41 protein-coding genes are annotated in these 46,581 nt (G+C 67.0%); 28 read left to right on the top strand and 13 right to left on the bottom strand.

The window, feature by feature from the left end; translation table 11 throughout:
- Together EA346_RS05010 and EA346_RS05005 are read right to left on the bottom strand one after the other, a co-directional pair.
- Positions 1-946: glutamate--cysteine ligase (locus EA346_RS05010; RefSeq protein ID WP_296756291.1), on the bottom strand; the 946-nt coding region annotated here is incomplete at its 3' end.
- A gap of 4 nt (positions 947-950) precedes the next feature.
- The gene (locus tag EA346_RS05005; RefSeq protein ID WP_296756289.1) at positions 951-1,394 is read right to left on the bottom strand and encodes a hypothetical protein; all 444 of its coding nucleotides are present in this window, start codon (positions 1,392-1,394) and stop codon (positions 951-953) included.
- A gap of 114 nt (positions 1,395-1,508) precedes the next feature.
- On the opposite strand from EA346_RS05005, the gene EA346_RS05000 reads away from it, so the two are divergent.
- From EA346_RS05000 to EA346_RS04990, 3 genes are all read left to right on the top strand, one after another.
- Positions 1,509-2,054 carry a sigma-70 family RNA polymerase sigma factor gene (locus tag EA346_RS05000; RefSeq protein WP_296756288.1) on the top strand — a complete coding sequence of 182 codons (546 nt, stop codon included), beginning with the start codon at positions 1,509-1,511 and terminating at the stop codon, positions 2,052-2,054.
- Positions 2,047-2,799, top strand: coding sequence for an anti-sigma factor (locus tag EA346_RS04995; protein ID WP_296756287.1), 753 nt, complete (start codon positions 2,047-2,049; stop codon positions 2,797-2,799). The genes EA346_RS05000 and EA346_RS04995 overlap by 8 nt, the downstream gene beginning before the upstream one ends.
- 93 nt (positions 2,800-2,892) lie before the next feature.
- The gene (locus tag EA346_RS04990; RefSeq protein ID WP_296756285.1) at positions 2,893-3,333 is read left to right on the top strand and encodes a DsrE family protein; all 441 of its coding nucleotides are present in this window, start codon (positions 2,893-2,895) and stop codon (positions 3,331-3,333) included.
- 21 nt (positions 3,334-3,354) lie between these two features.
- Here EA346_RS04990 and murU read toward each other — a convergent pair whose 3' ends face one another.
- The 3 genes from murU to EA346_RS04975 are packed head-to-tail and all read right to left on the bottom strand — an operon-like array spanning position 3,355 to position 5,869.
- On the bottom strand, positions 3,355-4,053 hold the full coding sequence (gene murU / locus EA346_RS04985; RefSeq protein ID WP_296756283.1) for an N-acetylmuramate alpha-1-phosphate uridylyltransferase MurU: 699 nt from the start codon (positions 4,051-4,053) through the stop codon (positions 3,355-3,357).
- Positions 4,041-5,078: a phosphotransferase gene (locus EA346_RS04980; RefSeq protein WP_296756282.1), complete on the bottom strand. Its 1,038-nt coding sequence runs from the start codon at positions 5,076-5,078 to the stop codon at positions 4,041-4,043. The genes murU and EA346_RS04980 overlap by 13 nt, the downstream gene beginning before the upstream one ends.
- A complete protein-coding gene (locus tag EA346_RS04975; protein WP_296756280.1) occupies positions 5,075-5,869 on the bottom strand; it encodes a metallophosphoesterase in 795 nt (264 codons plus the stop codon). The genes EA346_RS04980 and EA346_RS04975 overlap by 4 nt, the downstream gene beginning before the upstream one ends.
- 154 nt (positions 5,870-6,023) lie before the next feature.
- Between EA346_RS04975 and dksA the strand changes: the two genes are divergently transcribed.
- Entirely contained in the window at positions 6,024-6,434 is a 411-nt protein-coding gene (gene dksA / locus EA346_RS04970) for an RNA polymerase-binding protein DksA (RefSeq protein ID WP_296747349.1), read from the top strand.
- 6 nt (positions 6,435-6,440) lie between these two features.
- Positions 6,441-6,674 (top strand): hypothetical protein, encoded by a 234-nt coding sequence (locus tag EA346_RS04965; RefSeq protein ID WP_296756278.1) that lies wholly within the window; start codon positions 6,441-6,443, stop codon positions 6,672-6,674.
- 184 nt (positions 6,675-6,858) lie between these two features.
- On the opposite strand, the gene EA346_RS04960 is transcribed toward EA346_RS04965, so the two are convergent.
- Complete coding sequence (locus tag EA346_RS04960; protein WP_296756276.1) at positions 6,859-7,638, bottom strand: ceramidase domain-containing protein; 780 nt, start codon at positions 7,636-7,638, stop codon at positions 6,859-6,861.
- Between the two features lie 99 nt (positions 7,639-7,737).
- Between EA346_RS04960 and EA346_RS04955 the strand changes: the two genes are divergently transcribed.
- From EA346_RS04955 to minE, 6 genes are all read left to right on the top strand, one after another.
- The gene (locus tag EA346_RS04955; RefSeq protein ID WP_296756275.1) at positions 7,738-11,340 is read left to right on the top strand and encodes a hydantoinase B/oxoprolinase family protein; all 3,603 of its coding nucleotides are present in this window, start codon (positions 7,738-7,740) and stop codon (positions 11,338-11,340) included.
- Between the two features lie 158 nt (positions 11,341-11,498).
- Positions 11,499-12,545, top strand: a complete 1,047-nt coding sequence (locus EA346_RS04950; protein WP_296756273.1) for a cyclopropane-fatty-acyl-phospholipid synthase family protein — start codon at positions 11,499-11,501, stop codon at positions 12,543-12,545.
- An 89-nt stretch (positions 12,546-12,634) separates the two neighbouring features.
- Positions 12,635-13,408 carry a DUF1295 domain-containing protein gene (locus tag EA346_RS04945; protein WP_296756271.1) on the top strand — a complete coding sequence of 258 codons (774 nt, stop codon included), beginning with the start codon at positions 12,635-12,637 and terminating at the stop codon, positions 13,406-13,408.
- A gap of 149 nt (positions 13,409-13,557) precedes the next feature.
- Positions 13,558-14,310, top strand: coding sequence for a septum site-determining protein MinC (gene minC, locus EA346_RS04940; RefSeq protein ID WP_296756270.1), 753 nt, complete (start codon positions 13,558-13,560; stop codon positions 14,308-14,310).
- A 39-nt stretch (positions 14,311-14,349) separates the two neighbouring features.
- Positions 14,350-15,159: a septum site-determining protein MinD gene (gene minD, locus EA346_RS04935; RefSeq protein WP_296756268.1), complete on the top strand. Its 810-nt coding sequence runs from the start codon at positions 14,350-14,352 to the stop codon at positions 15,157-15,159.
- A 5-nt stretch (positions 15,160-15,164) separates the two neighbouring features.
- Positions 15,165-15,419, top strand: coding sequence for a cell division topological specificity factor MinE (minE, locus tag EA346_RS04930; RefSeq protein ID WP_296747340.1), 255 nt, complete (start codon positions 15,165-15,167; stop codon positions 15,417-15,419).
- Positions 15,420-15,459: 40 nt separating this feature from the next.
- On the opposite strand, the gene EA346_RS04925 is transcribed toward minE, so the two are convergent.
- The 3 genes from EA346_RS04925 to mtgA all read right to left on the bottom strand — a co-directional run bounded on the left by EA346_RS04925 (position 15,460) and on the right by mtgA (position 19,378).
- Positions 15,460-16,149, bottom strand: a complete 690-nt coding sequence (locus tag EA346_RS04925) for a zinc metallopeptidase (RefSeq protein WP_296756267.1) — start codon at positions 16,147-16,149, stop codon at positions 15,460-15,462.
- A 69-nt stretch (positions 16,150-16,218) separates the two neighbouring features.
- Positions 16,219-18,459, bottom strand: coding sequence for a mechanosensitive ion channel domain-containing protein (locus EA346_RS04920; protein WP_296756294.1), 2,241 nt, complete (start codon positions 18,457-18,459; stop codon positions 16,219-16,221).
- Positions 18,460-18,586: 127 nt separating this feature from the next.
- Entirely contained in the window at positions 18,587-19,378 is a 792-nt protein-coding gene (gene mtgA / locus EA346_RS04915) for a monofunctional biosynthetic peptidoglycan transglycosylase (protein WP_296756264.1), read from the bottom strand.
- A 363-nt stretch (positions 19,379-19,741) separates the two neighbouring features.
- Here mtgA and ubiG point away from each other — a divergent pair, with 363 nt between their 5' ends.
- On the top strand, positions 19,742-20,503 hold the full coding sequence (gene ubiG / locus EA346_RS04910; protein ID WP_296756263.1) for a bifunctional 2-polyprenyl-6-hydroxyphenol methylase/3-demethylubiquinol 3-O-methyltransferase UbiG: 762 nt from the start codon (positions 19,742-19,744) through the stop codon (positions 20,501-20,503).
- Positions 20,504-20,531: 28 nt separating this feature from the next.
- The gene (locus EA346_RS04905; RefSeq protein ID WP_296756262.1) at positions 20,532-20,858 is read left to right on the top strand and encodes a hypothetical protein; all 327 of its coding nucleotides are present in this window, start codon (positions 20,532-20,534) and stop codon (positions 20,856-20,858) included.
- 21 nt (positions 20,859-20,879) lie between these two features.
- Here EA346_RS04905 and EA346_RS04900 read toward each other — a convergent pair whose 3' ends face one another.
- Both EA346_RS04900 and queF read right to left on the bottom strand, forming a co-directional pair.
- Positions 20,880-22,166, bottom strand: coding sequence for an FGGY-family carbohydrate kinase (locus EA346_RS04900; RefSeq protein ID WP_296756261.1), 1,287 nt, complete (start codon positions 22,164-22,166; stop codon positions 20,880-20,882).
- A 33-nt stretch (positions 22,167-22,199) separates the two neighbouring features.
- The gene (gene queF / locus EA346_RS04895) at positions 22,200-22,604 is read right to left on the bottom strand and encodes a preQ(1) synthase (RefSeq protein WP_296756258.1); all 405 of its coding nucleotides are present in this window, start codon (positions 22,602-22,604) and stop codon (positions 22,200-22,202) included.
- A gap of 99 nt (positions 22,605-22,703) precedes the next feature.
- On the opposite strand from queF, the gene smc reads away from it, so the two are divergent.
- The 3 genes from smc to ligA are packed head-to-tail and all read left to right on the top strand — an operon-like array spanning position 22,704 to position 29,397.
- Positions 22,704-26,192 (top strand): chromosome segregation protein SMC, encoded by a 3,489-nt coding sequence (smc, locus tag EA346_RS04890; RefSeq protein ID WP_296756255.1) that lies wholly within the window; start codon positions 22,704-22,706, stop codon positions 26,190-26,192.
- A 32-nt stretch (positions 26,193-26,224) separates the two neighbouring features.
- Positions 26,225-27,352: a cell division protein ZipA gene (gene zipA / locus EA346_RS04885; RefSeq protein ID WP_296756293.1), complete on the top strand. Its 1,128-nt coding sequence runs from the start codon at positions 26,225-26,227 to the stop codon at positions 27,350-27,352.
- The gene (ligA, locus tag EA346_RS04880) at positions 27,349-29,397 is read left to right on the top strand and encodes an NAD-dependent DNA ligase LigA (protein WP_296756253.1); all 2,049 of its coding nucleotides are present in this window, start codon (positions 27,349-27,351) and stop codon (positions 29,395-29,397) included. The genes zipA and ligA overlap by 4 nt, the downstream gene beginning before the upstream one ends.
- 92 nt (positions 29,398-29,489) lie before the next feature.
- On the opposite strand, the gene speE is transcribed toward ligA, so the two are convergent.
- The gene (gene speE / locus EA346_RS04875; protein ID WP_296756251.1) at positions 29,490-30,341 is read right to left on the bottom strand and encodes a polyamine aminopropyltransferase; all 852 of its coding nucleotides are present in this window, start codon (positions 30,339-30,341) and stop codon (positions 29,490-29,492) included.
- A gap of 115 nt (positions 30,342-30,456) precedes the next feature.
- Between speE and speA the strand changes: the two genes are divergently transcribed.
- The 8 genes from speA (at position 30,457) to EA346_RS04835 (ending at position 41,195) form a co-directional block, all read left to right on the top strand.
- A complete protein-coding gene (gene speA / locus EA346_RS04870; RefSeq protein ID WP_296756249.1) occupies positions 30,457-32,340 on the top strand; it encodes a biosynthetic arginine decarboxylase in 1,884 nt (627 codons plus the stop codon).
- A 203-nt stretch (positions 32,341-32,543) separates the two neighbouring features.
- Complete coding sequence (gene typA / locus EA346_RS04865) at positions 32,544-34,361, top strand: translational GTPase TypA (protein WP_296756247.1); 1,818 nt, start codon at positions 32,544-32,546, stop codon at positions 34,359-34,361.
- Positions 34,362-34,506: 145 nt separating this feature from the next.
- Positions 34,507-35,031, top strand: a complete 525-nt coding sequence (locus EA346_RS04860) for a GspH/FimT family pseudopilin (protein WP_296756244.1) — start codon at positions 34,507-34,509, stop codon at positions 35,029-35,031.
- The gene (gene pilV, locus EA346_RS04855) at positions 35,028-35,540 is read left to right on the top strand and encodes a type IV pilus modification protein PilV (protein WP_296756242.1); all 513 of its coding nucleotides are present in this window, start codon (positions 35,028-35,030) and stop codon (positions 35,538-35,540) included. The genes EA346_RS04860 and pilV overlap by 4 nt, the downstream gene beginning before the upstream one ends.
- On the top strand, positions 35,537-36,163 hold the full coding sequence (locus tag EA346_RS04850) for a prepilin-type N-terminal cleavage/methylation domain-containing protein (protein ID WP_296756241.1): 627 nt from the start codon (positions 35,537-35,539) through the stop codon (positions 36,161-36,163). The genes pilV and EA346_RS04850 overlap by 4 nt, the downstream gene beginning before the upstream one ends.
- Positions 36,164-36,225: 62 nt before the next feature.
- Positions 36,226-37,371: a PilX N-terminal domain-containing pilus assembly protein gene (locus EA346_RS04845; RefSeq protein WP_296756240.1), complete on the top strand. Its 1,146-nt coding sequence runs from the start codon at positions 36,226-36,228 to the stop codon at positions 37,369-37,371.
- A gap of 563 nt (positions 37,372-37,934) precedes the next feature.
- Complete coding sequence (locus tag EA346_RS04840) at positions 37,935-39,173, top strand: HDOD domain-containing protein (RefSeq protein WP_296756238.1); 1,239 nt, start codon at positions 37,935-37,937, stop codon at positions 39,171-39,173.
- A 204-nt stretch (positions 39,174-39,377) separates the two neighbouring features.
- Positions 39,378-41,195: a hypothetical protein gene (locus EA346_RS04835; protein WP_296756236.1), complete on the top strand. Its 1,818-nt coding sequence runs from the start codon at positions 39,378-39,380 to the stop codon at positions 41,193-41,195.
- 164 nt (positions 41,196-41,359) lie between these two features.
- On the opposite strand, the gene EA346_RS04830 is transcribed toward EA346_RS04835, so the two are convergent.
- Positions 41,360-41,779, bottom strand: coding sequence for a type IV pilin protein (locus tag EA346_RS04830; protein ID WP_296756235.1), 420 nt, complete (start codon positions 41,777-41,779; stop codon positions 41,360-41,362).
- A gap of 234 nt (positions 41,780-42,013) precedes the next feature.
- Between EA346_RS04830 and EA346_RS04825 the strand changes: the two genes are divergently transcribed.
- From EA346_RS04825 to EA346_RS04810, 4 genes are all read left to right on the top strand, one after another.
- Complete coding sequence (locus EA346_RS04825; RefSeq protein ID WP_296756233.1) at positions 42,014-42,547, top strand: GspH/FimT family pseudopilin; 534 nt, start codon at positions 42,014-42,016, stop codon at positions 42,545-42,547.
- A 55-nt stretch (positions 42,548-42,602) separates the two neighbouring features.
- A complete protein-coding gene (locus EA346_RS04820; protein WP_296756231.1) occupies positions 42,603-43,442 on the top strand; it encodes a prepilin-type N-terminal cleavage/methylation domain-containing protein in 840 nt (279 codons plus the stop codon).
- 25 nt (positions 43,443-43,467) lie between these two features.
- The gene (locus EA346_RS04815; protein ID WP_296756230.1) at positions 43,468-44,733 is read left to right on the top strand and encodes a pilus assembly PilX N-terminal domain-containing protein; all 1,266 of its coding nucleotides are present in this window, start codon (positions 43,468-43,470) and stop codon (positions 44,731-44,733) included.
- 71 nt (positions 44,734-44,804) lie between these two features.
- Positions 44,805-46,577, top strand: a complete 1,773-nt coding sequence (locus EA346_RS04810; RefSeq protein WP_296756228.1) for a prepilin-type N-terminal cleavage/methylation domain-containing protein — start codon at positions 44,805-44,807, stop codon at positions 46,575-46,577.
- The last annotated feature ends 4 nt before the right edge of the window (positions 46,578-46,581 follow it).

The raw sequence follows: 46,581 nt of genomic DNA, 5'->3' as shown, positions 1-46,581 counted from the left end.
GGATCGGCCGGTTCCAGCGCCAGATGGTGCCGTTGTGCAGGCGCAGGTGCGGCAGGCTGGGGTCGTTCTCCGGGAGTCGACTGGGCAACAGGATCGGAAAGTGTTCCCTGTTCTCGATGAAGGCCTCGGCGATGCTCTCGCGCAGGTAGCCGCTGCCGAAGGTCACGCGCCGCACCGGACCACGCGCCGATTCGCCGAATCCGCCCACCTCGACCGCCTGTTCGAACAGGGGGATGCGAGATTCCTCCCACAGCAGCCGGCCGAACAGGAACGGCGTGTTCCCACAGGCCGCCAGCACCGGCCCGGAGGCTGCCAGAGCGGCGTTGTATACGCGGTGGGCGACTGTCGGCTGCGTTTCGAGATGGATCTGAAAGGAGGTCGCCGCGGCCTCCAGCATCACGTCGCTGTGCACGTGGCTCAGGTGTTCCTGGCCCTCGATCTCCAGACGCAGCGGGCGCTGGGCGCGGCGTTCGAGCACCGCTGTGTTCAGCGCCCGATAGCGTGTGCGCCGGGACATGTGGTGCAGCCCGAGGTGCTGCGGCATCAGCGTCGGCAGCGAACCCGCCATCAGGATGTCGCCGCCCAGCTGCCGTGCCACGCGCTGCGCCCTGCGCAGGGTCTCCGACATCTCGGACAGGATCATGCAGAAACAGTCCGGACCGGTACGGAAGACGCTGGAGTTGATCTCGATGTTGAACTGGGCCAGTTCCAGGGTGGCCATTGGGCTGTCGAAGAGCTCCAGGAAGGCCTCGTTCTCGGCGAGAGGGGCGCAGTCGGCGTCGATCAGCCAGGCTTCGATCTCGAATCCGAGCCGCGGCTGCTGAGCCCCCGGATCCTCCCGGCTGCGGAGCCAGTGTCCCAGGCGCTCGGTTTCCCGACCCAGGTTGCCGGCGAAGCGAAGGAAGTCTTCCGGGGTGAAGCGTTCCTCGCTGATGTCTTCGCCCATGGCCTCAGTCCTCGTCTGCGTCGTCGCTGTAGAGGCTCTCCAGCAGATCTGCCCAGATCTGCTCATGGGTCTCGATGAAGGCCAGGAGTTGCTGCCGGAACGCCAGGTAGCGGGCCTCGAAGCGCGGGAAATCGCTTCCCTCCGCGACGAGCTTGGCGGCCCGGTCCGCCTGCAGCAGGCTGTCGCGCAGGTTCAGGCTTGCCGCCATCGCGCCCTTGACCCGCTCGCGCTCATGCGGGATCCAGCGTCGGTCCGAGAGCAGCGAGCGCAGGTTCTCCCCCACCTCGAGCACCCGCTTGCGCAGTCGCGGCAGGGCGCCGATGGTCCCGCTTTTCAGGTCGTCCCAGACGACCGCGACGATCAGTTCCGACCAGCTCTCGCGCAGGCCTGCCACGGTCTCCGGATCGAAGGCGAAAGATTTTTCGAGCTGTTTCGGGTCAAAGGACATGGCGCTTCCACGGGTTGAAGGAAAAATGTGCTGGAATACGGCCTTCATGGCTAGCGTCTAACACCGAACAAGAACAAGCAAGGCCGCTATGACGGTCGGGTGAGGAGAGAACTGATGGCAACGTGGCTCGCACAGCGACGTTTGCGACAGCAGGTATGCGACATGCGTCCACAGCTCTACCGGACCGCATTCGCCTGGTGTCACGACGCCGCTCTGGCCGACGATCTGGTCCAGGAAGCAATGATGAAGGCACTGACACGTCTGAAGACCCTGCAGGATGAGGCCGCGCTGAAGGCCTGGGTCTTCCGGATCATGACCAACTGCTATCGCGACTGGGGTCGGCGGCAGAAGGACACTGTGGACGTGGATAGCATCGATCTCCCCTGTGATGACTGCCCCGAGAAGCAGACGGAGCGCGGTCGTGTCGTGCAGGACGTCCGCCGGGCGATGGCCCGGTTGAGCGACGACCATCGACAGGTGGTGGCGCTGGTGGATCTCGAGGGCTTTGCCTACGCGGAGGTCTCCGAGGTGCTGGAGGTTCCGATCGGTACCGTGATGAGTCGCCTGAGCCGGGCGCGTGCGCAGTTGCGCAAGCTGCTGCTGGAGCAGGCCGCCCCGGAGTCGCCGACGCTGCGGCTGGTGAGGACGCACGGTGAGTGATACGCGGCCGAGCGACGAGATCCTGAATGCGTTCGTGGACGGGGAGTTCTCGTCCGAGGACCGCCTGTTGACGCTCAAATCCATCGCGGCCAGCGAGAATCTCAGCCGCGAGGTCTGTGACATGTACCAGCTCAAGGAGCTGGTGAACATGGCCTACAGCCAGGGCTCGATTCCCGATCCCAAGCGGCGCCCCCTGCGTAAGCGGGGGCGGCTGGGCGGCGGGTTGATCGCCATTGCCGCCAGCGTGGTCGCGCTGGCGCTGGGCACGGTCGCCGTGCTCGAGGTGAGCCGCGAGCAATCGGTGGATCTGCAGCAGGTTGCGCTGGTGTCCCAGGAGCGGGATTCGGCAGCGGGCGGGGAAATCGCGCCGGTCACGGACGTTCGACGGGTGCTGTTTCACGTGACCGACGTCGATCTGCGCGACGCCGAGGCCCTCTTCGATGACATCGAGCACATGTTCGAGACGGCCTGGCTCAACGACGAGCAGCTCCAGGTGCAGATGGTGCTGCACGGAACCGGGATGGATCTGGTGCGGGCCGACCTGGCGCCCTTCCCGAACCGCATCCGGGATCTGGTGCACACCTACGACGGGCTGCGCGTCACCGCCTGTGGGCAATCCCGCGCACGGCACGAGCGCGAGGAGGGACGCCCCGTCCAGTTGCTTCCCTGGGTCGAGGAGGTCGAGTCGGGCGTGCGCGAGGCCGCACAGAAACAGCAGGAGGGCTGGACCTATATCCGGGTGTGATCGGGCATTGTCCATTGGGGCAGTACACAGGCGCGGTGCGCGTCGGTGATCACCAGGCGAAAACCGCCGTTCATCGAGATGGAGCGAGAAGCAATGCAGAAGAAGGCCCTTTATTCGCTCCTGCTGGTGCTGGTGCTGGTCGTCTCCGGCATGGCAGTTGCCGCCACGCCCGACGACAAGACGCGGGTGGTCTACCACGTGAACCAGGCTGATCCGGGCCTGCACATCGCGGCGCTGCGCAACGTGCAGAATCACATCAATGCCGTTGGCGCCGATAAGATGGACATCAAGCTGGTGATGCACGGGGGCGGCATCAACCTGCTGCTGGGCGCCAACGAGAACCCCGATATCCAGTCCGCGGTCGACAGCCTGAAGCTGCAGGGCGTGGACTTCCAGGTTTGCCGCAACACGCTCACCTCCCGCCAGCTGCCGATGGAAGCGCTGTACGACACGACCGAGGCGGACATCGTCTTCAGCGGTGTGGCGCAACTGTCCATCCTGCAGCGCGAGGGCTACACCTACATCAAGCCGTGACCCGCTTCTCCCCCGACCCTCCTAGCGAGGGTGCTCTTCGGAGCCTTCAACCCGGTCCTGCCGGGTTTTTTTTTGCTCCAGGAGGCGCAGGCGCTCGGGGGTGCCGATGTCGATCCACTCGCCCCGGTGGATCTCGCCGGTGACCTGCCCGGCGGTGATGGCGTCACGCAGCAGCGGCGCCAGCGCCCGGCGGCCGCGGGGTAGGCCGGCGAACAGGCCGGGGCGGTACCAGCCGATGCCGGCGAAGGTATGGCGGGGGCCTCCGGAGAGGCCCACCCGGCCCTCCCGCAGCGTGAAATCGCCCTGTGGATGATGCTCTGGGTTTGCCACCAGCACCAGGTGCGCCAGCGCGTCGATGGCGAGGGCCGGCGGACGCAACGGGTGATCGCACCAGAGGTCGGCGTTAATGACCAGGAAGGGGCCGGATCCAAGCAGATCCAGCGCTTCGCGGATGCCTCCGGCGGTCTCCAGCGCGCCCGGCGGCTCCCGCGAGTAGCGGATCCTGACGCCGAGCCCGCCGCCGTCACCGAGGCGCGACTCGATCTGTTCCCCCAGGTGCCCCAGGTTGATCACCAGATCCCGGTAACCGGCCTCGTGCAGGCGCCGGATGGTGTGCTCGATCAGGGGGATGCCGCCGACGGTCAGCAGCGGCTTCGGTGTGTGGTCGGTGAGCGGGCGCATCCTTTCGCCGCGCCCGGCGGCGAGGATCATCGCACGCACGGTCGCCCGTCTCTGCGGAAATGCCGACGGAACCAGCTCGCGACCGGCTCCAGTTCCGGCTGCTCCAGACTACGCTCCAGCAGGCGCCAAAGCCGTGGCTGGTGGACCTGGTAGCCGGGCTTGTGATCGCGCCGGGCCAGCCGGGTGAAGATGCCGATGATCTTGACCGTGCGCTGCGCACCCAGGACCCGGTAATGATGCAGAAACGCTGCGGACGGCCAGCGGCCTTCGGCAAGCGTCGTTTCCAGGTTTTCCGCGACAACGTCGGGCGAGACATCGCGCCGCGCATCCTCCAGCAGGGAGACCAGGTCATAGGCGGGGCTGCCGAGCACGGCATCCTGAAAATCGAGCAGGCCGCAGGCGTCGGTCCCCCGGCCTGCCGGCAGCAGCATCAGGTTGTCGACGTGAAAGTCGCGCAGTACCAGGGTCCCGGGCAGGGCGGGCAGCGCGTCGAGCACCCCGCGCCAGGCCTGCTCGAAGGCGTCCTCGACCACCCGAGGCACGGCGGCGCCCCGGACCTCGGGCCAGTACCATTCGATGAACAGGCGGACCTCTTGCAGCAGGAGGTCCGTGTCGTAGCGGGGCAGGGCGTCCGCCTCGGGAAGTCCTGCCGCGCCGCGCTCGAGCCAGCGCGCCTGCAGTGCGAGCAGGGTCGAGGTGGCGAGCCGGTACAGTTCCGGTTCGGGCACGCCGTTCGCGAGGGCGCGGGTGAAGGTCCGGTCGCCGAGGTCCTCGAGCAGGATGAAGCCCTGATCCGGGTCGCTGGCCAGGATTCCGGGTGCCCGCAGACCGATCGCGTGCAGGAGTCCCGCCACCTGCAGGAACGGCGCAGTGTCTTCGCGTTCCGGCGGGGCATCCATGATCACGTGGCGGATCCCGCCCCGCTGACTGCGAAAGTAGCGCCGGAAGCTGGCATCGCTGCCCATCGGCTGCGCCGGGGTGAACTCCGGGTCGATGTTTCGCAGCCATCGGTTCAGCGCCAGGGCACGAGGGTCCGCGTCGACCGGCATTGCAGAGTCGCTCATTCGGCCAGCGCCGCCGGTCGGGTTCCGGGCACACGCCGGACCGTGGTGTCCAGCCCGCCGTCCGGGTACAGCCGCAGGATCCGGTAGCCGGCTTCGGCCGGGTCCAGCGCGAACAGCAGCGATCCCGGCTGGAACTGCACCAGGGTGGACGGGCAGCCGAGCAGACGGATCGAGCCGTGCATCCGGTCGAAGGCCTGGTGGATGTGGCCGAAGACGCAGGCGCGTACCTGCCGATGCTGCTCCAGCAGGGCCAGCAGTTCGCCGCCGTTGCTCAGGCCGATGCGGTCCAGCCACAGACTGCCCACCGACACCACCGGGTGATGTACGGCCACCAGCACCCAGTGCTCGGGATGCCGGCTGATCGCGTCTTCGATGCGCTGCAACTCCGTGGCGGAGGCCAGCCCCCCGGCATGCCCGGACCAGGAGGAATCGAGACCGATGATCAGCCAGTTGCCCAGGACCCGCTCGCCGTCGAAGCCATGCCCGGCGTCGATGAAGCTGCGGCGGGCGATCGCGTGATCGTCGTGGTTGCCGGCCAGCGCAACGATCGGGGCCGGTATGGCGGACAGATGCCCGAGGAGACGTTCGTATACCGGCGTCTCCGGGTCCTCGGCCAGATCGCCGGTGACCAGCACCAGGTCCGGCGCATCGTGCTGTCGTGTGAGGTCTTCGAGAACCGCAGCCAGCTGCGCATCGCTGTCAGGGTAACCGGAACGGATCGGACCGGGCGTCCGGCCCAGGTGCATGTCCGTGATCTGGATGACGGTGATGTCACTCTGCTTCGTCGCCACGTGGTCCCCCGATCTTGCTTCTCATGGTGCGGCCCGTTCGTCCGCGCGCAGTAAGGTAACGCCTTGGACTATACTGGTCGAATTGCAGGAACAATGACTACCGTTTCCCGCCCCGGCGATCCGGTCGGGACGCGTCGAGTGAAAGGACGTTGGCATGGACACAGCATCACAGGAATACCGACCCTCGGCCGACGAGCCGTACATGAACCCGCGCCAGCTCGACTATTTCCGGCGCAAGCTGGAGGTCTGGCGGGACGAGTTGATCGACGAATCCGAGCAGACACTGGAACACCTGCGCACCGAGAACTGGCAGGAGCCCGATCCGAATGATCGGGCCACCCACGAGTCCGAGGCCAGCCTCGAGCTGCGTACGCGGGACCGCTACCGCAAGCTGATCGGCAAGATCGACGCCGCGATCCGCAGGATCGAGCGCGGCGAATACGGCTATTGCGAGGAGACCGGTGAACCCATCGGGCTGGCCCGCCTGGAGGCACGCCCCATCGCCACCCTGAGCGTCGAGGCCCAGGAGGCCCACGAGCGGGACGAACATCGCCGGGCCGATTGACCGGCCATGCGCCTGATCCTGCTGCTCGCGGCCCTGCTGATCGTCGGTCTGCTGCTGTACCGGCAGATCGGCGGGATCCCGGATCGCTCGATCGACGTTCCTGCAGCCGGGTCCGGGCCTGAGGTGCCGCGCGTGCCGCAGCGGCCGCAGGACCTGCCCGTGTTCGAGGAACAGATGCAGCAGTTCATGCAGGACACGGGCGAGCAGCGGCGGCGTCAGCTGGAGGCGGAGGAACGTTGAGCCCACGGCCCTGCGCCACCCCGAAGGATGAAAGCGGAGCGCCTATGGAGTGCGGCGGCTTGCCGCCGCTGTCGGGAGCTGGGCGATTCCCCGCACCAAATAGCGGGAGCAAGCTCCCGCACTCCACAAGCGGGGCGGAAGAGGCCGTAGGCCGTCATTCGCCGTCGCGGCTAACTCCCGACTGTCAGCCGCCGCGGATGCGCCGGAGTTGCAGCATCCTGAGAATCCAGTAGATCGCGGTGGCTGCGAGCAGGTGCTTCAGGGTATGGCCGCTGATCCAGCCCGCGGTCAGCGAGTGGATGGCGTGGTCCTGATTCTGCGCCGCGAGCGCGAGCAGGTACCAGCCCGCGGCAATGATGAAATCCCCGCCACGGGTGTAGGGGCTGCGGTACAGCAGGATCAGCAGCGTGCCGACGATCAGCGGCAGCGCCTGCGTCAACAGGTACAGGCGCAGGTCGCCGGCGCCGTGGAGTTCGGTGAGCAGCCAGTGCGTGGTTCCGGCCATGCCCAGCAGAATCAGGATCGGCAGCGCGATCAGTCCCGCACGATGCTGCGTGCGCTCGCCGACGATCGCCGCGAAGACGGCCATGAAGGTGATGCTCATCGCCAGCCGGTCCCAGTACAGACGCTGGTGGGTCGGATCCCAGTGGTAGTAGGCCGAGCCGACGCCGACCAGCACGATTCCGCCGAACGCACACAGGTAGGGCCAGGCTTCGACGGGGTGCACGAAATGCCGGTGCAGCCGCCGCCGGTTGCGGAGGAACCAGGCCAGGCCCAGGAATCCCACCAGCACGAAGGCGAGATTCGACAGCACGTCACCGAAGTGTGGGATGCCCAGCAGGGTCCGCGTTTCGGCGAAGGCGTGGTAGGCCTCGGGCTGGGGCAGGGGTGGCAGCCAGGCGGTGAACGCCGCCATTGCCGTCAGGACCAGGGCCACCAGGGCTGCGCGCCAGTGCGTCGTCATGGGGCGATGATACGTGCAAGCGTGCCGCGGGAGGACCTTCGCCGGGAAGTCGCTACCCTCCCGGGAGCCTCGCGCGTGGCAGGATTCGGGAGATCGCATATGGCTGGCTGGCAATTCTGGATCGATCGCGGCGGTACCTTTACCGATGTCGTCGCACGCGGGCCCGACGGCGGCCTCATCACGCGCAAGCTGCTGTCGGAAAATCCCGAGGCCTACGCCGATGCCGCCGTGCAGGGAATCCGGGACGTTCTCGGGCTGGATCCCGGTGATGCGATCCCACGGGACGCGATCGATGTGGTGAAAATGGGCACCACGGTCGCGACCAATGCGCTCCTCGAGCGCAAGGGCGAACCCACGCTGCTGGTGATCACGCGGGGGTTCGGCGATGCCCTGCGAATCGGTTACCAGGCCCGCCCGGAGATCTTCGCCCGGCAGATCGTGCTCCCGGAATTGCTGTATTCGCGGGTCGAGGAGGTCGACGAGCGCGTCGGGGCCGACGGCACCGTGCTGGTGCCGGTGGACCTGGACTCGCTGCGGCCGCGGCTGGAACAGGCCCGCGCGGAGGGAATTCGGGCGGTCGCGGTCATCTGCATGCACGGCTACCGCTTTCCGGCCCACGAACGGGCGATCGCCGAACTGGCGCGCGGCCTGGGCTTCGCGCAGGTTTCGGTCAGCCACGAGACCAGTCCGCTGATCAAGCTCGTGGGCCGCGGCGACACCACGACCGTGGACGCCTATCTCTCGCCGATCCTGCGCCGTTACGTCGATCGCGTCTCCACGGCGCTGGGGCCGGTGCGCCTGCAGTTCATGCAGTCCAACGGCGGCCTCACCGATGCCAGGCTGTTCCAGGGCAAGGACGCGATCCTGTCCGGACCGGCCGGCGGCATTGTCGGCGCGCGCGAGGTGGCGCGCAGGGCCGGGTTCGAGCGGATCATCACCTTCGACATGGGCGGCACCTCCACCGACGTGGCCCATTACGCCGGGGAACTGGAACGGGTCTACGAGACCCAGGTCGCCGGGGTCCGGCTGCGGGCGCCGATGCTGGACATCCACACCGTCGCCGCCGGCGGCGGCTCGATCTGCTGGTTCGACGGTCTTCGTCTGCGCGTCGGCCCGGAATCCGCGGGTGCGAATCCCGGGCCGGCCTGCTATCGGCGCGGCGGGCCACTCACCGTGACCGACTGCAACCTGATGCTCGGGCGCCTGCAGCCCGAATTCTTCCCGGCGGTCTTCGGCCCGGCCCAGGACCAGCCGCTGGACCGCGACCGTGTGCAGGTGCTGTTCGGAGACCTCGCCGAGACGATGGTCGAGGCGGGTGCGCCCCGGCGCACGCCCGAGCAGTTGGCCGAAAGCTTTCTGAGCATCGCGGTGCAGCACATGGCCCAGGCGATCAAGAAGATCTCGGTGCAGCGCGGTCACGACCTGGCCCGTTATGCGCTGATCTGCTTCGGTGGCGCGGGCGGTCAGCACGCCTGCCAGGTCGCGGATGCCTTGAGCATGCGCGAGGTGGTTCTGCATCCGTTGGGCGGCGTGCTCTCCGCCTACGGCATGGGGATCGCCGAGGTGCGTGCAATGCGCGAACAGAGCCTGGAGTGCGCGCTGGAGGATCCCGCCGCTGCAGAGCGGATCGAGGCCTGCATCGAGCAGCTCCGCGAGGCCGCGCTGGACGAACTGGCCACGCAGGCACTGGGTGGGATGACAACGGGCGTCTTCCCCTCGGTGCAGATCCGCTACCAGGGCTCCGACACCGCGCTGGCGGTCCCGCTGGCGCCGGTGGCCGCGATGGCGGAGGACTTCCGGGAACGCTACCGGCAACGCTTCGGCTTCGTGCTGGAGGACCGCCCGCTGGTCGCCGCCACCTGCGTGGTCGAGGCCGTCGCGGGTGCGCGCGAGGGGGAGGCACGCCCCGCTCTGCCCCCGTCCAGCAAAACGCAGCCGGAACCGGCGACGCAGGTGGATGTGGGCATCGACGGATCCCGGCAGTCGACCCCGCTGTACCGGCGCGAAGACCTGGAGCCCGGGCAGACCCTTTCCGGCCCGGCGGTGGTGATCGAGGCCACCGGCACCCTGGTGGTGATGCCGGGTTGGACGGCTGCGGTCGGCGCGGAAGGCGTGCTGGTGCTGCGGCGCATGGCGGCGGCGAAGGCCGCCAGCCAGGCTGCGGGTACGGCCTGCGACCCGGGCATGCTGGAGGTCTTCAACAGCCTGTTCATGTCGATCGCCGAGCAGATGGGCTACACGCTGCAGAACACCGCGCACTCGGTGAACATCAAGGAACGCCTGGATTTCTCCTGCGCGCTGTTCGATACGGACGGCGCGCTGGTCGCCAATGCCCCGCACATGCCGGTGCACCTGGGTTCCATGAGCGCCAGCGTGCAGGCGGTGCTGCGCCGCTTCGGCGCGGACATCGCACCCGGGGACGTCTTCGTGTTGAACGACCCCTACGAGGGTGGCACCCATCTCCCGGACATCACCGTGATCACGCCGGTCTTCGACGACGGCGGGCGGGAGATCCTGTTTCACGTCGCCGCGCGCGGGCACCACGCCGATATCGGCGGGATCACGCCGGGTTCGATGCCGGCCTTCTCGCGCACGGTGGCGGAGGAGGGCGTGCTGATCGAGCCGATGCGCCTGGTGCAGGGCGGCCGTTTCCGCACCGAAGCGATGCTGGAACGCCTGACGCGGGGGCCGTATCCCGCGCGAAACCCGTCCCAGAACCTGGCCGACCTGCACGCCCAGGCGGCAGCCAACGCGCGCGGCGTCGAAGAACTGCGCCGGTTGGTCGGGCAGTACGGCGCCGCGACCGTGCGCGCCTACATGCGGCACGTGCAGGACAATGCCGCTCAGGCGGTCCGCACCGTGATCCGCCGCCTGCGCCCGGGCCACTTCTGCTACCCGATGGACAACGGCGGGGTGGTCTGCGTCGGCGTGGAGGTGGACCGCGAGCGCGAGTCCATACGCATCGACTTCAGCGGCACCACCGGTCAGCGCGAAGACAACTTCAATGCCCCCGCGGCGGTGGCACGAGCGGCAGTGCTCTACGTGTTCCGGACGCTGATCGACGACGACATCCCGCTGAACGAAGGCTGCATGCGTCCGCTGGAGATGGTGATGCCCGCCGACTGTATGCTCGACCCGAAGCCGCCGGCCGCGGTGGTGGCCGGCAACGTCGAGACCTCGCAGGTGGTCACCGATGCCCTGTACGGCGCTCTCGGCGAGATGGCCGCTGCCCAGGGGACGATGAACAATCTGACCTTCGGCAATGACCGCTACCAGTATTACGAGACCGTCTGCGGCGGCTCCGGGGCGGGTCCCGGCTTTCCCGGCGCCGACGCCGTGCAGACGCACATGACCAATTCCCGGCTGACCGACCCGGAGGTGCTCGAGACCCGCTTCCCGGTGCGGGTGGAGCACTTCGGCCTGCGCCGCGGCTCCGGCGGCGAGGGCCGCCAGCGGGGCGGCGACGGGGTGATCCGGCGTCTGCGCTTTCTGGAGGACATGGAGGTCATCATCCTGGCCAACCGGCGCCGGGTGCCGCCATTCGGACTCGCGGGAGGCGCAGCGGGCCAATGCGGCCGCACGTCGATCGAGCGTGCCGACGGTTCGATCGAGCGCCTGGATTCCTGCGACCGACGGGCGGTTCGCGCTGGCGACTGCGTCGTCCTCGAGACGCCCGGGGGCGGTGGGTACGGCCCACCGTAGGGTGCCGTGAGGCGCAGCCAAACCGCGCCCGGTCCGGACCCCGCACCGAAAACGCCGGGCGCTGGAATTCGCGTCGCTCACGGCCCCTTACGCGGGCCGCGCAGTGGAACCGATCGCCATTCGCCCAGTCGATGAGAAGGAAGTGACCAGGGGGCGGTATGCAGACATTGATCGATTGGGCGGAGCGGCGCTGGCTGCCGGACGCCGCGGTTCGCTTCGGCATACGGCAGCTGCTGCGGCAGCGGCTGCGCGACGCGGGGCGGGAGGTCGAGGCCGCGATGGAGCAGCGGCAGGCGCTGCTCGAGGCGATGCGGGCCGCCCCGGTGGCGCTGTCGACCGAAGTGGCCAACGAACAGCACTACGAGGTCCCGGCCGACTATTTCCGTCTTTGCCTCGGCGAGCACCTGAAATATTCCTGCTGTCGCTGGGATGAAGACGTCGGCGACCTCGACGCCGCCGAGGCGCGGATGCTCCGTGTCACCTGCGAGCGCGCCGGTCTCGCGGACGGGCAACGCATTCTCGAACTGGGCTGCGGCTGGGGTTCGCTGTCGCTGTGGATGGCCGCGCACTATCCCGGCAGCGAAGTCACTGCGGTTTCCAACTCGCATTCACAGCGCGCCTTCATCGAGGCGTGCCGCGACGAGCGCGGCCTGGGCAACCTGCGCGTGGTCACCCGTGACATGAACGAGTTTGCCCCGGATCAACCGGGGTTCGACCGCGTCGTGTCCATCGAAATGTTCGAGCACATGCGCAACTGGGAGGAGCTGCTGCGGCGAGCATCGACCTGGCTGCGGCCCGGCGGCAGGCTCTTCGTGCACGTATTCAGCCACCGCGAGCAAGCCTACTTCTTCGAGAGCGAGGGTGCGGGGAACTGGATGGGTCGTTACTTCTTCCGTGACGGCCTGATGCCCTCCGACGACCTGGCACGGCACTTCCAGGCCGATCTGCAGGTGATCCGGCAGTGGCGCGTCAACGGGCGGCACTACGAGCGGACCTGCAACGAGTGGCTGCGCCGGCAGGACGCGGCGCGGGATGCGATCATGCCGCTGTTCGAGCAGACCTACGGCGCCGACGCGGGGCGGTGGTTCCAGCGCTGGCGCATGTTTTACATGGCCTGCGCCGAGCTGTTCGGCTACCGTGACGGCAACGAGTGGTTCGTCTCCCACGTGCTGTTCCAACGCCCCGAAGAGGCCGGACCCGGGTGATCGTTTGGCCAGCGTGCGTACGCGCGGGCGTGCCGGCGGGAAGTTCCTGAAAACGGTGCCCTGAAAACGGAAGGCCTGAAAACGGAAGGATGGATTCGATGACGCTTTTCATCATGGGACTGCTCGCGGCGATTGCGCTGATGAGTCTGGTCTGGATCTTCAGCGTACCGCTCCGTGACGCGAGCCTGGTGGACCGCGTTTGGGGGCTGGGCTTCATCGTCGTCGCATTCGTATGGTGGCTGCTCGCGGGCACACCGGCGACGGCCTGGGTCATGCTCGTGCCGGTGACGCTCTGGGGCCTGCGCCTGTCGGCGCACATCAGCTGGCGCAACTGGGGTCATGGCGAGGACGCCCGGTACTCGGCGATGCGCGAGGACCGCTCCGACTACGCCTTCGCCGTGCGCAGCCTGTTCACGATCTTCTGGTTGCAGGGCGCCCTGGTGGCGGTGATCGGGCTGCCGATGCTGGCCAGCGTGCAGGGTGGCAGCCCGCTCTGGACTCTCGTGTGGCTGGGCTGGGCGGTCTGGCTGTTCGGCTTCGTGTACGAGTCGGTCGCCGACTGGCAGCTTGCCCGTTTCAAGGCCGATCCCGCAAACCGGGGCAAGGTGATGGATCGGGGTCTCTGGCATTTCAGCCGGCACCCGAACTACTTCGGCGAGATCGTCCTCTGGCTCGGCTACGGCCTGATCGCGCTGGCGTTCGGCGGCTGGTGGGCCCTGCCCAGCGTCGCGTTGATGATCTTCCTGATCCTGCGGGTTTCCGGCGTGACGCTGCTGGACCAGCATCTGAGCGGGAGCCGGCCCGGTTATCGCGAATACGCGCAGCGCACCAACGCTTTGATCCCGGGGCCGCCCAGGGCCTGATGCCGTCGCCCGGACGCGTGGGGCTTGCCGTTGGCGGCCCACCCGGGCAGGATCGCACTGTCCGGCCCCTGTCTTCAGGGCCGCGAAACGATACAATGCGCCGATGCCGGATCTGTCGATGCCCCTGAACCCGTTCTTTTTGGTGCCCCATGCCACCTGACGCTGCCAGCGCGAGGGGAACGACCCTGCGCGCCATCGAACTCAAGGGCCGGATGATGCTGGTCTCGATCCTCCGCCTGCACACCGTTGACGCCGCGGAGCTCGACGCCGCACTGGGCGCCCGCATGGCAGAGGCGCCCGAGTTGATGCGCGATATGCCGGTCGTGGCGGACCTGGAGGGGCTCGGTCCGGTGCCGGTTCCTGATCTGCTGGTCGCGCTCGAGCACGTGCGTCGGCATGGCTTCAAGCTGATCGGCATCCATCAGGGCGCCACCGCCACCGAACCCCTGGCCGAGGCCAGCGGCCTGCCGCTGCTGGTGCTGGGCGGCAAGTCCGCGTCGGAGGCCCCCGCGCCGCGTGCGAAGCCGGCCGAAGCCGCCCCGCCCGAGGCGGCGGCGCCGGTTCCCGCGGTGCACACCCCGACCCGGGTGGTGAACCAGCCGGTGCGTTCGGGACAGCAGATCTACGCGCGGGGCGGCGACCTGATCGTGACCGGTGCGGTGTCGGCCGGGGCCGAGGTTCTTGCGGACGGCCACATCCACGTTTATGGCACGCTTCGCGGCAGGGCCCTCGCGGGGGTGCGCGGCCTGGTTTCCGCCCACATCTTTTGCCGGCGCCTGGATGCGGAACTGGTGTCCATCGGCGGACACTACCGGATCGCCGAAGACATTGTCGACGGCGAGCGCGGGGAGAATCGCCTGGTCACCCTGTCCGGTGAAACCATTCACATTACGGAAATCTAGGCGATCGCAAGACGCCGTACTCAAGGAGATGCAGGCTCTATGGCACGCATTGTAGTAATTACCTCGGGCAAGGGCGGGGTTGGCAAGACCACCACGTCAGCCGCGATCGCAACCGGTCTCGCCCTGCAGGGGCGCAAGACGGCGGTCGTGGATTTCGACGTGGGTCTGCGCAACCTCGACCTGATCATGGGCTGCGAGCGCCGGGTGGTGTACGACTTCGTCAACGTGATCAATGGCGATGCCAATCTCCGTCAGGCACTGATCAAGGACAAGCGCACCGACAATCTCTTCATCCTCCCCGCGTCCCAGACGCGCGACAAGGAGGCGCTGACCACCGAAGGTGTCGAACGCGTGCTGGGCGAGCTTGCGAAGGAGTTCGAGTTCGTGATCTGCGACAGCCCGGCCGGGATCGAGCGCGGTGCGCTGATGGCGTCGTACTTTGCGGACGAGGCGATCGTCGTGACCAACCCGGAGGTCTCGAGTGTTCGGGACTCCGACCGCATGCTGGGCATTCTCGCCAGCAAGACGAAGAAGGCGGAGCAGGGTGGAGGGGCCATTCCCGCGACGCTGCTGCTGACCCGGTATTCGCCGGCCAGGGTCGACAAGGGCGAGATGCTGAGCATCGAGGATGTGCAGGACATCCTGTCGATCGACCTGCTTGGAGTGATCCCGGAATCCCAGGCGGTGCTGAATGCCTCGAACTCCGGCGTCCCGGTGGTGCTGGACGAGGATTCGGATGCGGGCCAGGCCTACCTGGACGCCGTGGCACGGTTCCTGGGTGAGGAGCGTCCTTACCGCTTCACCACGCTAGAGAAAAAAGGCTTCTTCGGACGCCTGTTCGGGGGCTGACCGGCATGGGTATCTTCGACTACTTCCGCTCCCCGAAGACCAGGTCGGCGTCGCAGGCCAAGGAAAGGCTGCAGATCATCGTCGCCCGCGAACGCGCGCACCGCTCGGGACCCGACTATCTCCCGGCGCTGCACCGCGAAATCCTGGCAGTGATCCGCAAATACGTGCACGTCGACGACGAGGCCGTGCAGATGAACCTCGAACGCGAGGGCGACTGCGAGGTCCTGGAGTTGAACATCACCCTGCCGGAAAAGGACTGACCCGCCGACCTTCCGGGGCGCCGACAGCGCCTTCTGTCGTCTACCGGCGCAGGAAACGCAGCCACGCCCAGATGTTGAGCAGGCTCATCAGCGACTGCGCGACGTAGGTGTAGGCGGCCGCCTTCAGGATGCGGTGCGCGTGCCGGTAATCGGTGTCGTGCAGGTAGCCGCCGTCGCGCAGGATGGGCATGGCCCTGCCGAAACTGGCGTCCAGTTCGGTGGGCAGCGTCACCAGGTGGACGATCGCGGCCAGTCCCATCGACAGCAACCCGGCCAGCAGGAACAGAAGCCCGGGTGCCGGATGACGGGTGATGATCGTGATCACCGGGATGGCCAGCATCATGAAGGCACCGAGACGTTGTCCGCCCGAAGCCCAGCGCACCAGTTCGCCGCGCAGCTTGAGCGGCGTATAACCCTCCGCATGCTGGATCGCGTGTCCGACTTCGTGCGCGGCCACGGTCACCGCGGTCAGCGAACGGCTGTGGTAATTGCCCTCGGACAGGCGCACCGCCCGGGCCTCCGGGTCGTAGTGATCGCCCTGTTCGGTGACCTCCACCGCCACGTCGTGCATGCCGCGCTCGTTCAGCAGGTGCCGCGCCAGCTCGCCGCCGGTGCCCTGGTAGCGGTCGGCCGGTTGGCTGTACTTTTCCATGGTCCTGCGCACCCACCATCCCGGCCCGTAGGTGGCCAGTATGAGGAGCGGAATCAGGATGATCAGCAGCCGTGCCATGGCCGTTAATCTAATCCATCCGCGTCAGAGTTTCCGTTTCCCGTCCCGTTGCCGCGTGATGGAACCGGTTCAGGAATCGTCGCCCTCGTCGAAGTCGCCCTTGTGTTTCGGATTGGCGCGCGCACGGGGATCCCGCGCGAAGGATTCCGGCTTCTCCGCTGCCTCCTCCCGACCCTCGGCCGGCCGGTGCACCACCTGCAGATGCGCCGCGGGTGCCGAGCCCTTCTTGTCCTCGCCGAAATAGAGGGTCATGTGCGGGAACGGGATCTCGATGCCGGCGGCGTCGAAATGGCGCTTCACCAGGCGGTTGTACTCGCGGCCGATGCCCCACTGCTCGCCCGGCAACGTCTTGATCCGGACGCGGACGTTGACCGAGCTGTCGGCCAGGGCGGTGACGCCGTGGACCTCGAGTTCGCCGACGATCTTCAGGCCATGTTCCGGGTGGGCACGCAGTTCCTCGAAGGCCTGGCGCAGGCGCACGATCACCTCGTCGGTGTCCTCCCGGTAAGCGACGCCGTATTCGCCGAGGTGATAGCCGAAGTCGCGGGTGAAATTCGACACCGTGCCCACGGACGAGAAGGGAATCACGTGAAAGGTTCCGGACAGGTCGCGCAGGCCGAGCGAGCGGATGGTCATTTTCTCCACCGTGCCGGTGGTGCCGGCCACCTGTACGACGTCGCCGGTATTGATCGCGTTCTCCAGCTGGATGAAGACGCCGGTGATGATGTCCTGGACCAGGGTCTGCGCACCGAAGCCGATCGCCAATCCGAGGACACCGGCACCGGCGAGAAGCGGGCCGATGTTGATGCCGATCTCGGCCAGCACGACCATCGTCACCAGCACCACCAGCGCGATCGCGATTGCGTTGCGGAAGATGGTCAGCAGGGTCTTCTGTCGTGCGCTGGGCATCCCGCGGCCGGTATCCGGGCTCAGCTTGTGCTCGATCCAACTCGCCACGACCAGCCAGAACAGCGCCGCGATCCCGAGGATGATCGCCACCGAGAGCACCTTCCCGAGCAGTCCGGCACCGACGTCGGATGCCAGCCACGCGCCGAGGTTGAACACGGCCCACGCGTCGGCGATCACCGCCAGCACGACCAGCAGGATCGCGATGCGCATGACCTTCAGCGAGGTCGGGATGTAGGCGTTCAGGCGCTCCTCGAGCATCGGGAAGTTCCGCCGGGTCTCGTCCGGAAGGTGAATCCGGCGGCTGATGACCTGCGTCAGCAGCGCGCCCACGAAGAAACCCGCGATGATCGCGAGCAGGGTCTGGCCGGTGGCCATTGCCATGAACGGCAGCGCATCCTCCGGGCGAGTGATGCTGACGGCGGCCAGTGCAGCGAAGTAGAGCAGCGCCACCCAGTGCCAGATGCGCCCGAGCGTGGTCAATGCGAAGCGGGAGAACATCAGCCCGCTGCGCTCGCCCGCCTCCAGCAGCTTCTGCCGGACCCGGACCCGGTTCTGCAGGATGATGGCGACGGCGTAGCTGAAGGCGACGAGCATCACCAACAGGCCCACCGAGCGGCCGGCCGCGGTCGATACGTTGTAGTTCACGATCGGAACGATCAGCAGCAGACCGTAACCGATGAAGCCGACCATCCGGCTGAGCCAGGCGTTCCAGTAGGCAGCCTCTTCGCCGGCCATCGGAAGGACGCGCAGACCCTGGTAGCGGCTCGCGAAGAGCAGCCGTAGCGCGGCCTTGGCGACCTCGATCAGCAGAAAGGCGTTCAGGAAGAGGGAATGCCGGATCTCCATCAAGCCTGCGTCGCCCAGCACGAGCAGGGCCAGCCCGTAACCGGTGACCCAGGCCAGGACCACCACCAGCAGGTCGATGGCGGCCGCGAGCAGGACCGCAGGAACGGTGCGCAGCAGCAGCATCGTTTGGTTGGACGCGAGAACCCAGCGGTCCATCGCAGCGAACAGCGGCCGGGCGAGCCGGCGCAGGACCAGGAAAACGCCGACAGTCACGGCGATCAGGATGGCGAGGTCGAGCACGGCCAGTCCGAATGCCACCCAGTCTGCGTCCCTGAGGGTGTCGAACACCTCGCGCGCCATCTCGACCTGGCGGCGGATCTCGGCGACGCCGCCTTCCGCCGCCTGCTGCGTCAGCTGCGCGATCTGGCGCGGCAATGAGACGGCCTCCGGTTCCGTTTCCGGCGCTGCCACGGGATCGTCGGGCCCGGCCGCGGGCAGGCCCCGCAGCCGCTCCAGCAAGCGTTCCCGCGCGTCGGGGTCTTCCAGGACCGAGATCAGGGCGTCGACGGTGTCGGCCTCGCTGGCACTGGCGGCGCCCACCGCGACCGGGATGATCGCAAGGAGCAGCAGCCATGCGAGGAGTGGGCGAAGGACGTTGTTCAGTCCCCGGCGGGATCGTCTCGACACGGCGCTGCTCCAGGTTTGCGGTCTGTCTTGGCTTCCGGGCTTGGTGTCGGGAAGTCTACCGGCTCGCTGCCGGAGGTGGCCAGCCAGAGCCAGGGTGTCCTTCCCGGGCGAGGTCCAGAGGCTCCAGCCAGCCGGGTCCCAGCTGGGACATCTGCCGCTCGATCCAGCGCGCCCGGTTGCGCACGGTCTCGCTGGGACGGGTGGGGGAATAGACCTTCGGGTTCGGCAGCACCGCGGCCAGCAGGGCCGCCTGCTCGCGGCTCAGTTCCCGGGCCGTGATGCCGAAGTGGTAGCGTGCCGCGGAATCGATGCCGAAGACGCCCGGACCCCATTCGGCGAGATTCAGGTAGACCTCCAGAATCCTGGCTTTCGGCCACAGCGCCTCGATGGCTACGGTGAAGCCGGCCTCCAGGCTCTTGCGTGCAAGACTCCGGCCGTGCCATAGGAACAGATTCTTCGCCGTCTGCTGGCTGATGGTGCTGGCGCCACGGAGGCGTCGGCCCTGCCGGTACTCGTTCACGGCCTCCTGCATGGATTGCCAGTCGAATCCGCCGTGCAGGGGAAAGCGCTGGTCCTCGGCCGCGATCACCGCCAGCGGCACATGCACCGGGAGTTCGTGCACCGGCTGCCAGTGCCGGCGCAGGGATGGCGCGATCGGGCCGGCGGCCTCGCTGAACATGTACATCGAGTACGGCGGGTTCACCCAGCGCAGCAGCAGGACCAGCAGCAGAGCTAGTCCCAGCAGCAACGCCAAGGTGAGGGCTGCGGCGCGCAAAATCCGGCGGAGCAGCGTCCTGCGCGGGGCGCGTGGCCGGCGGGTGCGTGCTGGGGAGGGGGATCGCGTCATCCGCCTATTCTGCCAGACCATGCCCGGTTGCTTCGCTGCATTCCGCAGGCATCCGGCGTTCTGATGATCACGGAGGCTTCGCATGAGCCTTACCCCGTAGGAGGCGAGCCCTCTCGCCGATCTGGCGCCGAAAAACCCATCGGCCAGAGGCTGGCCTCCTACATCCACGCCCCTTGAAGCAGCACGAATCTGAACACGGGCGGAGCTTTCGTGACAATCAGGCCTGGTGCTGCCTGGCTGCCCCTCGGTAAAAGAGCCGCCCGGGTATCGTCCCGACCATCAAATCCAACCCCGGCTGAACTAACTGCCGCGAAATCGGCCGAAATCGGGGTATGCATCAAGGCCTTCGCCCGGGAGCCGGACATGTCGGAAACGGAGTCCATACAGGCCGCCAGCGTCGATCCCGAGGAGGTGGCGCGGTATCAACGGCTGGCCGAGACCTGGTGGGACGAGGAGGGGCCGTTCTGGCCCCTGCACGTGCTGAACCGGCTGCGCAGCAGCTGGGTCGTCGAGCACCTGACCCGCGAACTGGGCCGGGACCCCGAAGTCCAGCGCCCGCTGGCGGGGCTCCGGATGCTCGACGTCGGCTGCGGCGGCGGCATCCTCTCGGAGAGCATGGCGCGTCACGGGGCCGAGGTCCTCGGAATCGACGTGACGCCGCGCAACATCATCGTCGCGGGCAGCCATGCCGAGGGCAGCGGCCTTGCGGTGGAGTACCGTCACGTGGCTCTGGAGGACCTCGCCGAGGACGGGTTCGACGTGGTCCTGAACATGGAGGTGATCGAGCACGTGGTCGACCCGCAGGCGTTTCTCCAGCACTGCCTGGCGAAGGTACGGCCCGGAGGTTTCCTCGTCCTGGCGACCCTGAACCGAACCGTGGCGTCCTACATCGCGGGCATCATCGGTGCCGAGTACATCTTTCGGGTGCTGCCGCGGGGCACTCATCAGTGGCGCCGGTTCGTCCGGCCCCGCGAACTGACCCGGCCGCTGGAAGCGGCCGGTTGTCGCATCGTTGCCCGCTCCGGGGTTGCCGTGAACCCCGTCAGCAGGCGGATGCGCCTGACGCGCTACGAAGGCGTCAACTACATGCTGATGGCGAACGTTCCAGCCGCCATCGGAACCTGACCAAGATTCCCCGACCCTGGAGAAGACCATGGACTATCTGCCATATCGTTTCACCACGCCGACCGGGGATGCCATCTCCTTTGAATTCAGACTGCACCCCGAGACCGGCTCCGCAACCCGAGTACACCAGCTGCTGGATCGCATTCTGGAGGTCGTGAACCACGAGATCGCACTGCTGGGCGAGACCCGCAACGGCGACCTGCTGCAGGCCCTCGCCATGGCCATTGCGGTGCGCACGGAAATGATTCCCGCTGATCCCGAGCTGACCCGGGGTCTGGCCCGCGACGTGCTGGAACAGGCGCTGCGTTCGCTGCAGACGGCGACGCACGACGCACCGACTGCGGGTCACGCCTGACGACGAGCCGCCCCATGTGGGTCAGATGGCCGCCGCGCCGATCCCTGCGAGCAGGGCGGCGCCGCGCGCTGCCTCCTCGTGTTCGGCACGCAGCACCGGTACCCCGGTGATGCGCTCCCGCAGCGCGGTCCATTGCGCGTTCGCGGCGCCGCCACCGACGGTCACGATCGCGGTCACGGGGGCCGCACCCAATGCCTGCAGCCGCTGGTAGCCGGCCGCCTCGATGCGCGCGATGCCCTCGAGCAGGCCCTGCAGGAAGCGTGCGTCGCTCGCGGGGCGCGGTGTCAGGCGCGGTCGCCGCGCGGGATCGCTGACCGGGAACCGCTCGCCGGGGCGCAGCAGCGGGTAGTAATCCAGCCCCGTATCCCGGGCCGGGTCGATTTCCCGCGCCAGCGCCTCGATCTCGGCAGGCGAGAAATGGGCCGCCAGGACCGCGCCGCCGCTGTTCGAGGCCCCGCCGGCCAGCCAGCGGCCCAGCACGCGGTGGCTGTAGACGCCCGCGGCCGGATCGAACAGCGGCTGCTCCGACAGCTGCTTCAGCACCAGCGTGCTGCCCAGGCTGGTCACGCCGGTCCCGGGCTGATCGACGCCGGTGGCAAGAAAGCCCGCAATCCCGTCGGTGGTGCCGGCGACGACCCGGCTGTCCCTGTGCAGGCCAGTCTCGCGCGCCACCGCTGCGGTGATCCGGCCCAGGGGCGTTCCGGCCGGCACGATCTCCGGAAGCAGATCGGCGATCGGCCCCAGTTCCCGTAGCCACCAGTCGGGCCAGCGGCCCTGCATCGGGTCGTAACCGAGCTTCAGGGCGTTGTTCTCGTCGCCGCGATCGTGGCGGCCCTGCAGGCGGCCGCTGATCCATTCCGCCTGGTGCAGCACCCGGGCGGCGCCCTTCAGCCAGCCCTGGCGGCGCAGCCACAGCAGCTTGGCCGCCGACGACGACGCCCCATGAGCCGCACTGGACGGCGGCGCAATCCCGCGCAGGTGCTCGCCTTCGTCCACCGCCCGGGCGTCGTTGTACAGCAGCGCGGGCCCGATCGGGTCGCCGGCGCCATCCACCGCGAGCAGCGTCGCCGAGGTGCCGTCGACGGCGATGGCCACGGGCGCGTCGGGCAGGCGCCGTGCGGCCTGCCGGAGCAGGTCGGCCACGGCCGCCCACCAGACCTCGGGATCATCCGGCCCGCCGGGTTCTTCGTTCCGGAAGCCCACCGGCCACGCGCGGCGAAGGGCGCCCTGGGAGGCCCCGGCGGCGTCCAGGATCTCGGCGCGGACGCCCGAGGTTCCGAGGTCGATCCCGATGCAATGCCGGATCAAGTGGGATCCGCTCGCCCAGTCGGGCGGCGCGCCTCAGGAACGCGTCGGCGGGGGCAGGCTGACCGGTGCGCTCGGGCTCCATCCCTCGGCCCGGTGCTCCGCCACCACCTGCGTGTACACGCCCCCACGCACGTTGAAATCGGCGGTCAGGCGCATGAAGCGCGGCTGCAGGGCCGCCACCAGATCGTCCAGGATGCGGTTGGTCACCGCCTCGTGATAGGCGCCCTGGTCGCGGTAGGACCAGATATAGTTCTTCAGCGACTTCAGTTCCACGCAGGCCGCCGCGGGCACGTACTGCAGGTGCAGCTCCGCGAAGTCGGGCTGACCGGTGGCCGGGCAGAGGCAGGTGAACTCCGGGATGCGGATATAAATGGTGAAGTCCCGCTCCGGCTGGGGATTAGGAAAGCTGTCCAGGGTGTTGCTGGGTTCGCTGGGCATCGGGGATCCTTGTTGTCAGCAGTTTTCTGGCGCCTGGCAACAAGCCGGGCCGAACCATGTAAGATTCTACCCGTTGTCCCCACTGGACCCCCTACACCCGTGCGACTTGCCCGTATAAAACTGGCCGGCTTCAAGTCCTTCGTCGACCCGACCCTGCTCGTGCTGCCCGGCAACCGGGTCGGTATCGTCGGGCCGAACGGCTGTGGCAAGTCCAACACCATCGACGCGGTGCGCTGGGTGATGGGCGAGTCCTCGGCCAAGCACCTGCGTGGCGATTCGGGCGAGGACGTGATCTTCAACGGCTCGGCCTCACGCAAACCGGTGGGTCAGGCGAGCATCGAACTCTTCTTCGACAACAGCGAGGGACGCCTGGGCGGCGAGTACAGCAGCTATGCCGAGATCTCGGTGCGCCGCGCCCTGACCCGGGACGGCCAGTCGAAGTACTACCTGAACGGCCTGCGCGCGCGCAAGCGCGACGTCACCGACATCTTCCTCGGCACCGGCCTGGGACCTCGCAGCTACGCGATCATCGAGCAGGGCATGATCTCGCGCCTGATCGAGGCGCGGCCGGAGGAACTGCGCGTCTACCTGGAGGAGGCGGCGGGCATCTCCAAGTACAAGGAGCGCCGGCGCGAGACCGAGAACCGCATCCGCCACACGCGCGAGAACCTGGAGCGGCTGGACGACGTCCGCGAGGAAGTGGACCGGCAGGCGGCCAAGCTCACCCGCCAGGCCGAGGTCGCCGAGCGCTACCAGGACCTGGCCGCGACCCGGCGCCAGCGCCGCGCGGAACTGCTTTTGCTGCGCCTGCGCGGCCAGGAGGAACGGCTGGCCCGCGAGAATCAGGAACTCGTGGCGGCGGAGACCGCGCTGGCCGGCCTGCAGACCCAAGGCCGGAGGAGGGAGACCGAGGCGGAGCAGCAGCGGGTGCTGCGGGCCGATCTCGAACGGGATCTGCAGACCGCGCAGGCGCAGTTCTACGACGTCTCGGCCGCCGTGTCGCGGCTGGAACAGTCCATCCGCCACGCCGAGGACGAACTCCAGCGCGAGGCGCGGGAACAGACCCAGCTGGATGCCCGGATCCGGGATTCCGAGCAGGCCCTGGCCACCGCTCTGCACCGGGTCGACTCCGCGGAGACGGCGATCTCGACCCACGAACTGGACTACGAGGCGGCTGCGGAGGCGCTCGAACAGGCGGAGCGCGCTGCAGAGACCGCGGAACAGGAGCTGCACGCGGCTCGCGAGGCCCGTTCGTCCTGGCACCAGGCGATGGCCGAGCCCCAGCAGGCCGCCCAGCTCGCGCGTACCCGGATGGACCACGCGGATCAGCTGCTGCAGCGGGCGCGGCAGCGGCGCGAGCGCTTGCTGGAGGAACAGGGCCGGTTGCCGCAGGAAGATGGCGGGGAAGCCCTGCGGCTTGCCGAGGAGGAATTCGCCGCGGCCGGCCAAAGCCACGATGCCCTGCAGCAGCGCCGCGAAATCTTGCGCGACGATCTGGCCGCGCAGCGCCGGGACCTGCAGGCCGAGCAGGACGCCGCCCATGCCCTCGAGCGCAAGGCCCGCGAGATCGCCGGACAGCTGTCGTCGCTGAAGATCCTTCCCGGCATGGACCAGGACGAGGACCGCGGCCGTTTCGAGCAATGGGCCAGGGAGCAGGGGATCGACCCCAGCCAGCGCGTCGCCGCACAGATCGATGTCGATCCGGGCTGGGAGGCAGCGGTCGAGGTGGTGCTGGGGCAGTGGTTCGAGGCGGTCCTGATGTCCCTGTCCGAGATGCCGGCGAGCCTGCCCGGGGCGGCATTCCGCGCGCTGGACCCGGTCCCCGATGGCAGCGTCTTTGCCGGGGACTCGCTGGCCGCGCGGGTCCGGGGCCCGGATGCGCTGCGGGCGCATCTCGCCACGGTGCACTGCGTGGACACGGCGGCCCAGGCGCACGAGCGTCTGCGCTCCTGTGCACCTGGCGAGAGCGTGGTCACCCGCGACGGGACCTGGGTGGGGCCGGGCTGGCTGTGCCATCGCACGCTGGACCGACAGGTCCAGGGCGTGATCGAGCGCCTGCGCCTGGAACGGGCGCTGGAGCAGGAGGCCGTCGAGCTAGGGACCCGCGGCCAGGAGTCTGCGTCCGGGCTGGATGCGCGCCGCGAGGCCATCCACCGGGTCGAGGGCGAGCTCGAGCAGGTCGAGGCGGGGCTGCGCGAGAGCCAGCGCGAGGTGGCCGGTCGCGAGGCGCAACTCCAGCGGCTGCGCGATCGTGCCCAGCAGGCGGATGAGCGGCGCCGGCTCCTGTCCCGGGAGATCGGGGAGCTGGAAGAGGAGATCGCACGCGCCTCCGAGCAAAGGGATGCCGCGCTGGCGGAGCGGAACGAGGCCCTGGCGCACCTGGAGGGGCTGGACCGCGACAAGGCCGATCTGGACCAGGGCAACCAGCTGGCGCAGGAGCGTCAGCAGGCCGCACGCGCAGTGGTACAGCAGGCGCGCGAAAGGGCCTCGGCCGCCCGTCTCGCGCTGCAGGAGGCCCGGCACCGGGTGGCCCTGGAGCAGGGACACCGCGAACGACTCGAGCAGCAGACGGCGCAGGATCGGGAGCGTCTGTCACGGCTCGAGGAGGCGCGCACCGGACGCCTCGCGCCGCTGGACGGCTGGCGCCAGGAGTTGCAGGAGAAACTCGAACAGCGGCAGGCGTCCGAGATCGGGTTGACGGCGGCACGGTCGGCACTGGAGGATTGCGACACGCTGCTCCGGGAACTGGCCGGGCAGCTGCGCACGCTGGGCGAACAGATCGAGGCGGGCCGCGGCGCCTGCGAGGAACGCCGCCTGGGTCTGCGCGAACTCCGGGTCCAGGAAGAACAGATTGCCGCGCAGCTGCACGAGAGTGGCCTGGACCCGGAGGCCCTCGCGGCGGAACTGCCGGAAACGGCTGATCTTCCGTCCTGGGAAGAGGCGATCGCGACGCTGGATCGGAAGATCGAGCGTCTGGGCCCGATCAACCTGGCCGCGATCGAAGAGGCGCGCAGCCTGGTCGAGCGCAGCCAGTACCTGCGGGAACAGCACGATGACCTGATCACGGCGCTGGAGACGCTGGAACAGGCCATGCACAAGATCGATCGGGAGACCCGCGCCATGTTCCGGGCGACCTACGATAAGGTCAACGAGGGCCTCGGACAGAAGTTCCGGCGCCTGTTCGGCGGCGGCGAGGCGCGCCTGGAACTGACCGGCGACGATCTGCTGGACACCGGCGTTGCCATCATGGCACGCCCCCCCGGGAAACGCCTCTCGACCATCCACCTGATGTCCGGTGGCGAAAAGGCGCTGACGGCGGCGGCGCTGGTGTTCGCGATCTTCGAACTGAATCCCGCGCCCTTCTGTATGCTCGACGAGGTCGATGCGCCGCTGGACGAGGCCAACGTCGGCCGCTTCTGTGCGCTGTTGCAGGAAATGTCGGAACGCATCCAGTTCATCTTCATCACACACAACAAGACGACCATGGCCATGGCGGAGCAGTTGATCGGCGTTACCATGCACGAACCCGGCGTGTCGCGCCTGGTCAGCGTGGACATCGATGCCGCGGTGGAACTGGCGGACGCCTGACGGAACGCGAGAGGTTTTTTTCTGTGGATTGGTTGCGTATCAGCCTATTGATTCTGGGAGTGATCCTGGTGGCGGGCATCTGGGTCGCGCACCGCGTGCGCGAACGCGGACGGCGCGAAGCCAGGATGCGCGAGATGGACGACTGGGCCGAAGATGGGGGTGTGCACATCCGCGCACATCGGGACGATCACGAAATCGAGCCGACGCTCGGCGGGATCACCACGGAACTCGATCAGTTGCTCGAGGCCGAGGATCGTGGCGTCTCCCGGCCCCCTCGGAAGGCCGGCCGAGAGCCGGAGAATCGCGCCTCCGTCCCGCGCGGCACGGCTGAACCGGAATTACCGGAAATCAAGACCAAGCCCGGACGGGAAGCGAAGCGCGAAGCCGGCCCCGAATCCAGGCCCGAATCCAGGCCCGCATCGAGGCCGGAACGCGAACCGGAACCCCGGGCTGAATCGAAGCCTGCGCCGACACCAGAGACGGAGACGGATGCCTGGCAGCAGGTGCTCAGGAAGCCCGCGTCGGTGCTGTCCGGGCTGAAGGAACGCATCGGTCGTCTCAGGGAGACGGAGCCCGCCAGGCCCGCTGGCGGCGACGGCGCGGCGGAGCAGCGGCAGCCGGCCCCGGCCAAGACTGTCGCGGCCGAGCGCTTCGAGGATGTGTCGGAGCCACGCGTGGTCGGGCGCAATCCGCTGGCCCGCGGCCCGGGCAAGGACAAGATCCTGGTGCTGCACGTGGTGGCGCCGAGGAACCGGCCGTTTACCGGGGTGGCGCTCGGTGCGGCGCTGCGGCGGGCGGGCCTGAAGCCTGGCGAGATGTCGATCTATCACTACCACGAGGAGGGCGCCGCCGACCGGGAGCCCCTGTTCAGCGTGGCGAACATGGTCGCACCGGGTACGCTGACCGACGAGAACCTGTCCGACATGATGACCCCGGGCATCACCCTGTTCCTGCAGGTGCACCTCTGTGACCGCCCGCAGCGGGCCTTCGAGGTCCTGCTGGAGACCAGCCACGTGCTGGCCCGCGATCTGGGCGGGCGGATCATGGACGCGCAGCAGTCCACCGCGACCAACCAGACCCTGGCCCACATGCGCGAGGACATGAACCAGTGGCTGCTGCGCCACCGCCCGGAGCTGTTGCGCAGAAAGGCCAGCCGGTGAATGCAGGGGACCGCGCGGCGGACCCCGCCCGCAGGGCCGCCGAGCTTCGTGAACGGATCGCTTACCACGACCGGCGCTATTACGTGCTGGACGACCCGGAAATCAGCGACGCCGAATACGACGAACTGCTGGCGGAGCTGCAGCGGATCGAGGCGGAACACCCGGAACTCGTGGTGCCGGAGTCGCCCACCCAGCGGGTGGGCGGCGCCCCTGCAGCCAGCTTCGCACCGGTGCAGCACCGGCTGCCGATGCTGTCGCTCAACAACGGCTTGGCCGAGGAAGACCTGCGAGCCTTCGACCGCCGCGCCCGCGAGCGTCTGGGACGGGAGGCCGCCGCGATCACCTACATGGCCGAGCCCAAGCTCGACGGCCTCGCGATCAGCCTGTTCTATCGGGACGGCAGGCTGGCCCAGGCGGCGACCCGCGGCGACGGCGAGACCGGCGAGGACGTGACCGGCAACGTGCGCACGGTACGTGCGATTCCGCTGGCACTGAAGGGCGCGGGCTGGCCCGATGCGTTCGAGGTGCGCGGCGAGGTCTTCATGCGCCGCGCCGATTTCGAACGCCTGAACGAGGGGCTGCACGAGGCCGGCCAGCGCGGCTTCATGAACCCGCGCAACGCGGCCGCCGGCAGTCTCCGCCAGCTCGACCCCGCGGTGACCGCAGGCCGTCCGCTCAGCTTCTTCGCCTATGGACCCGGCTGGGTTCCCGAGGACTTCTCCCTGCCGGCAAGGCAGTCGGCGATACTCGACTGGTTCGCGGACATGGGCATCCCGGTGTGTCCGGAGCGCAGCTGCGTCAGCGGGACCGAGGGCGCGCTGGCGTATTACCGCGAGATGGCCGGGCGGCGCAGCAAGCTCCCCTATGACATCGACGGCGTGGTGTTCAAGGTCGATGACCGCGCCGACCAGCGGCGCATGGGTTTCGTCGCCCGCGCGCCGCGCTGGGCCATCGCCTACAAGTTTCCTGCCGAGGAGCGCACGACCCGGCTCCTGTCCGTCGACTTCCAGGTCGGCCGCACCGGCGCGCTGACCCCGGTGGCGCGCCTGGAGCCGGTCCTGGTGGGCGGGGTGATGGTCAGCAACGCCACCCTGCACAACATGGACGAGGTCGCGCGCAAGGACATCCGGATCGGGGATCGGGTGGTCGTTCGCCGTGCCGGCGACGTGATCCCCGAGGTCGTCGGCCGGGCCGGGGGCGAGCGTGAGCCCGACACGAAGGAGATCGTGCTACCCGACGCCTGCCCCGAGTGTGAATCCGCGATCGAGCAGGAGGAGGGCAAGGCCGCGGTCCGGTGCACCGGCGGCCTGGTCTGTCCGGCACAACGGCGCGAGGCGCTGCGGCACTTCGTTTCGCGCAAGGCGCTGGACATCGAGGGCTTCGGGGACAAGCTGATCGAACAGCTGGTGCGCTCGGGTGCCGTGAGCAATCCGGCCGAACTCTTTGCGCTGGACGCCCAGCGCCTGCAGGACTTCGAGCGCATTGGCCCGAAGTCGGCGCAGAACCTGGAGGAGGCGCTGAACCAGGCCCGCGAGACCACGCTGGCGCGGTTCGTCTACGCGCTCGGTATCCGCGAGGTCGGGGAGGTCACGGCGCGCGCGCTGGCCGGACACTTCGGTACCCTGGAGGCGTTGATGCAGGCGTCGGTGGAGGAGCTGGAGGCCATCCGGGACGTGGGTCCGGTCGTAGCGAGACACATCGCGAACTTCTTCGCCGAGCCGCATAACCGGGAGGTGATCGATGCCCTTCGGAACGCCGGCGTGCACTGGCCCGAGGTGGAATCCGCCTCCGAGCGGCCGCAGCCTCTGGCCGGCAAGACCTACGTGCTCACGGGAAGCCTCGAGGGCATGACCCGCGAGGAGGCCACCGCCCGGCTGGAGGCTCTGGGTGCGAAGGTCACCGGCAGCGTCTCCGGAAAAACGACCGCCGTGATCGCGGGCGACAGCCCCGGGTCCAAGGTCACCAGGGCCGAAAAACTCGGCGTCCCCGTTCTGGACGAGGCCGCGCTGCAGGATCTGCTCTCCAGTACTGACCAGACCCCGTAGGAGGCCAGCCTCTGGCCGACCGTCCCTGCACCGGTCGGTGTCTCCCCCCACCCACACCGGCGAGGGGCTCGCGTCGTGCCGCCTGGCGCTGTTCAGGCGAACAGCTTGCGCCGGAAGAACTCGGGTGTCGCCGCTGCCGCACGCTGGATTGCCGCGTTGTAATAGTCGGTATCGAAGGGAAGCTCCTCTGCGGCTTCTTCGCGATGGAAATTCACTGTCGCGTCCTTGGCGGCAATGCTGGCGGTCCACCACCCGGACGGGTAACTCGCCTGCGGAAAGTGCAGGGTCAGCACATCGAGGAAGCCCGCCTGGCGCAGGCTGTCATGCATCGGCCGGATGATGCTGTCGGTGTGCAGCAGCGGCGACTCGCTCTGCTGCACGAGCAGGCCGTCGCTGCCCAGCGCGCGCAGGCAGTCGCGGTAGAAGGCGGTGGAGAAAAGGCCCTCGGCCGGACCCACCGGGTCCGTCGAGTCGATGATGATCACGTCGATCGAACCGGCTTCCGCGTTCTTCACATGGGCAATGCCGTCGTCGAACAGCAGACGCGCGCGCGGGTCGCCGTTCGATTCGCACAACCGCGGGAAATATTGCTCGGACAGCCGGGTCACCCGCTCGTCGATGTCCACCTGAGTGGCGTGCTGCACGCAGTCGTGCTTCAGCACCTCGCGCAACGTGCCGCAGTCGCCGCCGCCGATGATCAGCACGTTGCGCGGGTTCGGGTGTGCGAACAGCACCGGGTGCGACATCATCTCGTGGTAGATGAAGTTGTCGCGATCGGTGAGCATCACGCAGCCGTCGATCACCATCAGCTTGCCGAAACCCACGGTGTCGTAGATCTCGATCTTCTGGAACGGCGTCTGCTCCTCGTGCAGCTTACCCTTGATGCGCAGGGAAAAGGCCATGTCCATGTGGGGTTCGCTGAACCAGTTCTCGTCGAGCGTCATGATCATTGGGCTCCAAGCCGTGGGCGGTGGGCGGTATGATAGCGATCATCAGGTGCAGCCGCACCGATCACAGGCAAACCCCCGGTTTGCCGTCCGGACCGAGAGCGGTGATGGGATGAGCACAGTCGAATGGAGTCTGGAGGACGCGCGCCGAGCCTACAGCGTCGAGCACTGGAACGGCGGCTTCTTCCACATCAGCGAAGCGGGGCACGTGGTGATGCGCCGGCCGGACTGGCCCGAGCATCCCGGGGTGGACCTGTTCGAACTCGCGCAGCGGCTCCGTCAGGAGCACATCGGGCCACCGGTGCTGGTGCGTTTCCAGGACGTCCTCGGCTCGCGCGTGCAGCGCCTGACCCGGGCCTTTGCCGACGCGGCGGCGGAACTCGACTACACGGGCAGCTACACCGCGATCTACCCGATCAAGGTCAACCAGCAGCGCTCGGTGATCCAGCGCATCCTCGGCGAGCCCGGCGCGCGCGTCGGCCTCGAAGCGGGTTCCAAGCCCGAACTGATGGCGGTGCTGGCGCTGGCGCCGGCGGGCTCGGTGATCATCTGCAACGGCTACAAGGACCGCGAGTACGTGCGTCTCGCGCTGATCGGACGGCGTCTCGGGCACCGGGTCTACATCGTGGTGGAAAAGCCCTCCGAACTGGAGGAGGTGATCCGCCAGTCGCGCGACATGGACGTGCTCCCGCTGCTCGGGCTGCGCGTGCGGCTGGCGTCGATCGGCAAGGGCAAGTGGCAGAACACCGGTGGCGAAAAGGCCAAGTTCGGCCTCTCGGCAGCCGACGTGCTGCACCTGCTGGAACGGCTGCGCAGCGTCGACTGGCTCGAGCACCTGCAGCTGCTGCACTTCCACATGGGCTCGCAGATCGCCAACATCCGCGACATCCAGACCGGCATGGGCGAGGCCGCGCAGTACTTCGCGGCGCTGAACGACGCCGGCGCGAACCTGCAGGTGGTCGATGTCGGCGGCGGACTCGGCGTGGACTACGAGGGCTCGCGCTCGCGCAACGACTGTTCGATGAATTACTCCGTCGAGGAGTACGCGCTGAACATCCTGCGCCCGCTGGCACAGATCTGCCGCGACCAGCACCGCCTGATGCCGGAAATCTTCACCGAATCCGGCCGGGCGATGACGGCGCACCACGCGGTGCTGATCACCAACGTGATCGACAGCGAGGCGGCGCCCGGCACTGCGGAACCCCCGCCGGCAGAACCCGGCGAACCGACCGTGCTCGCGGGCATGCGCGCGCTGCTCGACGGCGACCAGCGCCCGGCCTCGGAGATCTACCACGACGCGCTCTACGGCTTCACCGAATCCCAGGCGCGATTCGCCCGCGGGCTGCTGTCGCTGGCTGACCGGGCCCGCGCCGAGGAACTCTACTTCGTGATCTGCCAGCGTCTGCTTGCGCGATCCGGCAGCACTCTGCCGATGGAGATCCGCGCGGAACTGGTGGAGAAGCTCGCGGACAAGTACTTCTGCAATTTCTCGGTATTCCAGTCGATCCCGGACGCCTGGGCCATCGACCAGATCTTTCCGGTCCTGCCGCTGCACCGGCTGGATGAACCGCCTGCCCGACGCGCCGTGCTGCAGGACCTGACCTGTGACTCCGACGGTCGTGTCGACCGCTACGTCGAGGACGAGAGCACCAGCAGCACCCTGGCGCTGCACCCACGGCGCCAAGGCGAGGACTACTTCCTGGGCATCTTCCTGGTCGGCGCCTACCAGGAGATCCTCGGTGACCTGCACAACCTGTTCGGCGACACCGATTCCATCAACGTGGAACTGACCGAGGACGGCGGCTACCGGCTGGTCGAACCCGAGCGCGGCGACACCGTCGACGAACTGCTGCGCTACGTGCACTTCGAGCCGGACACGCTACGCCGCGCCTACCGCGACAAGATCTACGCCATCGGCCTGCGCGGTGCCGACGCGGGTGCGCTCCTGGCCGAGTTGGAACACGGACTCACCGGCTACACCTATCTCGAGGATTGAGACGCACGCCTGCGTCGTGGCGTCGGGCGGCAGGAGGCCGCAGGCCGCAGGCCCTCAGGCGCTATCGGTTGCCAGGGCGTCCGCTGCACCGCCCTATAGCGGCGGAATAGCGGCGGACTGCCAGCCGTAAAGAGGAGCCCACCAGCAGGGCATACTGCAAAAGGGTATAATCCGCGACCCTTTCTCCGCCGAGCCCGTCCCGAATGACCGCGAAACTGCGCAACATCGCCATCATCGCCCACGTCGATCATGGCAAAACCACTCTTGTCGACCAGCTCCTGCGCCAATCCGGCACGCTGGACGCCCGCACCGAGCAGGGCGAGCGCCTGATGGACTCCAACGCCATCGAAAAGGAACGCGGCATCACGATCCTGGCCAAGAACACGGCCATCCGCTGGCACGACTACCGCATCAACATCGTGGATACCCCGGGACACGCCGACTTCGGCGGCGAGGTCGAACGCGTGCTGTCCATGGTCGACTCGGTGCTGCTGCTGGTCGACGCCGTCGACGGCCCCATGCCGCAGACCCGCTTCGTGACTTCCAAGGCCTTCGCGATGGGCTTCAAGCCGATCGTCGTGGTCAACAAGATCGACCGCCCCGGTGCGCGCGCGAACTGGGTCGTCGACCAGGTCTTCGACCTGTTCGACCGCCTCGGCGCCACCGACGAGCAGCTCGACTTCCCGATCGTCTACGCCTCGGCGCTGCAGGGCTACGCGGGCCTGGAGCCGGACGTGCGCGAGGGTGACATGACCTGCCTGTTCCAGACCATCCTCGATCGCGTCTCGGCGCCCGAGGTGGACGAGAACGGCCCGTTCCAGATGCAGGTGTCGTCGCTGGACTACAACAGCTTCCAGGGCCTGATCGGCATCGGCCGCATTTCGCGCGGAAAAATCCGGAGCAACAGCCCGGTCAAGGTGATCGACCGCGTGGGTCACGTGCGCAACGGGCGCGTGCTGCAGATCATGGGTTTCCACGGCCTGCACCGGATCGAGGTTCCCGAGGCCGCCGCCGGCGACATCATCACTTTCACGGGGATGGACGAACTGTACATTTCCGACACCCTCTGCGATCCGGCGAAGGTCGAGGCGCTGCCGCCGCTGAACGTCGACGAGCCGACGGTCAGCATGACCTTCCAGGTCAACACCTCGCCGTTCGCCGGCCGGGAAGGCAAGTACGTGACCTCCCGCGTGCTGCGTGAACGCCTGTTCGAGGAACTCAAGCACAACGTCGCGCTGCGCGTGGAAGAGACCGCCGACGCCGACAAGTTCAAGGTCTCCGGGCGCGGCGAACTGCACCTGGGCATCCTGATCGAGAACATGCGCCGCGAGGGCTACGAGCTCGGGGTTTCGCGCCCGGAGGTCGTGCTGCGTGAACTCGAGGGGCAGGCCTGCGAACCCTTCGAGCGCGTGGCGGTGGACATCGAGGAAGCGCACCAGGGCACGGTGATGGAAGCCCTCGGCATGCGCCGCGGCGAGTTGCAGGACATGGTCCCGGATGGCAAGGGCCGGGTGCGGCTGGACTACATCATGCCCTCGCGCGGCCTGATCGGCTTTCAGACCGAGTTCCTGACCTCGACTTCGGGCACCGGCATCATCCACCACGTCTTCGAGCACTATGCCCCGTTCAGGACCGGTGCCATCGGCGCGCGCCCCAACGGCGTGCTGATCGCCAACGGTATGGGCAAGGCGCTGGGGTATGCCCTGTTCAACCTGCAGGAGCGCGGCAAGCTGTTCATTGGCCCGGGCGAAGAGGTCTACGAGGGCATGGTTATCGGCATCCACTCGCGCGACAACGACCTGGTGGTGAACCCGCTCAAGGCGAAGCAGCTCACCAACGTCCGCGCCTCCGGCTCGGACGAGAACATCATCCTGACCCCGCCCATCCGCATGACGCTGGAGCAGGCCATCGAGTTCATCGACCAGGACGAACTCGTCGAGGTCACGCCGAAGAACATCCGCATCCGCAAGAAGTTCCTGCTCGAGCACGAGCGCAAGAAGGCCGCCCGCGCCAGCGCCTGAGCCCGCGCGCCGGTCGCGGACCGGCCGGGCGTGTCCATAGATCCTGCTGGCAGGTGATATAGATCGACCGCTCGGGTGCAATCGGGCGGGATCACGCGTTATTCTTTGACTCGACCACAGCAAGCCTCAGGGAAGGAGGCCAGCGATGCGCAGGGAAGCGGGGCTCACCCTGGTTGAACTCCTCGTCACGATTGCCGTGCTCGGCGTGCTGCTGGGTATCGGGGTGCCGGCATTTGGCAGCCTGGCCCAGGACAGCCGGCTCACGACGGCGACCAACCGCCTGGTCGCCGCGCTCCACCTCACCCGCTCCGAGGCCGTCCGGCGCAACGGCCGCGTAACCCTTTGCAACAGCGCAGACGGTCTCTTCTGCGCCGCCGCGGGCGGTTGGGAGCAGGGCTGGATCGTCTTCGTGGACACCGGGGGAACCGGTCAGCGGGCCGAGGACGACCCCCTGCTGGCGGTGGGCGAGGCAACCGCGGACGGCATGATCATCTCCGGCAACACCCCGGTGCAGCGCTATGTCTCCTACGTGGGGCTGGGTTCCACGAGGCGTGCCAACGGCAGCCTGCAGATGGGCACCATCACCCTCTGCGCGGGCGATGCCGGACGCCAGGTCGTGATCAGCCGAACCGGGCGCGTCCGGGTGCAACAGGGAGGTTGCGAGGCATGAGTCTGCGTCATTCCGTGACAGCTGCGCGCGTCCAAGGCGCCACTCGAGCCGATCGTCCCCGGGCTCCGGCGATCGGCTCGACGCGCGCTGCCGTGCAGCCTGCGGGCGCCAGCGGCTTCACCCTGCTGGAAGTCCTGATCGCCTTGCTCGTGCTCTCCGTCGGTACCCTCGGCTGCGTCGCCTTGCAGCTGAACGCCCTGCAGGCGACCCATTCGGCCTACCAGCGCAGCCTTGCCAGCCTGATCGCCGCCGACGCAGGCGAGCGGCTCTGGCAGGGACTGGGAGACGGGCAGATCGATACCGCCTGGCTGTCCGACTGGCGGCAGCGGCGCAGCTGCGAAACGGGTGAAGGCCACGTTTGCCTGCCGGAACTCGACGTAACGATCGAAGGGTCCGCGCTCAGCCGGGTGATCACGGTCTCCTGGGCGGAAACGCGTTTCGAGGACGCAGTCGATGGCCGCTCCCAGTTGGGGTACGTCATCGAACTGCTGCCCGAGCGTCTGCCATGAGGCGGACGCGTATGCGGGCCGCCCCGGCCCATCGGCAGCGGCACCGGCGGGGCTTTTCCCTGGTGGAACTGATGGTGGCGATGACCCTCGGGCTGTTGCTGACGGGAGCTGCGGTCAGCCTGTTCCTCAGCGTGCGCCAACTTCACCTCGAGCAGGAGCGCGTCGCACTGATGAAGGAAAATCTGCGTTTCGCAGCGGATTTCATGACCCGGGACATTCGCAGTGCGGGCCTGCGGGAGAATGGCGAACTGGGGCTTCCGGAGGGACTGGAGCCCGGCGACCTTGGCTCCCTCGAACAGCATCGCTTCACCGTGCGCAAGGCCGGGATGAACTGCCTGGGCGAGACCGGGCCCTGGGTGGCCAGCGTCTACAGCGTGCAGGACAACCAGCTGCGCTGCGGCAACGATGACGTTCCCATGCAGAACCAACCCCTGGTGAGCGACGTGCGTTCCATGACCGCGGTCGCGATGAATGCCTCGGGACAGCCGGATTGGGAACGGCCGGTGGCACTGCGCATCGAGCTGGTGCTGGAGAGCCGTGCCGGGGCGCAGGTCCTCACCCATGCCGTCGAGTTCGTCGTGAGTCTGCGCAATGCGGTGCTGACGCAGTATCAGTCTCTCTGATGGCGGGAAGCGAGGTGCAGGGAATGCATGGGATTCGGGGGAAGGTTATTCGACGACGCGGGGTGGCGCTGATCGTGGTGCTCGTCCTGCTGCTGGTGGCGAGCATCCTGGCCGTCGCCGGCATGGCCCAGGCCATCGTCGATGAGCGCATCGCCGGAAACCAGCGCCAGGTGACCGAGGCGTTCACGGCGGCGGAGGCAGGGCTGCTGCGTGCAGCGGCCTGGTGGGACGACTCCAGTGGTGGAGAACGCCATGATCAACTCCACTGGAACGATCCCGAGGGCGCCATCGCCGCCCTGCATGCGCAGGACCGTGTCCTGCGGCCGGGCGTCACCTGGTCGATTCAGGAATTGCACTTCGAGGGCGACGAGGTCCTGATCGTGAGCCGCGGGCAGGTCGAGGGCAGCGGCACGGTGCGCGAGGTCAGCGCCCGCTATCGGCGAGCAATGCCGCTGGCGCCGGATGGGCTGGCGCCGATCGTCCTGGGCGGGCCCGTGGCCGATTTCGTTCTCCGGGAGGACGCCGTGCTGCGGGTTCCCGCAGGTGACGGCGACGCACCGGGGCCTGCCATCCTGACCGCCAGCGAAGCCGATGCCGAGCAGGTTCGGGCGGCACTGTCACGCGACGAACTGAGTCTGCTGGCCGGCGGTGTCGAGCCCGTGGGCGCAGAGGGTGATTTCCCGACTCCGGTCTTGCTGCAGGCGCTGGTCGAGGCGATCGCCGAATCGGTCGACACGCAGGACGGCCCCGTGCCCTGGGATCTCGGCACGGTCGAGGCGCCCACGGTCAATATCATTCGCGGCTCGGACGGCGGGCGGGCCGATTTGCATGTCTCGGGACCCGTGAGCGGCGCCGGAATCCTGATCGTCACCGGCAGTCTTCACTTCGAGCAGGCCCCGGACTTCACCGGGATGATCCTGGTCCTGGGGGGTGCACTGGAGGTCGGCGCGGGTTCGGGCAGCGTCAGGGGTGCGGTGATGCTGCACGCGATCGAGGCTGCGGGAAGCGGGACCTGGGTGGCATCCCCGGATGGCACCGGACTCGCGCTGGGCGGCGAATTGGCCCTCGAACGCAGCGCGGAGGCGATGGCGTTGGTCTGGAGCCTGCTGTCACCCGAAGCGCGGGCCGTGTGGGAAGGTATCGCCGGAGCTCCCCGCACCACGGCTTCGGGACGGCTCTTCGGCTGGTCCGAACGGCTCGGCCTTTGACAGCGGTCGCTGCCCCGCGCCAACGGGTGAACCGGGTCGGCCACCCTGCTTCCTGATGATCACGAAAGGTCCGCCGGTGGTCAGATTGGTGTTGTTGCAAGGGTCCCGGATGTAGGAGGCCAGCCCCTGGCCGATGGGTTGACCGGCGCCAGATCGGCGAGAGGGCTCGCCTCCTACGGGGAAGGCTCATGCGGAGAGTGCGTTGTCCACGACAGGACAGCCTGCGGAGCTTGCGTGATAATCAGGCCCTGCTTTGTCCGGCTGGAGGCAGGTACCCGGCGGAATTTGTGCCGTGGGTGCAGTGGACTTCCGGATGCGGAGGAATCCTCTGCCGGCAGGGGAAATCGTATGGAAGGGGCGCCGCTGCGGTGCCTTCGTCCCAATCAGGCTAGACTTCGACCATCGCGCCGATTCCGGGCCTTCGTTGGCCACCATCCGATTCGCCCGGTATCCTGCGCGGAAGCCAGGTGTCGATCCGGGCCTGTTCCGGCCCGGTCGGCAGAATCAACGACGCAATCGATCCGCGAGGTAGGGGATGATCGAACTGGGGGAGGCTCGCAACCATGGCTGAGGCGGTTCCTGATCTCAAGGTCCTTGACGAGCTTCATCCGGTGAAGGAACTGGACCGGGAAAAGCGCGCGGGGCTCGCGCAGCGATCCCAGTTCGTGGACCTGCGTCGGGGGCAGCGGCTGGACGCCTCGCAGGAACATCGCTGGCTGATCTACCTGCTGGAAGGGAGCATCAGTTTGGTGGGCGAGGGCGAGGGCGAGACGCGGACCGTTGCCGCCGGCAGCACCCGCGCGCGTCAGCCGCTGTTCTCCGAGGGCCGTTTCAAGGAACAGGCCGAGGCCCTGACCGGGGTTCGTCTTCTTCGGGTGGATCGCCGAGTTTTCGAAATCCTGCAGCAGCAGCAGAGCCAGTCGGGCTACGAGGTCGAGGACGTCGAGCTGGACGATACCGAGGGCGCGCTTTTCGCCGAGGTGTACGAGGCCTGCGCGAGCGGCAAGGTCGACCTGCCCGCGCTGCCCGAGATCGCCATCAAGATCCAGGCGGCGATGAAGGATCCGGACGTCGACATCGCGCGCCTTGCGCGCATCGTTGGAATGGACCTGGCCGTGACCGGCGGGTTGATCCGGGCCGCCAGCAGTGCGGCGTACGGCAGTGGCAATCCGGTCAAGAGCGTGCGCGATGCCATCGTTCGCCTCGGTCTAACCGCCGCGCGCCGGCTCGCGATCACGATCGCCATGCAACAGGTGTTTCAGTCGAAGTCACCCGCATTGCGCCGGCGGATGCAGGAACTGGGGGACCGCAGCGCGCAGGTTTCGGTGCTCAGTTTCGTGATGGCCCGGCACTGCACGGGCTTCGATCCCGAGCACGCGCTGCTCGCGGGCCTCCTGCACGATGTCGGTTCGGTCCCCGTGCTCGACTACCTGGGTCGGAATCACCCGGAGATCAGCGACGGCGAAATCGACGCCATCCTCGAGAAACTGCGCGGGGTCGTCGGCGAACTGGTGGTCGGCTCCTGGAACCTGGGTCCGGACATCAGCATGGTGGTCCGAGAGTCCGGCGACTGGCACCGGGATCAGCATCGGAAGACCGATTACTGCGACATCGTGCTCGTGGCCCGGCTCTATCATCTGAACCAGACCGGGTCCGCTGCCGAGGTTCCCGCATATCACGAGGTGCCGGCCTTCGCCAAGCTGGGCCTGGTCCCCCCGAACGAATACGGGAAGCTCGCTATCATCGAAGACGCCCAGGACGAGATGCGCGAGATGATGGCCGTCATCAGAGGCGGCGTATAGCATCCGCCTCCGCGTTGCACGGGGGGAGCCAACGAGGCGGGTGTCCTGAAGGTCTGAGCAAAGCGCAAGCAAAGTGGATGTGCCGAAATTCAAGGCCCGCCGCCGTATTGGTCGGCTGGCATGGGGCCCGGTCTTTAGGGATAGAAAAAACAGACAATACGATCTATACTATTCGGAGAGTGAAGGGCTAAATGAGGGGGCGTTATGGGCGAAACCCCGAAACCGTCAGGCTTCGATGATCCGGGAGGGTCCCAAACGGTTGCCGATGCCTCCCGCTATCGAACTCCTCAGGCCCTCGAGGCATGGCTGGAGGCCCGCTGGCAGGAGGGCCTGGTAGCCCAGTTCGAGGTCTCGCTAGAGATGGTGCGGGCCCTGAACGAACTGCGGGTCGATGAGATCGATCTGCCCGGGTTGAGCCTTGTCTGTAACCGTCGCGTTTTCCCGATGCTGTCGGTTTTTTCTTCACAGATCGAACGGTTGCAGGGACCGGTGGCACGACCGCACCAGGTGCTGGTCACGAACTTCGCGACGCTGCTCAAGGATCTGTCCGCCGTGCACCTGCGACTGGTGCAGGTGCAGCGGGAACAGTTGCCGGCCCACGCCGGTTGGCACCTGCGCAGAGCCACGTACCTGAGCCAGATGCTCTCCCTGCACCTCTGGCGCCTCTATCAGACTGAGCCCCGTGGATTCTGGCTTCAGCTCCATCGTGCCCTTGCCCTCGCGGAGGATCTTGGTGTGGCCGCCGAGTCACCCACCGACCGGGAACGAAGTTCCGGGTACGAGCCTGCGAGTGTCGAGGCGACCGTCGCGCGCATCGCCGTGCTCGCATCGAGTGACGTCTGCGCCTTGTACCGTGGGGAAGCGAGCGTACTTGCGCAGTGGCTCAAGGCGATACCCCTGCGCTGCGTGGACAGGGCGGTGAGTCCCGGCGATCAGGACCGGCCGATGCTCCGCATGATGCTGAGCGTTGATCGGCCTCCTTCGTTGTTGATGGGGCAGGGTGCCACGGCACCGAGCGTCCGGTACGTCGATCTGGGCCCGGTCATTGCGGCACTGCGTTTCACCCCGCCAGCACCGGTTGACGCGGCAGCCACGCAGAAGGCCGTTGACAGTCTCCACCAGCGCTTGCGCCGCCGCTGGGTGGTACCTCCGATGCGCCAGTTCAAGCGTGAGCCAGCGGATCGTGGTCCCCTGGTCACCGCGACCGGACTAAGGGAAATCCATACCATCATTCGTGCCGACTACCGCGCCCCGCGCCTGGTGACAGATGTCGGCTCCGACCTGATGCCGGGCGCGTTTTTCGCCGAGCAGAGTGATGATCCGTCGGGTATTCCCGCCATCTTCAGCCTTGGCATGCCGGGCGACGGCCATGAAGCTCGCCCGGATTTCAAAGCAGGTTACCTGGAGCCGCGCGAGATCCGGCGCCTTTCGCCGAGGAAGCTTGAGCGCGTGCAAGCCGTGTGGAATTCGGCCGTGCGCGGGATCGACGATCGTGTGCCGGAGTACGCCGAGGACGGGAGCGAGGTTCTGCCGAGCGCCACGGTGGCCTGGATGAAGAACGTGGGCGCGGGCGGCTGCTGTCTGCTGCTCCAGTCGCCCGTCGACACAATCTACAGCGGCAACCTGATCGCCATGCGGATTGCCGAGGAAGAGCGCATCAACTGGCAGCTCGGGGTCATCCGCTGGCTGCGCTACGACGATCCCGACACTGCCACGGTCGGGGTCCAGTACCTCACCCAGGCCTGCGTGCCCGTCGACATCCGCAGTTTCGCACCCGTCGACGGGGTTGCTGAGGGAGTCCACCCGGGGTTGTTCTTTCACAAACGCGGTGAGGCTGGCACCGGCTGCCTGCTGTTCGCCGCAGGCGCCCTACCCTCTGGCGTGCGTGTGAGCTTTAACGCAGGGCGCGCGCGGTACAACGTGATGTTCAAGGAGGTGCATCCAAAGAGCCCTGTCTTCAGCCAGGCGGAATTCAGCTTGCACGACGGCGCGTCCATGTCGGAGCAGCCCGCGGCTATGTAAAGTTCCAGGTTGCGAGAGCGGCTTCTTGCGCGGGCCGCGTATCCGACGCGCCGTGCGGTTCTCGCATGGCCTCGTTCACGCGCCCATTCGGCACCGGCAGCGCGTCCGTCGCTGCTTGCTGATCCGAACACGGTGGTGGCCGACCGGATCTGCCGCCCGGCCGCTTAGTTGCTCCAGCAGCCGTCCGGACCGGTGGTGACCTCGCCGCGCTCGTATGTCAGCGTGAGGGACGGGCACTTTGCGTCCGCGAGACCTCCGTCGGACCGTTTCGTGGCGGTCAACTCGAAACTGGTTGCATCCGCGGAATCCGCGACAATCTCAAGGTCGTAGCGACCCTCGGGGCTTTCTGCGCCGACGCCGACCAGGTCCACGATGTTATTCGTGTAGCTCGTGTTGTTCGCCCGCCAGCGCTCCTGGGCCATGCGAAGGTCCATCAACGCCGTTGTGCCATCGGATCGCTGGGCCTTGATCACGTGGTTCTGGTACGCGGGGATCGCGATCGAGGCCAGGATGCCGATGATGACCACAACGATCATCAGTTCGATCAGCGTGAACCCGCCATGCCGGTGGAGGGGCTGTCTCATGGTTTCTGCTCCCGTTTGGTCCGCCTACGTAGGAATATAACAAAGGCCCTATTCTTTATCTGACCTATGGGTGTATTTTTTTGGCTTAATTTGGTTAAACGGTCATCTTTCGCCGGCGAACGGTCACGGTTGGGCGGCCAGCGGGGAAAAGAGAGGCTATAATTCATATAACCAGATATATCCAAAAATATACTTTACGATCTATCATGGCCGCAGGCCCAGGGAGTTGCCTTCATGCGTCGACAGTCCTCCGGCTTCACCCTCGTCGAGCTGATCATCACGATCGTGGTGATGGCGATTCTGGCCGGAATCGCTGCGCCTTCCTTCCTGCAGTCCATCGACAACCGCCGCCTCTCCGGGGCCGCAGAGGCGGTGAAGAACGGGATGCATGTGGGTAGGAGCCAGGCCTTCCAGCGCAGTGTCGAGACCTGCCTCAGGATCGACGGAGAGGCGGACAGCCAGTGGGTCGTGGTTGAAGCCTGTGACTCCAACGCCTGCGTAGACGGCACGGACAAATGCCTGATGCAGGTCCGATCCTCGAGGTTTCCGGGGGTCACGACAGCGACCAACTTCGGCGAAGCGGTCTTCGACCCGGTCCGGGGCACGGTGCAGAACTTTCTCGATGGCAACGCGGCACTGGGCACTGTCCAGCTGACGTCGTCGCGCGGGAGCCGGCTCGACGTTGAACTCAACCTGATGGGCCGGGCGCGCATCTGCGCCCCGAGCGGCGAGCAGGGTGCCGGCAGCCTCGGGTACGGGGCCTGTTGATGGGGGTCGAGCCATGCAGACACAAGTGATGTTTCAGCGACAAGGGGAGGCAGGCATGGGATCACGCAGACTAGCCAGTGGCCTGACGCTCGTTGAGCTGATGATCGGAATCCTGATCGGAATGATCCTCATGACAGCGGTGACCAGCGTCTACATTGCGTCGATACGCTCGAACACCGCCGTGCTGACCATGGCGCAGCTGAACCACGAGGTGCGCTCCGTTGCCGAGGTCGTTGCGAACGACATTCGCCGCGCCGGGTTCGATAACGTCACCAGCACCCGGACACTGGCGGACCTCCAGAATGACTACGATCGGATCGAGATCTCCAGCACGGGCGACTGCGTGCGCTTCGGTTACAACCGGTCGGTCGCGGCACTGAAGAGCTTCGGCTTCCGATGGGTGGAAGGCACAAACGGCATCGGTGTGGTCGAGATGAAGGTGGCCGCCGACGACACCACCTGCGACAACTGGGGCTCCAGCAATTCCGCCGCGCTTACCGACGAACGCCGGGTGAATATTACTGACTTCCGGTTGTCGACCTCGGACCCCAGCGTCGATTCAGAAGCGCAGGAAGGGTCGAGGTGCTTCAACCTCGCGTTGCGCCAATATGGTGACCAGGAGCAGGCCCTGGACGAGTGGTCCTGGTTGTCGGACGACGCTACGACGCTCCCCTGTGACCGCGCTGACCTTGCCGTCCTTCCGGAGGCCAGTGTGGAAAAGACCCTGGGCGGCGACCTGCTGGTCGAACACCGGCAATTGTTCCTGACGGTCACGGGCCAGGCGAACACTCCTGCCGGCCAGGCCGGTAGGGATCAGCCGCTGGAGACCACGATCACGACGGAGATCCGCATTCCCAACAATCGTCGCCTGCTCGCGACCATCTCACCTGATTGAACGCGAGCGCTTTGGAGTTGCAGATATGAACGTTCCAATCCATCGCTCTTACGGGGCACCCTGCCGCCAGAGAGGCGCCGCAACGCTGATCGTCGCCGTGGTCCTGCTGTTTCTGATCACGATCTTGAGCGTCATCACCGCCCAGACCGTGGTGGTCGAAAACCAGGTGACCGGAAACCAGCAGCGCGAGATGCAGGCATTCAATGCGGCCCAAGCAGGTCTCGACTATTTCATGCTTCTACTGGGTCTCGAGGAGATCGACCCCGAAACGGGCCAGTGGTCCAGCGACTCCAATGATCCCTTCCGGTTCATTGAATATTCGAAGGTGGTCCACGTGAACGGGGCCTGCCAGGAGGGCGATGTGGCCCAGTTCGCGCTGGATTCGGTCAGAGTGCCTGACATGCCTGGCTTCTATGACATCACCGCCTCGGGTTTCAGTGCCGACTGCCTGGCCCGTCGCGTCATCAGTCAACGCGTGGTGCGCGGTGTAAGTGAAGAGCACGAGATGGAACGGGTGCCCGTGGTCGCTGGCGGGAGTGTCATCGGCGGCGGCTCGGCACACAACGTGGCGAACCCGGAGAACAACTTCACCATCTGGAGCGGCGCACCGCACGATCCGGCCAACAGCCACACGCTGATCTCGGATCCGGCCAATCCATGCGACTACAACAATCAGGCGATCCGCCTCCAGGAATGCAGACCCACCGGAAACCGGCAGGGCCTGATCCGGGATAACAGCCTGAGCGTGATTGCGAGTGACATGAACCTGCAGGAGTTGAGAAAGACCCCCGATGAGTTTTTCAGGAATTTCATGGGACGGCCGCCGGTGGATTTCAGCAGTCACGGCCTTGCCCAGAGGGTTTCGCCCGCAGAGGCGGAAAAGGCCATCACCGACGTGATGGAAGGCGGGCGCTACTGGGTGGACGGGCCCCTGAACATCCAGGGCGGGACCATTGGCTGTTCGGAGGCAGTTGGCTCGAACCAGGAATGTGGCCGTGGTACCCACCCTGGTCAGGAGAAGCCCTCCCTGGTGATCGTCAACGGTGATTTCAGCGTCCAGGGCAATTTCGTGGCCTATGGCGTGATCTATGTCCGGGGGAACCTCAAGGTCAACGGAACCATGCGGGTCTACGGCTCGATCATCATGGAAGACGACGTCGGGGGGAATGGCAACGTAGACGTGTTTTTCAGCTCCAGCACGCTGGCCGAGATCGAACCGGTGAGGGTCGATCTGCCGACGGTCGTTCCCGGCACCTGGCGTGACTGGACCTGGCGTGACTGGGATGCGTGAACCGGGATCGCCAGCCCGTGCCGCGCGGACGCGCACTGGCGTTGCGCGAAGAACCCTGCGGGAGAGAAATCATGTGGTTCAATAGACAGAACGCTTCCAGGCATCAGCGCAGAAACCGTGGCGCTGGTTTCACGCTCATCGAAGCGCTCGTCGCGCTTCTGGTGCTGGCTACGGGCCTCATCGTAATGGCGAACTTCCAGGCCACAATGACCTCTAGCAGCATCGACGCCAAGGCAAGAGCCGAGGCCATGCAGCTAGCGCAGCAGCGTATGGAGTGGTTGCGCGCGCGGGACCTCGTCGAGTTGGCCAACGGCTCAGGTGCATTCGAAATCAAAATCGAGGGGATCGACGGGAGAGTGGCCGAGTACACGCTCTCTTTGAAACTAGAACCGAAGAATCAGGCTCTAGCAGAGGAGAGTCAAGCTCTAGCAGCAGAGGATCAAGATGCGCCGTTGATGCGGGCCGCCACCGTACTTGTGGAATGGGAAAGCAGTCGCGGTGAAGAGCAGTGGGTGGAACTGGTGAGTTACGTCGCAGCGAACGCCTACGCGGGGAGTGTGAATCCCGGCTCCGGGGTCGAGTTTTCCGGGGGCTCCGTCGCCGGGCCTGGGGGTGGGGCCAGGATGAAGCAATATGATCCGGACGACCTCCCGTCTGGAGGAGATAACGTGTTCGGAAACATAGACAAGCTGCAACACCCCACTACCGATGGTAAACCCGGGAATATCGAATTCATCAATATGGATACCGGTGAGGCCATTGAGATCCTGTCTCCGCATCGGGCTGCATTCATTGCCGGGACGGTCTATGTGCGGACAGCCCCGCAGGGGGGGGTGAACCTCGAATCCGACGATCTCACCCAAGACGTCTTTGTACGGGCGACCCCGATCTCGCTTTGCGGTTATGACAAAGCGAAATCTGAAGGCGACTTTGAGTACTACCCATACCGCTGTTATCTCGCCGCTTCGGACAAGGACAAGGACCGTGACACGTTTGGGTGGTACGGGAACATCGGGATCCTGCATCCCGCCGCCAGCAATCAGGACGGTGTGTGTGTGGGGTCCCTGACGCCCGAAACCGCCATTCCGGCTTCGGTCCGCCAGTACCGGGGATACGAGACCCGTGACGCGGTGTGTGAAGACGACGTGCAAAATTGCGGCACGGCCGTGGACGACGAAGGCAGGCCGCTGCTGTTTCCGGTGGGTATCACTGGTGAAGGTGATATCCGACAGATCGAGGATCACAACTTCCTTGTCGCGCGTATCGGGCCCAATCCCTCGGCGGCAGACTGCGCGAAGTACATGGCGGGAGCGCCACGCGCCGGTTCCAACTCCGACCCCTTCAACGACAACCCGCCCGAGTTCTTCTGCTTCAGTGACGACGCGGGACTGTGCCCGGATCGGGAGTTCGGTGTCGCCGGGCCGGACGGTTGCAGTATGGTCGGCGCGGTGTGCGATGCCACCGGGGAGGGTTACCATGGCATGGTCTACGCTGGTGCCGCGGGGGACTTCTACTACTTCACGAGCCGGGAAGATGAGCCGAGGCAGACTTGGAGTTCCTCTGCGACTAGGTGTGAGGGTCAGGGCTGGTTCCTTGGCGGTGCTCGTGAGGTGCAAAACTATCTGCATTTGAATCTCGAGGCCTTCCGTGATCGGCCGGACGAGGTTCATCAAGAGGACTGGGCTCTGCCTCTGGAGACAGACCGATTCTGGACGAGCGATGCGCACAAGGACGGCGGGCTATTTGTCGAAATCGTCGGTGGGACGTCCGGCACAGCCAACAAGAGCGACGAGTATGTGTCCCGCTGCCTGTTTACGGCCCCTCGTGAGGCAAGCGCCAACTAAGGCC

It is taken from the genome of Thioalkalivibrio sp. (assembly GCF_007692535.1).
Classification (GTDB): Bacteria; Pseudomonadota; Gammaproteobacteria; order Ectothiorhodospirales; family Ectothiorhodospiraceae; genus Thioalkalivibrio.
Note: the sequence above shows the minus strand (reverse complement) of the source record. Positions and strands in the feature narration are given on the sequence as shown.

Bases quoted from the DNA above. Each gene is read 5' to 3' on its own strand.
- EA346_RS04980 (WP_296756282.1), bottom strand. From the start codon at position 5,078: ATGAGCGACTCTGCAATGCCGGTCGACGCGGACCCTCGTGCCCTGGCG.
- EA346_RS04830 (WP_296756235.1), bottom strand. From the start codon at position 41,779: ATGAGACAGCCCCTCCACCGGCATGGCGGGTTCACGCTGATCGAACTG.
- speE (WP_296756251.1), bottom strand. From the start codon at position 30,341: ATGACGCTCGACGAGAACTGGTTCAGCGAACCCCACATGGACATGGCC.
- speA (WP_296756249.1), top strand. From the start codon at position 30,457: ATGAGCACAGTCGAATGGAGTCTGGAGGACGCGCGCCGAGCCTACAGC.
- EA346_RS04950 (WP_296756273.1), top strand. From the start codon at position 11,499: ATGCAGACATTGATCGATTGGGCGGAGCGGCGCTGGCTGCCGGACGCC.
- EA346_RS04850 (WP_296756241.1), top strand. From the start codon at position 35,537: ATGAGGCGGACGCGTATGCGGGCCGCCCCGGCCCATCGGCAGCGGCAC.
- EA346_RS04960 (WP_296756276.1), bottom strand. From the start codon at position 7,638: ATGACGACGCACTGGCGCGCAGCCCTGGTGGCCCTGGTCCTGACGGCA.
- typA (WP_296756247.1), top strand. From the start codon at position 32,544: ATGACCGCGAAACTGCGCAACATCGCCATCATCGCCCACGTCGATCAT.
- minD (WP_296756268.1), top strand. From the start codon at position 14,350: ATGGCACGCATTGTAGTAATTACCTCGGGCAAGGGCGGGGTTGGCAAG.
- EA346_RS04860 (WP_296756244.1), top strand. From the start codon at position 34,507: ATGCGCAGGGAAGCGGGGCTCACCCTGGTTGAACTCCTCGTCACGATT.
- minE (WP_296747340.1), top strand. From the start codon at position 15,165: ATGGGTATCTTCGACTACTTCCGCTCCCCGAAGACCAGGTCGGCGTCG.
- EA346_RS05005 (WP_296756289.1), bottom strand. From the start codon at position 1,394: ATGTCCTTTGACCCGAAACAGCTCGAAAAATCTTTCGCCTTCGATCCG.
- EA346_RS04965 (WP_296756278.1), top strand. From the start codon at position 6,441: ATGCGCCTGATCCTGCTGCTCGCGGCCCTGCTGATCGTCGGTCTGCTG.
- dksA (WP_296747349.1), top strand. From the start codon at position 6,024: ATGGACACAGCATCACAGGAATACCGACCCTCGGCCGACGAGCCGTAC.
- EA346_RS04990 (WP_296756285.1), top strand. From the start codon at position 2,893: ATGCAGAAGAAGGCCCTTTATTCGCTCCTGCTGGTGCTGGTGCTGGTC.
- EA346_RS04810 (WP_296756228.1), top strand. From the start codon at position 44,805: ATGTGGTTCAATAGACAGAACGCTTCCAGGCATCAGCGCAGAAACCGT.
- EA346_RS04905 (WP_296756262.1), top strand. From the start codon at position 20,532: ATGGACTATCTGCCATATCGTTTCACCACGCCGACCGGGGATGCCATC.
- EA346_RS04815 (WP_296756230.1), top strand. From the start codon at position 43,468: ATGAACGTTCCAATCCATCGCTCTTACGGGGCACCCTGCCGCCAGAGA.
- EA346_RS04835 (WP_296756236.1), top strand. From the start codon at position 39,378: ATGGGCGAAACCCCGAAACCGTCAGGCTTCGATGATCCGGGAGGGTCC.
- EA346_RS04925 (WP_296756267.1), bottom strand. From the start codon at position 16,149: ATGGCACGGCTGCTGATCATCCTGATTCCGCTCCTCATACTGGCCACC.
- EA346_RS05000 (WP_296756288.1), top strand. From the start codon at position 1,509: ATGGCAACGTGGCTCGCACAGCGACGTTTGCGACAGCAGGTATGCGAC.
- EA346_RS04945 (WP_296756271.1), top strand. From the start codon at position 12,635: ATGGATTCGATGACGCTTTTCATCATGGGACTGCTCGCGGCGATTGCG.
- EA346_RS04840 (WP_296756238.1), top strand. From the start codon at position 37,935: ATGGCTGAGGCGGTTCCTGATCTCAAGGTCCTTGACGAGCTTCATCCG.
- EA346_RS04825 (WP_296756233.1), top strand. From the start codon at position 42,014: ATGCGTCGACAGTCCTCCGGCTTCACCCTCGTCGAGCTGATCATCACG.
- EA346_RS04955 (WP_296756275.1), top strand. From the start codon at position 7,738: ATGGCTGGCTGGCAATTCTGGATCGATCGCGGCGGTACCTTTACCGAT.
- ubiG (WP_296756263.1), top strand. From the start codon at position 19,742: ATGTCGGAAACGGAGTCCATACAGGCCGCCAGCGTCGATCCCGAGGAG.
- mtgA (WP_296756264.1), bottom strand. From the start codon at position 19,378: ATGACGCGATCCCCCTCCCCAGCACGCACCCGCCGGCCACGCGCCCCG.
- queF (WP_296756258.1), bottom strand. From the start codon at position 22,604: ATGCCCAGCGAACCCAGCAACACCCTGGACAGCTTTCCTAATCCCCAG.
- minC (WP_296756270.1), top strand. From the start codon at position 13,558: ATGCCACCTGACGCTGCCAGCGCGAGGGGAACGACCCTGCGCGCCATC.
- pilV (WP_296756242.1), top strand. From the start codon at position 35,028: ATGAGTCTGCGTCATTCCGTGACAGCTGCGCGCGTCCAAGGCGCCACT.
- EA346_RS04820 (WP_296756231.1), top strand. From the start codon at position 42,603: ATGGGATCACGCAGACTAGCCAGTGGCCTGACGCTCGTTGAGCTGATG.